Annotated in this window: 59 protein-coding genes and 2 tRNA genes (2 of these 61 only partly in view); 34 read left to right on the top strand and 27 right to left on the bottom strand. The window is 65.9% G+C overall.

Annotated elements, in window-relative coordinates:
• From AC1DWU_RS18890 to AC1DWU_RS18830, 13 genes are all read left to right on the top strand, one after another.
• A protein-coding gene (locus AC1DWU_RS18890) for a stimulus-sensing domain-containing protein (protein ID WP_477151550.1) crosses the window boundary here: on the top strand, window positions 1-77 show its 3' portion. The gene continues 1,654 nt to the left of window position 1, outside the view; the window shows 77 of its 1,731 coding nt (coding positions 1,655-1,731); its start codon lies off the left edge, out of view; its stop codon occupies window positions 75-77.
• Window positions 74-559 carry an HPr kinase/phosphorylase gene (locus tag AC1DWU_RS18885; RefSeq protein WP_477151549.1) on the top strand — a complete coding sequence of 162 codons (486 nt, stop codon included), beginning with the start codon at window positions 74-76 and terminating at the stop codon, window positions 557-559. Before AC1DWU_RS18890 ends, AC1DWU_RS18885 begins: the two co-directional genes overlap by 4 nt.
• Window positions 560-645: 86 nt before the next feature.
• Entirely contained in the window at window positions 646-1,044 is a 399-nt protein-coding gene (locus AC1DWU_RS18880; RefSeq protein ID WP_477151548.1) for a PTS sugar transporter subunit IIA, read from the top strand.
• Window positions 1,045-1,068: 24 nt separating this feature from the next.
• Window positions 1,069-1,380, top strand: coding sequence for an HPr family phosphocarrier protein (locus tag AC1DWU_RS18875; protein ID WP_477151547.1), 312 nt, complete (start codon window positions 1,069-1,071; stop codon window positions 1,378-1,380).
• Between the two features lie 99 nt (window positions 1,381-1,479).
• Entirely contained in the window at window positions 1,480-1,998 is a 519-nt protein-coding gene (locus AC1DWU_RS18870) for a DUF2937 family protein (RefSeq protein ID WP_477151546.1), read from the top strand.
• Window positions 1,999-2,079: 81 nt separating this feature from the next.
• Window positions 2,080-3,480 carry an adenosylhomocysteinase gene (ahcY, locus tag AC1DWU_RS18865; RefSeq protein ID WP_477151545.1) on the top strand — a complete coding sequence of 467 codons (1,401 nt, stop codon included), beginning with the start codon at window positions 2,080-2,082 and terminating at the stop codon, window positions 3,478-3,480.
• A 601-nt stretch (window positions 3,481-4,081) separates the two neighbouring features.
• Window positions 4,082-6,484, top strand: a complete 2,403-nt coding sequence (locus AC1DWU_RS18860; RefSeq protein ID WP_477151544.1) for a sensor histidine kinase — start codon at window positions 4,082-4,084, stop codon at window positions 6,482-6,484.
• Window positions 6,485-6,523: 39 nt separating this feature from the next.
• Complete coding sequence (gene tsaE, locus AC1DWU_RS18855; protein ID WP_477151543.1) at window positions 6,524-6,973, top strand: tRNA (adenosine(37)-N6)-threonylcarbamoyltransferase complex ATPase subunit type 1 TsaE; 450 nt, start codon at window positions 6,524-6,526, stop codon at window positions 6,971-6,973.
• 42 nt (window positions 6,974-7,015) lie between these two features.
• Window positions 7,016-9,970 carry a double-strand break repair protein AddB gene (addB, locus tag AC1DWU_RS18850; protein WP_477151542.1) on the top strand — a complete coding sequence of 985 codons (2,955 nt, stop codon included), beginning with the start codon at window positions 7,016-7,018 and terminating at the stop codon, window positions 9,968-9,970.
• Window positions 9,967-13,389: a double-strand break repair helicase AddA gene (addA, locus tag AC1DWU_RS18845; protein WP_477151541.1), complete on the top strand. Its 3,423-nt coding sequence runs from the start codon at window positions 9,967-9,969 to the stop codon at window positions 13,387-13,389. Before addB ends, addA begins: the two co-directional genes overlap by 4 nt.
• 79 nt (window positions 13,390-13,468) lie before the next feature.
• Window positions 13,469-13,792: a thioredoxin gene (trxA, locus tag AC1DWU_RS18840; protein ID WP_055047562.1), complete on the top strand. Its 324-nt coding sequence runs from the start codon at window positions 13,469-13,471 to the stop codon at window positions 13,790-13,792.
• Between the two features lie 149 nt (window positions 13,793-13,941).
• Window positions 13,942-14,265 carry a thioredoxin gene (trxA, locus tag AC1DWU_RS18835; RefSeq protein ID WP_477151540.1) on the top strand — a complete coding sequence of 108 codons (324 nt, stop codon included), beginning with the start codon at window positions 13,942-13,944 and terminating at the stop codon, window positions 14,263-14,265.
• Window positions 14,266-14,325: 60 nt separating this feature from the next.
• A complete protein-coding gene (locus tag AC1DWU_RS18830; protein ID WP_477151539.1) occupies window positions 14,326-15,975 on the top strand; it encodes a glycoside hydrolase family 3 protein in 1,650 nt (549 codons plus the stop codon).
• Window positions 15,976-15,996: 21 nt separating this feature from the next.
• Here AC1DWU_RS18830 and AC1DWU_RS18825 read toward each other — a convergent pair whose 3' ends face one another.
• The 9 genes from AC1DWU_RS18825 to AC1DWU_RS18785 form a co-directional block, all read right to left on the bottom strand.
• On the bottom strand, window positions 15,997-17,319 hold the full coding sequence (locus tag AC1DWU_RS18825; protein WP_477151538.1) for a bifunctional folylpolyglutamate synthase/dihydrofolate synthase: 1,323 nt from the start codon (window positions 17,317-17,319) through the stop codon (window positions 15,997-15,999).
• 43 nt (window positions 17,320-17,362) lie between these two features.
• Entirely contained in the window at window positions 17,363-18,322 is a 960-nt protein-coding gene (accD, locus tag AC1DWU_RS18820; protein WP_477151537.1) for an acetyl-CoA carboxylase, carboxyltransferase subunit beta, read from the bottom strand.
• A gap of 137 nt (window positions 18,323-18,459) precedes the next feature.
• Window positions 18,460-19,290 (bottom strand): tryptophan synthase subunit alpha, encoded by an 831-nt coding sequence (gene trpA / locus AC1DWU_RS18815; protein ID WP_477151536.1) that lies wholly within the window; start codon window positions 19,288-19,290, stop codon window positions 18,460-18,462.
• A complete protein-coding gene (gene trpB / locus AC1DWU_RS18810) occupies window positions 19,290-20,510 on the bottom strand; it encodes a tryptophan synthase subunit beta (RefSeq protein WP_477151535.1) in 1,221 nt (406 codons plus the stop codon). Before trpB ends, trpA begins: the two co-directional genes overlap by 1 nt.
• Window positions 20,511-20,522: 12 nt before the next feature.
• Complete coding sequence (locus tag AC1DWU_RS18805) at window positions 20,523-21,173, bottom strand: phosphoribosylanthranilate isomerase (protein WP_477151534.1); 651 nt, start codon at window positions 21,171-21,173, stop codon at window positions 20,523-20,525.
• Window positions 21,174-21,182: 9 nt separating this feature from the next.
• Entirely contained in the window at window positions 21,183-21,536 is a 354-nt protein-coding gene (locus AC1DWU_RS18800; RefSeq protein ID WP_477151533.1) for a lipopolysaccharide assembly protein LapA domain-containing protein, read from the bottom strand.
• A gap of 15 nt (window positions 21,537-21,551) precedes the next feature.
• A complete protein-coding gene (locus AC1DWU_RS18795; RefSeq protein ID WP_055047553.1) occupies window positions 21,552-21,836 on the bottom strand; it encodes an integration host factor subunit beta in 285 nt (94 codons plus the stop codon).
• A gap of 37 nt (window positions 21,837-21,873) precedes the next feature.
• Entirely contained in the window at window positions 21,874-22,821 is a 948-nt protein-coding gene (sppA, locus tag AC1DWU_RS18790) for a signal peptide peptidase SppA (RefSeq protein WP_477151532.1), read from the bottom strand.
• A 61-nt stretch (window positions 22,822-22,882) separates the two neighbouring features.
• The gene (locus AC1DWU_RS18785; protein WP_477151531.1) at window positions 22,883-25,369 is read right to left on the bottom strand and encodes an ATP-binding protein; all 2,487 of its coding nucleotides are present in this window, start codon (window positions 25,367-25,369) and stop codon (window positions 22,883-22,885) included.
• Between the two features lie 128 nt (window positions 25,370-25,497).
• On the opposite strand from AC1DWU_RS18785, the gene AC1DWU_RS18780 reads away from it, so the two are divergent.
• Window positions 25,498-25,692, top strand: a complete 195-nt coding sequence (locus AC1DWU_RS18780; RefSeq protein WP_477151530.1) for a hypothetical protein — start codon at window positions 25,498-25,500, stop codon at window positions 25,690-25,692.
• Here AC1DWU_RS18780 and AC1DWU_RS18775 read toward each other — a convergent pair whose 3' ends face one another.
• From AC1DWU_RS18775 to AC1DWU_RS18765, 3 genes are all read right to left on the bottom strand, one after another.
• Entirely contained in the window at window positions 25,693-26,199 is a 507-nt protein-coding gene (locus tag AC1DWU_RS18775; RefSeq protein ID WP_477151529.1) for a GNAT family N-acetyltransferase, read from the bottom strand.
• Window positions 26,200-26,295: 96 nt separating this feature from the next.
• Window positions 26,296-27,993 (bottom strand): 30S ribosomal protein S1, encoded by a 1,698-nt coding sequence (gene rpsA, locus AC1DWU_RS18770; RefSeq protein ID WP_477151528.1) that lies wholly within the window; start codon window positions 27,991-27,993, stop codon window positions 26,296-26,298.
• 178 nt (window positions 27,994-28,171) lie between these two features.
• Window positions 28,172-28,807, bottom strand: coding sequence for a (d)CMP kinase (locus tag AC1DWU_RS18765; RefSeq protein WP_477151527.1), 636 nt, complete (start codon window positions 28,805-28,807; stop codon window positions 28,172-28,174).
• 186 nt (window positions 28,808-28,993) lie between these two features.
• On the opposite strand from AC1DWU_RS18765, the gene AC1DWU_RS18760 reads away from it, so the two are divergent.
• From AC1DWU_RS18760 to AC1DWU_RS18750, 3 genes are all read left to right on the top strand, one after another.
• A complete protein-coding gene (locus tag AC1DWU_RS18760) occupies window positions 28,994-29,410 on the top strand; it encodes a TIGR02300 family protein (RefSeq protein ID WP_477151526.1) in 417 nt (138 codons plus the stop codon).
• Between the two features lie 197 nt (window positions 29,411-29,607).
• Window positions 29,608-29,683: transfer RNA gene (locus tag AC1DWU_RS18755), tRNA-Ala, on the top strand.
• 82 nt (window positions 29,684-29,765) lie between these two features.
• Window positions 29,766-31,025 (top strand): Hsp70 family protein, encoded by a 1,260-nt coding sequence (locus AC1DWU_RS18750; protein WP_477151525.1) that lies wholly within the window; start codon window positions 29,766-29,768, stop codon window positions 31,023-31,025.
• Between the two features lie 7 nt (window positions 31,026-31,032).
• Here the strand turns inward: AC1DWU_RS18750 and AC1DWU_RS18745 are convergent, their stop codons facing one another.
• From AC1DWU_RS18745 to AC1DWU_RS18730, 4 genes are all read right to left on the bottom strand, one after another.
• Window positions 31,033-31,242 carry a hypothetical protein gene (locus AC1DWU_RS18745; RefSeq protein ID WP_477151524.1) on the bottom strand — a complete coding sequence of 70 codons (210 nt, stop codon included), beginning with the start codon at window positions 31,240-31,242 and terminating at the stop codon, window positions 31,033-31,035.
• 235 nt (window positions 31,243-31,477) lie between these two features.
• Window positions 31,478-31,804 carry a cupin domain-containing protein gene (locus AC1DWU_RS18740; RefSeq protein WP_477151523.1) on the bottom strand — a complete coding sequence of 109 codons (327 nt, stop codon included), beginning with the start codon at window positions 31,802-31,804 and terminating at the stop codon, window positions 31,478-31,480.
• Window positions 31,805-31,812: 8 nt separating this feature from the next.
• Window positions 31,813-33,219, bottom strand: a complete 1,407-nt coding sequence (gene uxaC, locus AC1DWU_RS18735) for a glucuronate isomerase (protein ID WP_477151522.1) — start codon at window positions 33,217-33,219, stop codon at window positions 31,813-31,815.
• A gap of 111 nt (window positions 33,220-33,330) precedes the next feature.
• A complete protein-coding gene (locus AC1DWU_RS18730) occupies window positions 33,331-34,305 on the bottom strand; it encodes a helix-turn-helix transcriptional regulator (RefSeq protein WP_477151521.1) in 975 nt (324 codons plus the stop codon).
• Window positions 34,306-34,391: 86 nt separating this feature from the next.
• On the opposite strand from AC1DWU_RS18730, the gene AC1DWU_RS18725 reads away from it, so the two are divergent.
• The gene (locus AC1DWU_RS18725; RefSeq protein ID WP_477151520.1) at window positions 34,392-34,664 is read left to right on the top strand and encodes a YjiS-like domain-containing protein; all 273 of its coding nucleotides are present in this window, start codon (window positions 34,392-34,394) and stop codon (window positions 34,662-34,664) included.
• Window positions 34,665-34,667: 3 nt separating this feature from the next.
• On the opposite strand, the gene AC1DWU_RS18720 is transcribed toward AC1DWU_RS18725, so the two are convergent.
• Complete coding sequence (locus AC1DWU_RS18720) at window positions 34,668-35,630, bottom strand: complex I NDUFA9 subunit family protein (RefSeq protein WP_477151519.1); 963 nt, start codon at window positions 35,628-35,630, stop codon at window positions 34,668-34,670.
• A gap of 153 nt (window positions 35,631-35,783) precedes the next feature.
• On the opposite strand from AC1DWU_RS18720, the gene AC1DWU_RS18715 reads away from it, so the two are divergent.
• From AC1DWU_RS18715 to AC1DWU_RS18705, 3 genes are all read left to right on the top strand, one after another.
• Window positions 35,784-35,868: transfer RNA gene (locus AC1DWU_RS18715), tRNA-Leu, on the top strand.
• 127 nt (window positions 35,869-35,995) lie between these two features.
• Entirely contained in the window at window positions 35,996-36,400 is a 405-nt protein-coding gene (locus AC1DWU_RS18710; protein WP_477151562.1) for a group III truncated hemoglobin, read from the top strand.
• A 130-nt stretch (window positions 36,401-36,530) separates the two neighbouring features.
• Window positions 36,531-37,634, top strand: coding sequence for a DUF937 domain-containing protein (locus tag AC1DWU_RS18705; protein ID WP_477151518.1), 1,104 nt, complete (start codon window positions 36,531-36,533; stop codon window positions 37,632-37,634).
• On the opposite strand, the gene AC1DWU_RS18700 is transcribed toward AC1DWU_RS18705, so the two are convergent.
• On the bottom strand, window positions 37,631-38,428 hold the full coding sequence (locus AC1DWU_RS18700) for a phosphodiesterase (RefSeq protein WP_477151517.1): 798 nt from the start codon (window positions 38,426-38,428) through the stop codon (window positions 37,631-37,633). The two genes, AC1DWU_RS18705 and AC1DWU_RS18700, sit on opposite strands and share 4 nt — an antisense overlap.
• A gap of 5 nt (window positions 38,429-38,433) precedes the next feature.
• Complete coding sequence (locus AC1DWU_RS18695) at window positions 38,434-40,290, bottom strand: polysaccharide biosynthesis protein (protein ID WP_477151561.1); 1,857 nt, start codon at window positions 40,288-40,290, stop codon at window positions 38,434-38,436.
• Window positions 40,291-40,419: 129 nt separating this feature from the next.
• Here AC1DWU_RS18695 and AC1DWU_RS18690 point away from each other — a divergent pair, with 129 nt between their 5' ends.
• The 7 genes from AC1DWU_RS18690 to AC1DWU_RS18660 all read left to right on the top strand — a co-directional run bounded on the left by AC1DWU_RS18690 (window position 40,420) and on the right by AC1DWU_RS18660 (window position 45,817).
• Complete coding sequence (locus AC1DWU_RS18690; protein WP_477151516.1) at window positions 40,420-41,034, top strand: ribonuclease D; 615 nt, start codon at window positions 40,420-40,422, stop codon at window positions 41,032-41,034.
• Window positions 41,034-41,672, top strand: a complete 639-nt coding sequence (locus tag AC1DWU_RS18685; protein WP_477151515.1) for a hypothetical protein — start codon at window positions 41,034-41,036, stop codon at window positions 41,670-41,672. The genes AC1DWU_RS18690 and AC1DWU_RS18685 overlap by 1 nt, the downstream gene beginning before the upstream one ends.
• Entirely contained in the window at window positions 41,669-42,118 is a 450-nt protein-coding gene (gene lptA, locus AC1DWU_RS18680; RefSeq protein WP_477151514.1) for a lipopolysaccharide transport periplasmic protein LptA, read from the top strand. Before AC1DWU_RS18685 ends, lptA begins: the two co-directional genes overlap by 4 nt.
• Complete coding sequence (gene lptB / locus AC1DWU_RS18675) at window positions 42,115-42,882, top strand: LPS export ABC transporter ATP-binding protein (RefSeq protein WP_477151513.1); 768 nt, start codon at window positions 42,115-42,117, stop codon at window positions 42,880-42,882. The genes lptA and lptB overlap by 4 nt, the downstream gene beginning before the upstream one ends.
• A gap of 174 nt (window positions 42,883-43,056) precedes the next feature.
• Window positions 43,057-44,571: an RNA polymerase factor sigma-54 gene (gene rpoN / locus AC1DWU_RS18670; RefSeq protein WP_477151512.1), complete on the top strand. Its 1,515-nt coding sequence runs from the start codon at window positions 43,057-43,059 to the stop codon at window positions 44,569-44,571.
• Between the two features lie 160 nt (window positions 44,572-44,731).
• Window positions 44,732-45,301 carry a ribosome hibernation promotion factor gene (locus tag AC1DWU_RS18665; RefSeq protein ID WP_477151511.1) on the top strand — a complete coding sequence of 190 codons (570 nt, stop codon included), beginning with the start codon at window positions 44,732-44,734 and terminating at the stop codon, window positions 45,299-45,301.
• Window positions 45,302-45,349: 48 nt separating this feature from the next.
• Window positions 45,350-45,817, top strand: coding sequence for a PTS sugar transporter subunit IIA (locus AC1DWU_RS18660; protein ID WP_477151510.1), 468 nt, complete (start codon window positions 45,350-45,352; stop codon window positions 45,815-45,817).
• A 192-nt stretch (window positions 45,818-46,009) separates the two neighbouring features.
• Here AC1DWU_RS18660 and AC1DWU_RS18655 read toward each other — a convergent pair whose 3' ends face one another.
• On the bottom strand, window positions 46,010-46,282 hold the full coding sequence (locus AC1DWU_RS18655; RefSeq protein WP_477151509.1) for a DUF1150 family protein: 273 nt from the start codon (window positions 46,280-46,282) through the stop codon (window positions 46,010-46,012).
• A gap of 15 nt (window positions 46,283-46,297) precedes the next feature.
• Entirely contained in the window at window positions 46,298-46,717 is a 420-nt protein-coding gene (locus tag AC1DWU_RS18650; RefSeq protein ID WP_477151508.1) for an Hsp20 family protein, read from the bottom strand.
• Between the two features lie 125 nt (window positions 46,718-46,842).
• Here AC1DWU_RS18650 and AC1DWU_RS18645 point away from each other — a divergent pair, with 125 nt between their 5' ends.
• Entirely contained in the window at window positions 46,843-47,709 is an 867-nt protein-coding gene (locus AC1DWU_RS18645) for a glycosyltransferase family 2 protein (protein ID WP_477151507.1), read from the top strand.
• Here the strand turns inward: AC1DWU_RS18645 and AC1DWU_RS18640 are convergent, their stop codons facing one another.
• From AC1DWU_RS18640 to AC1DWU_RS18620, 5 genes are all read right to left on the bottom strand, one after another.
• On the bottom strand, window positions 47,710-48,603 hold the full coding sequence (locus AC1DWU_RS18640; protein WP_477151506.1) for a ribokinase: 894 nt from the start codon (window positions 48,601-48,603) through the stop codon (window positions 47,710-47,712).
• Window positions 48,600-49,118, bottom strand: coding sequence for a DUF1697 domain-containing protein (locus tag AC1DWU_RS18635; RefSeq protein WP_477151505.1), 519 nt, complete (start codon window positions 49,116-49,118; stop codon window positions 48,600-48,602). Before AC1DWU_RS18635 ends, AC1DWU_RS18640 begins: the two co-directional genes overlap by 4 nt.
• Complete coding sequence (locus AC1DWU_RS18630; protein ID WP_477151504.1) at window positions 49,115-49,717, bottom strand: YdeI/OmpD-associated family protein; 603 nt, start codon at window positions 49,715-49,717, stop codon at window positions 49,115-49,117. Before AC1DWU_RS18630 ends, AC1DWU_RS18635 begins: the two co-directional genes overlap by 4 nt.
• On the bottom strand, window positions 49,717-50,538 hold the full coding sequence (locus AC1DWU_RS18625; protein WP_477151503.1) for an arylamine N-acetyltransferase family protein: 822 nt from the start codon (window positions 50,536-50,538) through the stop codon (window positions 49,717-49,719). The genes AC1DWU_RS18630 and AC1DWU_RS18625 overlap by 1 nt, the downstream gene beginning before the upstream one ends.
• 93 nt (window positions 50,539-50,631) lie before the next feature.
• Window positions 50,632-51,291 (bottom strand): L,D-transpeptidase, encoded by a 660-nt coding sequence (locus AC1DWU_RS18620; RefSeq protein ID WP_477151502.1) that lies wholly within the window; start codon window positions 51,289-51,291, stop codon window positions 50,632-50,634.
• A 226-nt stretch (window positions 51,292-51,517) separates the two neighbouring features.
• Here AC1DWU_RS18620 and AC1DWU_RS18615 point away from each other — a divergent pair, with 226 nt between their 5' ends.
• Genes AC1DWU_RS18615 through AC1DWU_RS18595 form a run of 5 tightly spaced genes read left to right on the top strand, consistent with a single transcriptional unit; the run spans window position 51,518 to window position 55,331 of the window.
• Window positions 51,518-52,189 (top strand): amino acid ABC transporter permease, encoded by a 672-nt coding sequence (locus AC1DWU_RS18615; protein WP_477151501.1) that lies wholly within the window; start codon window positions 51,518-51,520, stop codon window positions 52,187-52,189.
• Window positions 52,189-52,860, top strand: a complete 672-nt coding sequence (locus tag AC1DWU_RS18610) for an amino acid ABC transporter permease (RefSeq protein ID WP_477151500.1) — start codon at window positions 52,189-52,191, stop codon at window positions 52,858-52,860. The genes AC1DWU_RS18615 and AC1DWU_RS18610 overlap by 1 nt, the downstream gene beginning before the upstream one ends.
• A 1-nt stretch (window position 52,861) precedes the next feature.
• Complete coding sequence (locus tag AC1DWU_RS18605; RefSeq protein ID WP_477151499.1) at window positions 52,862-53,596, top strand: amino acid ABC transporter ATP-binding protein; 735 nt, start codon at window positions 52,862-52,864, stop codon at window positions 53,594-53,596.
• 5 nt (window positions 53,597-53,601) lie between these two features.
• Entirely contained in the window at window positions 53,602-54,519 is a 918-nt protein-coding gene (locus tag AC1DWU_RS18600; protein ID WP_477151498.1) for an isoaspartyl peptidase/L-asparaginase, read from the top strand.
• 20 nt (window positions 54,520-54,539) lie between these two features.
• On the top strand, window positions 54,540-55,331 hold the full coding sequence (locus tag AC1DWU_RS18595; RefSeq protein WP_477151497.1) for a transporter substrate-binding domain-containing protein: 792 nt from the start codon (window positions 54,540-54,542) through the stop codon (window positions 55,329-55,331).
• An 84-nt stretch (window positions 55,332-55,415) separates the two neighbouring features.
• On the opposite strand, the gene AC1DWU_RS18590 is transcribed toward AC1DWU_RS18595, so the two are convergent.
• Window positions 55,416-55,607, bottom strand: the 3' end of a protein-coding gene (locus AC1DWU_RS18590; RefSeq protein WP_477151496.1) for a LacI family DNA-binding transcriptional regulator. Its footprint extends 807 nt past the window's final position; only the last 192 of its 999 coding nucleotides appear in the window; the start codon falls outside the window, past its right edge; its stop codon occupies window positions 55,416-55,418.

The raw sequence follows: 55,607 nt of genomic DNA, 5'->3' as shown, positions 1-55,607 counted from the left end.
CGGCCAATCGCGACGATCGCAGCGGCGCCAAGTTTACCGTCAAGCTGAGGCGCGCCGCGGCCGAGAAGCGCCGGTGACCACCACTCACAATATCCACGCGAGCGGACTGGTGCTGGGTGGCATCGGCCTGATCCTTCGCGGGCCGCCGGGCTCCGGCAAGTCACTGCTGGCACTCGCCTTGCTCGACCAGTGGGACGCCCGAGGACTCGAAGCGACACTGGTGTCGGACGACCGCGTCGAGATCGTTACCGGCAATGACCGGCTTCGCATGCGACCGGCGCCGAACATCGAAGGGCTGATCGAGCTGCGCGGCCGCGGCATCGTCAAGCGCCCCTTCGTCGAAGAGGCGCCGCTGCACCTCGTCATCGACCTGGTCGAGACGCTGGAACGCATGCTCGAGGACGATGCGCTGGTCACCGAGCTGTTCGGCGTCACCCTGCCCCGGGCACCGGTTCCACAGGCCGGCGTGATCGATACTTGGCACCAGTTGCTGCTGATCGGGGAGGCAATCCGGGAGCTCGGTTCACAGCCGCGAGTGGCGCGACAAAAAACCACTTGAATCAGGCTCGCCATGGGGCAAGACTCCCGCTTCCTCTGGGAGCCCTAGTTGCCCGGCCGGAACCTGCGAGACTTTGGGGATATTGCATGATCGGCATGGTTCTGGTGACGCACGGGGCGCTCGCCGTTGAGTTCAAGTCCGCCCTCGAGCACGTCGTCGGCCCGCAGGAGATGGTGGAAACCATCGCCATCGGCCCCGATGACGACATGGAAGAGCGGCGCAACGACATTCTCAGATGCGTCGATGCCGCCGACCAGGGCCAGGGCGTCGTGATCCTCACCGACATGTTCGGCGGCACCCCATCCAACCTCGCCATCTCGATCATGCAGCAACGCGAAGTCGAGGTGATCGCCGGGGTCAACCTGCCGATGCTGGTGAAGCTCGCCCGCGTCCGCGCCGACCTCGAAATCAAGCAGGCGGTAAAGGAAGCCGCCGAAGCGGGCCGGAAATACATCAACGTGGCCAGCGAGACGCTTGGCGGTTAGGCCGAAATCCGGCATCTTAGCGTGATGGATACCGCAGCTGGTTCGGATCGGGCACTCGCGCAGCAATTGACCATCGTCAATCGCAAGGGTCTGCACGCGCGGGCGTCGGCGCGGTTCGTGCGCACCGCCGAGTGCTTCGATGCCGAGATCAAGGTGGTTCGTGACGGGCAGGCGGTTTCGGGCAATTCGATCATGGGCCTGATGATGCTGGGCGCCGGCCCGGGCTCCACCATTCTCGTGCAAGCCACCGGCAAGCAGGCCCGCGAGGCGCTCGATGCCATCACCACGCTGGTGAACAACGGCTTCGACGAGGATTCGGACGGCGCCGCGGCGTAAAGGCCGGTTTATCCCCCTGATACCATCTCGCCCTATGTTGGGAACGCCCGGGCAGATCGGCCCGTTGCGCAGTCGTGTCGAGACCGGTCGGAGAACCAGATGCGCAGAACGCTTGCCCTGCTCGGCGGCCTCGTGGTTGGCGCCGGGCTCAGCCAGTTCCCCGAGTATGCCCAGCAGTACACGCAGCGTCTCGGCGGGGCGGTCGACGAACTGAGGATTATCACCGAGGATTTTGACAGGGCTGCAAAGGAGGCCGGGCTTGGTCGCGATGAGGCGATCGATCGGTTCTCGAAGACCGGCGACGGCTTTATCGCGGCACGCGGCGAGTCGATGGCGCGCACCTTCAAGCGCTACGAGGAGCTCTCCGCCACGCTCGCCGAAGTGCGCGGCGCGGCCGGCTGGGAGCGCTTCACCAAACTGCCAGAGTATCTCGACAGCGAGATCGGCGGCCGCGCGCTCAGGGACTACAAGCCCGCAGTGCCGGTGACGATCGAGGGTTTCGCCTATGCCGGCGCCGGCTTTCTGGTCGGCTACGCAGCGCTTTCGGCTCTGGTCGGCTTCCTGATGCTACCGTTCAGGCGGCGGCGCATCCGCTATATCGAACGGCGAGAGACATAAAGCTTTCTTTATATCCCGGTTGATAGCGCCCGCCGCCTTCAGTATAAGGCCCCAACACCAGCGATAAGACGGAGAGGGCCGATGGCCAGCAACAACGACTACGTGGTCACCGACATCGGCCTCGCCGATTATGGCCGCAAGGAAATCGGCATGGCCGAGATCGAAATGCCCGGCCTGATGGCGATCCGCGAGGAATATGCCGCGAAGCAGCCGCTGAAGGGCGCCCGCATCGCCGGCTCGCTCCACATGACGATCCAGACCGCGGTGCTGATCGAGACGCTGAAGGCGCTCGGCGCCGATGTTCGCTGGGTCAGCTGCAACATCTTTTCGACCCAGGACCACGCCGCCGCCGCCATTGCCGCCGCCGGCATCTCGGTGTTCGCCAAGAAGGGCGAGAGCCTCGAGGAGTACTGGGATTACACGGACCGCATGATGGAATGGCCGGGCGGCCAGACCCCCAACATGATCCTCGACGATGGTGGCGACGCCACCATGCTGGTGCTGACCGGCGCCAAGGCCGAGACCGATCCGTCGGTGCTGAACAATCCGCATTCCGAGGAAGAGGAAATCTTCTTCGCGCTGATCAAGAAGCGCCTGGCCCAGGATCCGAAGTTCTACTCGAAGATCCGCGCCAACATCCGCGGCGTTTCCGAGGAGACCACCACGGGCGTGATGCGGCTCTACCAGCTGCAGCAGAAGGGCGAGCTGCCGTTCCCGGCGATCAACGTCAACGACAGCGTCACCAAGTCGAAGTTCGACAACAAGTACGGCACCCGTGAATCGCTGGTCGACGCGATCCGTCGCGGCACCGACGTGATGCTCGCCGGCAAGGTGGCGATCGTTTGCGGCTATGGCGATGTGGGCAAGGGCTCGGCGCAGTCGCTGCGCGGCGCCGGCGCTCGTGTTCTGGTCACCGAGGTCGATCCGATCTGCGCGCTGCAGGCGGCCATGGACGGCTACGAGGTCGTGACCCTCGAGGACGCGGCGCACCGCGCCGACATCGTCGTCACCGCCACGGGGAACAAGGACGTCGTCAGCCTCGACGACATCCGCAACCTCAAGGACATGGCGATCGTCTGCAACATCGGCCACTTCGACAACGAGATCCAGGTTGCGGAGCTCCGCAACTTCAAGTGGACCAACGTGAAACCGCAGGTCGATATCGTCGAGCTCTCGGCCGGCAAGCGCATCGTGCTCCTGTCGGAAGGCCGTCTCGTCAACCTCGGCAACGCCACCGGCCACCCGAGCTTCGTGATGAGCGCTTCGTTCGCCAACCAGACGCTGGCGCAGATCGAGCTGTGGACCAACGGCGACAAGCTGACCAAGGCCGTGCACGTCCTGCCCAAGCATCTCGACGAGAAAGTCGCGGAGCTGCACCTCGCCAAGCTCGGCGCCAAGCTGACCAAGCTGTCGAAGCCGCAGGCGGAGTATATCGGCGTCAGCCAGACCGGGCCGTTCAAGTCCGAGCAGTACCGCTACTGATCCGCGGCATCGCTACTGAGTTTCCGAAGGGCGTCCCGCGGGGGCGCCCTTTCTCATTGCACCAGCGGAAGTGTGAGTGGCTTCTCCCCTTGTGGGAGAAGGTGTCCGAAAGGCGGATGAGGGGTCTCTCTCCGCGCACGCAGACGTTCGTCGCTCCGCTCCGAGCGCGCTACACTTCGTTTCGCGGACCCCTCATCCGGCGCTGCGCGCCACCTTCTCCCACAAGGGAGAAGGCAGACCGGCGGCCGCCGCTGCCCACTCGGCAAAATAATCCGCCCAAATCACCGCGGCGTTAACGAAGCGTTCACTGTTCGGACTCGGGTCAACTCCCAATCTCGGGGCATTCCCCGCTGTTCACATACAATTAGACTCTTTTTGCGCGATTCCGAGCCCGGTAAGGTCTGGTGATTCGGCGGTTACGGGTTTTGACCGGCCGGATGCGCGGCGAATCAGTGGGGCTCGGCGCGCCAGCAAGTGCGGTGTTCGCCGTCCGCTTCGGGCGGCGCTGAGCGGCATAATCGGTTAGGGGCAGTATATGGCGCCGGATAGGGTCCGGAACGATTGGGGATTCGCAGGTCTATCAGCGAGTCTGGTAACCCTTTTGAGCGCGTCGCCTGCCCTTGCCCAAGGGATCACCGCCAACAACGTGATGGGCGCTGCGCCCGTCGCCATTGCACTCGGGGCCGGCGCTTTCGCGCTGATCGCCATGGCGCTGGTGCGCCGCATGCTGCACGACAACCGTTCGGCCCGGCACCGCGCCGCCGAGCAGATCGCCAGCCTTCGCGCCCGCGTCGATGAGTACGAAGCCCTGCTCTCGGGGGGGCGCGAGATCATCGTGCTGTGGGCCAGCGCCGGCGAGGGTCCGCGCTTCCTCGGCCAGGCTTCGGCCCTGCTGCCACCCGGGCGGCGCGCCGAAGCGGTGCTCGATTTCGGCTCCTGGCTCGGCGAGGCCGATGCCGAGCGGATTGCCCGCTCGATCGAGAACCTGCGGGTCGGTGGTCGCGGGTTCGAGCTGACACTGAAGGCGCATGATGGCCGCACGGTCCGCGCCTCCGGCTCGCTGCTCGGCAATGGCGCTGCGCTGCGGCTGCGGCCAGCGGTGACGCAGCCCTCGGGTGAACTCATCCCGGCTGGCGTTCCCGCCGTGGCGCAGACGACTACCGATTACGCCACTGCCCGCACCGTCCTCGCCAGCCTCGGCAAGCCGGCGTTCCTCCGCGATGGGACCGGCCGCCTGGTGTTCGCCAATGCCGCCTATCACGACCTCGCCCGGGCCCTCGGTCGCAAGACCAGCGAGAGCCAGCCGGCCGAGCTGGTCGATTACGGCCTGCTGCAGCGCAACCGCGCCGTGCTGGGCGATGCCCGCAAGCCGCAGAGCACCATGGTGACGCTGGGCGAGATCGGCGATTTCGAGGTCGTCGACTTCCCGGTCAATGGCGGCTCCGCCGGGTACCTGCATGCCCGGCAGGACACTGCGCCGCGCGATGCCGGCCTGTCCCATCTCTCGGCGATCATCGACGCGCTGGCGACGCCGATCGCGATCTTCAACGCCAATCGCGAACTGGTGCAGTTCAACCGCGCCTATTGCACGCTATGGGACATCGACCCGACCTGGCTGAAGCTCGGCATGGACGAGCGCGCTATCCTCGACAAGCTGCGCACCGACGGCAAACTGCCGAACGAGCCGGACTATCAGGGCTGGCGGACACGGCACCTCGCCTCGTACCAGCTGCGGGTCCCCAAGGAACTCGAGGCCTGGCACCTGCCCGATGGTCGCACCGTGCAGGTGATCGCGGCGCCGGCCGGCCCGAAGGGCGGGGTGATCTATGTGTTCGAGGACATCACCGACCAGCTCAACCTCAAGAGCCAGCATAAGGTGGTGCTGGATGTGCAGCGCTCGACGCTGAATGCGCTGAGCGAGGCCGTGGCGGTGTTCGGCACCAATGGCCGGCTGACGCTCAGCAACCCAAAACTCTCGACGTTGTGGAAGCTGCCAGCGAACCTGCTCAGCGAGACCCCGCATATCGACCAGATCGCCGAAGCCGCGTCGCGGGCGCTGCCGGATGACGGAGCGACGATCTGGCGCGACCTGAAGCGCTCGATCATCGACCTCAACCCGACCCGGTCGGATCGGCAGGGCCGGATCACCCGGGCCGACGGCAAGCTGATCGACTACGCCGTGGTGCGGCTGCCCGACGGGCAGACGATGATGACCTTCCTCGATGTGACCGAGAGCGCCAACTACCAGCGGGTGCTGAAAGAGCGGAACGACGCGCTGATCACGGCCGACCGGCTGAAGGATGCGTTCGTGCAGAACGTCTCGTACGAACTGCGCTCGCCGCTCACTAACATCATTGGCTTTGCGGACCTGCTCGCCTCCGGCACTGCCGGTGAGCTCAACGACAAGCAGCGCAGCTACACCGATTTCATTCGTGCCTCGAGCGCGACGCTGGGCGTGCTGATCGACAACATCCTCGATCTCGCGACGGTCGATGCGGGGATCGCCGAACTGCAGCCGGAGTTGCAGGATGTCGGGGCGCTGGTCGACAAGGCCCGCGCCGGGTTGGCAGCCACCTTCCCCGATATCGATGGCGAGCCGTCGCTCAACCTCAAGGTGGTGATCGAGCCCGACCTGCCGCCGTTCAACGCCGACGGCACGCGCATCGTCAACGTGCTCTACAACCTCTTGTCGAACGCGGCCCGCTTCTCGGAGCCGGGCGGCGAGGTGAAGCTCACGGTCAGCGGCCGCACCGGGCGCATCCAGTTCATCGTCGAGGATGAAGGTGCGCCGATGAGCGAGGAAATGCGCCTGGCGCTGCTCGATCGCAACGACGCACTCGCGGGTGCGGCGCGGCAGCGCGGGGCTGGGCTGGGGCTCTCGATCGTCCGCGCCTTCGTCAACCTCCATGGCGGCACCATCAATGTCGAGCGGCGTGAGCCGCGCGGCACAAGAGTGGTGGTCAGCCTGCCGAGCGACGCGGCGATGGTCGGCGCGGCCGAGTAGGGCTTTGCGTCCGGCGCCATCCTCGGCTATCCGAACTCGATGAGCACCGAGCCGCAGACCCTGTTCCTCGCCGATGACGATGCGACCGCCGATCTCGGCCGCCGCCTCGCTGGTGTTCTGCGACCCGGCGACCTGGTGCTGCTCGAGGGCGATCTCGGTGCAGGCAAGACGGCGCTGGCGCGGACGGTGGTTCGCACGCTGGTCGGCGATCTCAGGCTCGACGTTCCCTCCCCCAGCTTCGCGCTGGTGCAGCCCTACGAGGCGAACGGCACGCCGGTGCTGCATGCCGACCTCTACCGCCTCGGGGGGCCGCGTGAGGTGGACGAACTGGGGCTGTTCGACCGGGCCGATGCGATCGTCCTGGTCGAGTGGCCCGAGCGTTCGGACGAGGTGGTGGAGCGGGCGACCGTGGCTATCAAGCTCGCCATTCCCCCCGGCGGCGAGGGTCGGAGCGCGACGATCCGCTTCGCCGACGGGCGGGCCGTCTAGCGCGCTGGACTTCATCGGCCCCAACAAGTCAAATCGCCCACCATGCGCCGCGACTCGCTCTTCACCATCGCGCCCCACGCGCCTTTCCTCGCGACGCTCGCCGAGCGGGTGCTCGATGGCACGTTGCTGGGCGACTGGTCGCGCGAAGGCCCGTTCTGCCTGAGCGACGTCACCATCATCCTCCCCACGCGCCGCGCCCGGTTCGGGCTGGCGGAGGAGTTCGCCAAGCGCCTCGGCGGCACGGTGCTGCTGCCCGATATCCGCACCTTCGGTGGCGAGGTGGCCGATGAGGAGCCATTCCTGCCGCCCACCGACGCGCCCGCCAGCAGGCCGGCCGCCTCACTGCTCGAACGGCGGCTGACGCTGTCGCACCTGGTGCGGCTGTTCGCCGAGCGGGCCGAGAGCTTTGCCACTCCGCCCAACCCGGCGGAGATCTTCTGGCTCGCCGACTCGCTGGGCGAGGTGATCGACGACTTCACCATCGAGGACGTGTCGCCCGACAAGCTTAGGGATCTGGTGCCGGAAGAGCTGGCGGGGAACTGGCAGAAGGTGCTGGAATTCCTCGACGTGGCGCTGAAAGCCTGGCCGGCGATCCTCGCGGAGCGTGGTCGGATCGATGCAGCCGCAGCGCGTAACGAGCGGCTGTTGCGGCAGGCGGCGACAGCCGAGTTCGCATATGGCGAGCGGCCGGTCATCGCCGCTGGCTCGACGGGCTCGATTCCGGCAACCGCCGCACTGCTCAAGGCCATCGCCAAGCTGCGGCGCGGCGTGCTGGTGCTGCCGGGGCTCGACACGTCGTTCACCCCTGATCGGCATGAGCGGATGCTCGGCGGCGAGACAACACAGGGTCATCCGCAATATGGCCTGATGAAGCTCCTGCGAGGCCTCGACGCTGGTGTCGGCGAAGTCGAGGAGCTGGCGGGGGAAGCACATCGCACGGCGCTGGTGCGGGCGGCGCTGGCGCCGGCCAGCGAGACGCCGGCCTGGCCGATCCTCCGCTCGGACATTCCGGTGAGCAGAGCGCTCGAAGGCGTCAGCATCCTGGCAGCGCGCAATGCCGATGTCGAAGCGCGGGCAATTGCCCTCGCGGCGCGCTCCGCCCTCGCCGAACTCAAGACCGTCGGCATTGTGGCGCGCGATCAGACGCTGGCCCGGCGTATCGCGGCGGAACTCAAGCGCCACGGCGTCGAAGTCGATGACGCCGCAGGTACGCCTCTGTTCCAGTCCGGCGCCGGGCGGCTGGCGCGGCAGGTGCTCGCGGTCGCGACGGACAATTATGCGCCGGTCGACATCATCGCCCTGCTTCGCAACGCGGCGGTCTCGCTCGATCTCGACCGCTACGCGGTGCGACGTCTCGCCGACATCATCGACTTGAAGTTGCGGGCGGTACGCCCGGCGGCCGGGATTGCCGGACTGCGAGAACTCTCGGATCACGAGGACCTGCCGCAGTTGCTCGACAAGCTCGACGCGGCGATGCAGCCGGTGTTTGCGCTGGGACAGCGCGAGCGGATCACTGCGCCCGATCTCGCTTCGGCCCTTCTGGCCACCATGGATGCGCTGATCGGCGATGCCGAATTGCCGGGCATGCCGGAGTTCCGCCGCTGGGCTGGGGAACTGACCTCGCTCGACCAGGGCGGCACTGCCTTTGCGCCGTTCGACCTGGAGGCTGTGCTCGAGGCGCTGCTGGCCGGCACCAAGACGCAGGATCCGGTCCCGACGCGCGACGACATCCACATCTGGGGCGAGCTCGAAGCACGGCTGCAGAACCCGGACCTGATGATCCTCGCTGGGATGAACGAGGACATCTGGCCGCCGGTGGCCGATCCCGGCCCATGGCTCAGCCGCGGCATGCGGATCGGCATCGGGCTCGAGCCGCCCGAGCGGCGGCAGGGCCAGGCGGCGCACGATTTCGCCATGGCCGTCGGCAATGCCGAGGTGCTGATCGCCTATGCCGAGCGCATCGGCACGTCGCCGGCGCTCCCGTCGCCGCTGCTGCAGCGGCTCTATGCCTTCATCGGCGAGGCGGATGCCAAGGTGGTGAAGGCGCGCGGCGCGCGCTGGCTGGCGCAGGCCGAGGCGATCGACTTCGCCGGCGTGCCGCGCCCTGCGGACCGGCCGGTGCCCAATCCGCCCGCCAGCATCCGGCCGCGGCGGCTGTCGATCACCGAGATCGAGCCGCTGATGCGCTCGCCCTACGACATCTATGCCAAGCACGTGCTGGCACTGCGCCGCATCGAGCCGCTGGGCACCGAGCCGAGTGCCCGCGAGCGCGGCACGATGATCCACGGCGTGTTCGAGAAGTTCATCGCGGCCGGGCTCGACCTCGATTTGCCCGAGGCCTTGCCGGAAATGATGGGCATGGCACGGGATGCCTTTGCCGGGCTCGACGCCATCAAGGAACGCCGCGACATCTGGCTGAAGCGCTTCGAGCGCGCGGCACGGCAATTCCTCGACTACGAGCGGCGGCGCGACAACGAGATTGTCGAGCGCCATGCCGAGACCAAGGGCGAGTGGAAATTCCCGGCCCTCGACAACTTCGCCCTGGTCGGCAAGGCCGACCGGCTCGACGTGAAGCGCGACGGCACGCTGGAGATCATCGACTTCAAGACCGGCGGCGTGCCGCAGCCCAAGGACATGACGGCGTTCGACGCGCCGCAGCTGCTGCTGGAAGCGGCGATGGCGCGGGCCGGGGTGTTCCCAGGCATTACCCCGCGCGACAGCTCGGCGCTGACCTACATCAAGATCGGCCTCGGGCCGGCGGCGTTCCAGATCAAGCCGTTCAAGCTGCCAAAGGGCATGAGCCTGATGGACGCAGTGGGCGAGATCGAGCGCCGCATGCAGCGGCATGTCGATGCGTTCCTGCTGCATGACGGGCTGCCGATGGCGGCGCGGATCCGGCCGCGGGTGGAGACCGGCCGCAAATCCTACCCGGGCGACTACGACCACCTCGCCCGCACCGACGAGTGGACACTGACCGCCGGAGTGGACGACCCATGAGCCGGCGACTTCTCAACCCGATGCCGCAGCAGATCGTTGCGGCGCAGCGCGATGCCTCCGATCCGGAACGCAGCGTCTGGGTGACGGCCAATGCCGGCTCGGGCAAGACCTATGTGCTGACCGCCCGCGTGCTGCGGCTGCTGCTGAGCGGCGCCAAGCCCGAGGAGATCCTCTGCCTGACCTACACAAAGGCGGCTGCGGCGGAGATGCGCGGCCGCGTCGCCGAGCGGCTCGGGCAATGGGCCCTCGAAAGCGAAGACGAACTGATCAAGGATCTGACGGCGCTCAGTGGCGTGCCGCCGACACCGGGGATGCGCCTGCGTGCCCGGTCGCTGTTCGCACGCGCCCTCGAAGCGCCCGGCGGCTTGCGCATCCAGACCATCCACGCCTTCTGCGAGAGCGTGCTGCACCGCTTCCCGCGCGAGGCGGGCGTGCCGTTCGATTTCAGCGTGCTGGAGGAGCATCAGCGCGACAGCATGCTGCTCGAAGCCCGGGAGACGGTGATCGCCGCGGGTCTGCGCGGCAGTGGCGAAGCCACGGCGGTGGAGACGCTGTTCGGCCTGCTCAGCGATTTCCAGATCGAGACCGCGATCCTCGAAGCACTGAACCAGCAGCGGACGCTGCGGCGGGTGCTGGCGCAGCCGCGCGTCGCCAAGCGCGAGTTGCGGAAGCTGGTCGGCGATGTCGGCTCGATTGACGAGGTGATGGACGAGATCAGCTCGGGCTACGGGCTCAGCCGCAATGACCACGCTACGATCTTCTCGCTGATCGTGCCCGATCCCTACGGCACCGATTTCGTCGACCGGCTGAGCCAGATCGACCCGGAGCGGCCCGATGCCGACGACCTGCTCGATGCGTTCCTGACTCAGGCGGATCGCACAGCGCGGAAGACGCTGATCAAGAAGGCGACGGCAGTCCTTATCCCCGACGTGGCGGCCCGTGTGGTGGCCGAGGGGCAGCGGATCGAGCGGCTGTACCAGAAGCTGGTGACGGCCGAGCTGGTGGCACGCAGCGAGGCGATGCTCGACGTGGTGGCGGCGATTTCGGCGCATTACGAGAAGGCGAAGCGGGCCCGCTCGCTGCTCGATTTCGACGACCTGATCGAGAAACTCGCAGCGCTGCTGCGCGACGAGGCACAGGGCACGTGGGTGCGCTACAAGCTCGACGCCGGCCTCAGCCATATCCTCGTCGACGAGGGGCAGGACACCAACCCGCTGCAATGGCAGGTGGTGGGCGCGCTGATCGACGATTTCTTCTTCGGCGACAGCGCCGCCGCCGACCGGCCGCGCACGCTATTCGCGGTGGGCGACCAGAAGCAGTCGATCTTCTCGTTCCAGGGCGCCGACCCCGAGGTGTTCGTCGAAGCCGGGCGCCAGTATGCGTTCAGCGCCAAGGCGGCGCATTTCGAGATCACCCCGGTGCCGCTGCGCTACAGCTTCCGCACCCTGCCCAACGTGCTGAACGCCGTGGACGAGGTGTTCAAGCGGGCCGATCTGCGCGATGGGGCGCTGGAGGAGAGCGGCGTCGCGCACAGCACGGCGCGCGCCGATGCCGGTGGGTTGGTGACACTGTGGCCGCCGATCAAGGATCAGGCGGAGGAGACCGACCCGGAGAACTGGCCGACCGAGCCGCCGCTGATCCAGACGCAGAGCGCGCAGCGGCAGGTGGCAGAGCGGATCGCCCGCGAGATCAAGGGCTGGATCGACGCCAAGCGTCCGCTGGGACCGCGCGGCCGCGCGGTCAGCGCCGATGACGTGCTGATCCTCGTGCAGGTGCGCAGCATCCTGTTCCACGAAATCATCCGCGCGCTGATCCGCGCCGGAGTGCCGACGCCGGGGGCGGACCGGCTGGCGGTCACCACCCATATCGGCGTGCTCGACATGATGGCGCTGGGCGATGTGCTCAGCAATCCGGCCGACGACCTGCAACTGGCGGCGCTGCTGCGCTCGCCGCTGTTCGAGGTCAGCGAGGATGAGCTGCTGGCGGTGGCCCAGCCGCGCGGCGACAAGCGGCTTTGGCGGGCACTCGAGGGCTCCGACATCCCCTCGGTCAAGGCTGCGTACGAGCAGCTCAAGGGCTGGCGCAACCGGCTCGATTTCGAGCGGCCGTTCAACTTCTACGCCGACGTGCTCTATGCGGGGGGCGGGCTGCGGCGGATGCGCGGCCGTTTCGGCAGCGAGATCGACGACGTGATGGCCGAGTTCCTCGACCTGGCACTGTCGCACGAGCAATCGACGCAGCCCTCGCTGCTGGGCTTTCTCGCCGAACTCAGGTCGCGCGAAGTGACGATCAAGCGCGAGCTGGCCGAAGGCGGCGCCGGGGTGCGGGTGATGACGGTGCACGGGGCCAAGGGCCTCGAAGCGCCGATCGTGATCCTCGCCGATGCTGCGATCACCGAGCGCGGCCGCGACCGGCGGAGCATCTACCTGAGGGCCGTACCGCCGCTGTTCATTCACGCCTCTTCGTCCGCCACCCATGCGCCGCAGACCAGCGAATTCAAGGACGACGCGGACAGCGACCAGCTGAAGGAATATTGGCGCAAGCTCTATGTCGCGATGACCCGGGCCGAGGACGAGCTCTATGTCACCGGTTACCTGACCAAGCAGGGCAAGGTCGATGGCAGCTGGTACGAGGCCATCGAGCAGGGCTTGGGGCCGCTGAGCGAGAGCGTGGTCGATGCCGACGGCAATACCAGCGCGTTGGTCTATCCGAAGGAGCGGCCGGCACCCGCGAAGCTGAAGCCAAGCGAGGCCCTGGTGGGTACCGCTGCCGCCCTGCTCGACCTCACGCCGTTGCCACCCCACCGGGCCCGCAAGGTGTTGCGGCCGTCGAGCCTCGAGGTGCCATCCGATCCGGCTCGCTCGCTGGCGACACGACTGGAAGAGGGGCTCGACCCCGAGACGGCCCGCCTCTCCGGCACCGCACTGCATGCCCTGTTGCAGCACCTCGCGAAAGTGGATCCGGCCGACCGGGCAGCGGTCGCGGCGCGGGCTTTGCCGCTGCTGTTGCCGCAAGCGCCAGATCAGCATGCGCCGCTCGCCACCAAGGCCATTTCGATCCTTTCCCGTCCGGAGCTCGCGCACCTGTTCACCGAGGGCAGCCGGGCGGAAGTGCCGTTCCTCGCGACGGCCGAGCGGAAGGGCGAGACGGTGACCATCGCGGGCCGCATCGACCGCATCGTCACCACCTCGGGCGGCGTACTGCTGGTCGATTTCAAGTCCGATGCCGACCCGGTGATGGAACCCGGGCGGGTGAAACCCGGTTATCTGACGCAACTCGGGCTCTATGCGCTTGTTGCAAAGCAGCTTTTCCCGGGGCAGAGGATAGAAGCCGGGATTCTCTGGACTGAGTTGGAATCGCTGCTAAAATTGCCCAACGCTGCTTTGGCGGAAGCGGCGCGGGGGTTCACCATCCGGTGACGTTCGTTGAAGTCACACTGGACTCTACCTAGCTTTTGGATCAAACAGACCGCCGCTTTCAACCCAAAAGGCAATCCCAATGACAACCCACGTTTCCGACGCCAATTTTGGCGAGGAAGTCCTGTCCTCGAAAGAGCCCGTGCTGGTAGATTTCTGGGCAGAATGGTGTGGCCCGTGTCGCGCCATCTCGCCGGTTCTGGAAGAGCTCTCCACTGAGCTCCAGGGCAAGGTGAAGATCGTCAAGCTAAACGTCGACGACAACCCGAATACCACCGTCAAGTACGGCGTGCGTTCGATCCCGACGATGATCCTGTTCAAGGGCGGCGAAGCCGCCGACATGAAGATCGGCGCGGGCACCCCGAAGGCCGGCCTTGCGAAGTGGCTCGAGAGCCACGCTGCCTGATACGGGCGCGACACTCGCCGCTTTGATAGAAAACGCCGCTGGTTCACGCCGGCGGCGTTTCTCTTTCCGGCAAAGGCGTGGAATGACATGCCTTTCTTTCCCCGCCGACTCCCTGTAGCTTTCATCGGTAATCGACGATGGAGACGATCATGGGTACGCGCGTCAACGACCAGAACTTCGAAGCCGAAGTGCTGAATTCCAGCAAGCCAGTCCTCGTCGATTTCTGGGCCGAATGGTGCCCGCCGTGCAAGGCGATGGATCCGATCCTGGACGACCTCACCACTGAACTCGCCGCCAAGGTGAAGATCGTCAAGCTCGACGTCGACAGCAATCCGTCGACAGTGGTGAAATATAACGTGCGCGCCATGCCGACGCTGATCGTGTTCAAGGACGGCGAGCCGGTGGATTTCAAGGTCGGCGCCGGGCAGTCGCGCGTGCAGCTCATCAAGTGGCTGGATCAGTTCGCCGCATAATTTCGAGCAGGATTTTCCGGTGCGATGGGGCATAGTCCCCGCCCTGCACCGGAGGACTGCATGACTTTCGACCACCTCGCCAAAGCCCCGTTCAACCTCGACGCCCAGGCGCTTGCCTGGGTGCGGGAGCGCTTTGCGGCGCTGACCCCGGACGAGAAGTTGCGGCAGCTGTTCAACCTCCTGTCGCGGGGGCAGAACCCGGACGAGGTCGCCCGGATACGGGCCTTCCGGCCGGGCGGCATCACCCGGCACGCTGGCGCGGATGTCGCGGCGGAGCGGGCGCTGTTCGCCGATCTCAATGCCGCAGCACCGGTGCCGCTGCTGGTTTCGGCCGACCTCGAGGGCAGCCGGATGAGCCTCGCCGCGGGGGCAGAAATGCCCAACCCGCTGGCGCTCGCGGCGATCGACGATGTCGAGGTGACCGCCGAGGTCAGCCGGATCATGGCCGAAGAGGCCCGGGCGATCGGCATCAACTGGAGCTTCACCCCGGTCCTCGACATCAACGCGGCGTTCCGCAGTGCCATCGTCGCGACGCGCGGCTTCGGTTCGGACGTGGCGACGGTCGAGAAGCACGCACTGACCCAGATGCGGGTGTTCCAGGAGCATGGGGTCGCCTCGGCGATCAAGCACTGGCCCGGCGAGGGTTTTGACGATCGCGACCAGCACCTCGTCACGACGATCAACCCGCTGTCGCTGGACGAGTGGGAGGCCAATTTCGGCCGGCTCTATCGCGGGGCGATTGCGGCCGGCGCGCTGTCGGTGATGTCGGCGCATATCGCGCTGCCGGCCTTCGTGCAGTCGCTCGATCCCAACGCCGGGATCGAGGCGTTCCGGCCGGCCTCGATCAGCCGCCTGCTGAATGAGGAGCTGCTGCGCAAGCGCCTCGGCTTCAACGGGTTGATCGTTTCCGATGCGACACCGATGGCCGGGTTGGGAGCATGGTCGAAGCGTAGCGAGCATCTGCCGGAGATCATCTCCTCGGGTTGCGATGTGATCCTGTTCTCGGACGATTACGACCAGGACCTCGCCTATCTCCAGGCGGCGCTGGCCGATGGCCGGCTGAGCTGGGACCGGGTCGACGAGGCGGTGATCCGCCAACTCGGGCTGAAGGCGGCGGTTGGACTGCACAAACCGGCGGTGGCGGGGACACTGGCGAGCAGCGAGACGCGCGCCTATGCCGACGCGGTGGCAAAGCGGGCGCCGACGCTGGTGAAAGACGTCCAGAACCTGCTGCCGCTCGATCCCGCGAAGCACAGGCGCGTGCTGGTGATTTCCGGCGGCATCGTGTTTCCGTTCCTGCCGCATCCGCTTCCGTTCTCAGTGCCAGAGCTCCTGCGCGAGAAGGGCTTCGAGGTGACGGTGCATGATGCCACCACTGAGGTGGACGCGGATAAGTTCGACCTGGTGCTCTACCTGTTCGGCGACGAGACGCTGCTGACGCGGGGGCGGATCTTCCTCGACTGGCTGCGGCTCACCGGCAGCTTCGGCAAGGCGATGCACCGGCACTGGCATGACATCCCGACGCTGATGATCTCGTTCGGCTACCCGTACATGCTCTACGACGCGCCGCGGGTGCCCACCTACATCAACGCCTATTCGACCACCGAGACGATGCAGCGGGCGGTGGTCGAGGCGCTACTGAGCAACCTGCCGTGGAACCGGCACTCGCCGGTCGATCCGTTCTGCGGGCTCGAGGACGCGCGTTACTGAGGCCGCGGAGGCGCCTCGCCGTTACTTCGGCGGGGTACCGTTCTGGTGGAGGACGTGGCCGGCGAGGTAGAGCGAGCCGGCGAACACCACGCGGGCGGGGTGGCCGAGCCGGGCCGCATCGGCCAGAGCGTTGAGGATCGAGGTCGATGCCACGGCGTCGAAGCCCGTGGCGTGGGCCTGCTCAACGATGGCCGATGCCGGATGGGCGTTCGGCTCGCCCGGAATGGATAGGGCGAAGACCTTTTCCAGCATGCCGCTGAACGGCGCGAGGAAATCGGCGGGCTTGCGGGTGTTCATCAGCCCCATGATCAGGACTAGCGGCAGCGGACGCCGGACCTGCATCTGCTGCAGGGCCAGCGAGAGCGCGGCCGCGCCGTGCGCGTTATGGCCGCCGTCGATCCAGAGCTCCGAGCCCTCGGGCAGCATTTGCAGCAGCGTGCCGTGCACCGGCTGTAGGCGCGCCGGCCAGACCACGTCGCGGAGGCCGCGGGCAATGTCGGCCTCGGTGACCGGTAGCTCGAAATGCCGGGCGGCAGCGATGGCAAGCGCTGCATTGTCGAACTGGTGCGGCCCGGCGAGCGCCGGTGGGGGCAGATCGAGCAGGCCATGCTCATCCTGATAGACCAGCCGGCCATCTTCGGCCCGGCCGTCGAAATCCTCGCCGGCGATCAACGGCGTCACGCCAAGCCGCGCGGCTTCGCGCACCAGCATTGCCCTGCCCTCGTCGCGCTGCCGGCCGAACACGGCCTTTGAGCCGCGCTTCATGATGCCGGCTTTCTCCCAGGCGATCTTCGACAGGCTGTCGCCGAGGAAGTTCTGGTGGTCGTAGTCGACCGGAGCGATGACGGTGCCCAGCGGGTGCGCGACCACGTTGGAGGCGTCGAAGCGCCCGCCCATGCCGGTCTCGAGCAGCAGGTAATCGGCCTTCACGTCCGAGAACAGTTTTAGCGCGGCCGCGGTGGTGATCTCGAAGAAGGTGATGGGCTCGCCGCCATTGGCCTCTTCGCAGAACTCCAGCGCCTGGTTGAGCTTGCGGGATGACACCAGCTTGCCGGCCAACCGGATGCGCTCGTTGAAGCGCACCAGGTGGGGCGAGGTCATGACGTGCACCTGCTTGCCCGACGCTTCGAGGAAGGCGCGCAGATAGGCGATCGTCGAACCCTTGCCGTTGGTGCCGGCGACGTGGATCACCGGCGGCAAATGGTCCTGCGGGTTGCCGATCCGCTCGAGCAGGCGCAGCTCGCGGTCGAGCTTCAGGTCAATAAGCTTCGGATGCAGCTTGAGCAGCCGCTTCAGGATAGCGTCGGTGCGGGACACGGGGACGAGATTCTCGAACAGGAGCATGGCGCGCTTTTAGCACCCGGTTCTCGCGTGATGAAGAGGCGGCCTACTCGGCGTGGGCGGCTTCCGGCATGCCGACGAGATCATCACCCGCGTTGGCCGAAACCGGCGTCGCGAGGCGGGCCGGGGCGGTTTCGCTCAGCTCCTCGCGCTGCGGTGACTTGGTGAGGATGCCGACCAAGGAGCCGATGGTTTCGCGCAGGTTGTGCCGGTGCACCACCATGTCGATCATGCCGTGCTCGTAGAGATATTCCGAGCGCTGGAAGCCCTTGGGGAGCTTTTCGCGGATGGTCTGCTCGATGACGCGAGGGCCGGCAAAGCCGATCAGCGCGCCGGGCTCGGCGAGGTGCACATCGCCCAGCATGGCGTAGGACGCAGTGACGCCGCCGGTGGTGGGGTTGGTGAACACCACGATGAACGGCAGCCCGGCCTCGCGCAGGCGCAGCACTGCGACGGTGGTGCGCGGCATCTGCATCAGCGACAGCACGCCTTCCTGCATGCGGGCACCGCCCGAGGAGACGAACAGCACGAACGGGGTACGCTTGCTCGCGGCAGTCTCGAGCCCGGTGACGATGGCCGAACCCGCGGCCATGCCGAGCGAGCCGCCCATGAAATCGAAATCCTGCACGCCGACCGTCACCGGCTGGCCGAACAGATCGCCGACGCCGACGGTGACCGCATCCTCGGTACCGGTCTTCAGCCGGCTTTCCTTCAGGCGGTCGGCATAGCGCTTGGAATCACGGAATTTCAGCGGATCATGCGGCACGGCAGGCAGCGCGACGGTGTCGTACTTGCCCTCATCGAGGAAGGTCGACAGCCGGTCGGAGGCCTTGATCTTCATGTGGTAGCCGGAATTGGGCACCACCCACATGTTGGCTTCGAGATCGCGGTAGAACACCATCTCGCCCGACTCCGGATCCTTGACCCAGAGGTTCTCCGAGCCGGTATCCTTCGGTTTGAGGAAGGAGCGGATGCGGGGGCGGACGACGTTGTTGATCCAGTTCATTGCCTAAGCCTGTTCGCGGTCCATGTGCGCGCCAAACGGCGCTGCCATGGGCCTATATGGTGATTGTGGCAGATATTATCAGGATCGGCTCTCGTGGTTAAGCCACGGTACCGTCATTGGTAACCGGATTTGGTGGTTCAGGCTGCCGCCTTGGCCCGCTTCACGCCGCTGGCGAGACCTGCGACCATGGTGGTCACCGCCGCAACGGTGCCGGCCGTGGCCTTGCCATTGTCGAGCGAGCCGAGCACCGCGTTGCAGATTGCCGTGCCCACCGCGACGCCGTCGGACTCGCGGCCGAAAGTTGCCGCATCATCGGCGGTCTTGATGCCGAAGCCCACGACAACTGGCAGGTCGGTATGGCCCTTGATGCGCTGCACGGCGGTGCCGACTGCGGCCGTCGCCTTGATCGTGCCGCCGGTAATGCCGTTCATCGAGACATAGTAGACGAAGCCAGAGGTGTTGTTCAGCACTGCCGGGAGGCGCGCGTCGTCGGTGGTCGGCGTAGCCAGCCGGATGAAGTTGAGGCCTGCCTTCAGGGCCGGGATGCAGAGCTCGTCGTCCTCTTCGGGCGGCAGATCGACAACGATCAGCCCGTCGACGCCCGCCGCCTTGGCGGCCGTGAGGAAGGCATCGACGCCGAAGATGTAGATGGGGTTGTAGTAGCCCATCAGCACGATCGGGGTCTCCTGGTCCTTCTTGCGGAAGGCTTCGACCATGCCCAGCGTCTTCTTCATGGTCTGGCCCGCGGCCAGCGCGCGCTGGCCTGCCGCCTGGACGCCGGGGCCATCGGCCATCGGGTCGGAGAAGGGCATGCCGAGTTCGATGATATCAGCGCCGGCAGCCGGCAGCGCATCGAGGATGGCCTGGGCGGTGGTGAGGTCCGGGTCGCCGGCCATGGTGTAGGTGACGAGAGCCGGGCGGCCTTCGGCGGCGCACTTGGCAAAGCGGGCGGGGATACGGGTGGTCATTACGAGTTCATCCCCAGGTAGCGGCCGACGCTCTCGACGTCCTTGTCGCCGCGGCCCGAGAGGCACAGGACGATAGTCTCGTCCTTGCCCATGGTCGGGGCGACCTTCATAAGCTGCGCCAGCCCGTGGGCGCTTTCCAGCGCAGGAATGATGCCCTCGAGGCGGGTGCAGAGCTGGAAGGCGTCGAGCGCCTCCTTGTCGGTGATCGGTGCGTAAGTGACGCGCTTGGTGTCGTGCAGATAGGAGTGCTCGGGGCCAACGCCGGGGTAATCGAGGCCGGCGGAAATCGAGTGGCCTTCGAGGATCTGGCCGTCGGCATCCTGCAGCAGGTAGGTGCGGTTGCCGTGCAGCACGCCGGGGCGGCCGCCGGTCATCGAGGCGGCGTGGCCGTTCTCGACCTCGATGCCATGGCCGCCGGCTTCGGCGCCATAGAGCTTCACCGAGGGATCATCGAGGAAGGCGTGGAAGGTGCCGATGGCGTTGGAGCCGCCGCCGACGCAGGCGACCAGCGCGTCGGGGAGCTTGCCGGTCTCGGCCTGCATCTGCGCCTTGATCTCTTCGCCGATCACCGACTGGAAGTTGCGGACCATCTCCGGATAGGGGTGCGGGCCTGCCGCGGTGCCGATCAGGTAGTAGGTGGTCTCGACATTGGTCACCCAGTCGCGCAGCGCCTCGTTCATGGCGTCCTTGAGGGTGCCGGCACCGGCTGTGACCGGACGGACCTCAGCGCCGAGCATCTTCATGCGCAAGACGTTCGGGTACTGCCGCTCGACGTCGGTGGCGCCCATGAACACGACGCAGGGCAGGTCGAACTTGGCGCAGACCGTCGCCGTCGCCACGCCATGCTGGCCGGCGCCGGTTTCGGCGATGATGCGCGTCTTGCCCATGCGCTTGGCGAGCAGGATCTGGCCAAGCGTGTTGTTGATCTTGTGCGAGCCGGTGTGGTTCAGCTCTTCGCGCTTGAAGTAGACCTTGGCACCGCCGAGGTGCTCGGTCATCCGCTCGGCGAAATAGAGCGGCGACGGGCGGCCGACATAGTGGGTGGCGAGGTGCTTGATCTCGGCCTGGAACTCAGGGTCGGCCTGCGCGACGCGATAGGCCTTCTCGAGATCGAGGATCAGCGGCATCAGCGTCTCGGCGACGAAACGGCCGCCATAGAGACCGAAACGACCCTGGTCATCGGGGCCGTTGCGAAGGGAATTGGCCCCAGTCACGGTCACTTCAGCAGACTCCTATCCGTGCGCGGCGCGCGCCTGGTCGATAAAGGCCCGGATCAGCGCCGCGTCCTTGACGCCGGGCGCGGTTTCGACGCCGGAGGAGACATCGACGCCAAACGGCCGAACGGCCTTGATCGCGTCCCCCACCGTCTCGGGCGTGAGGCCTCCCGAAAGCATGAATGGAAGGCTGGGGTCAAGCGCCTTGAGCAGGGCCCAGTCGAACGGCACGCCGAGCCCGCCGGGGCGGTCGGCGCCCTTGGGCGGCTTGGCGTCGAGCAGGATGCGATCGGCCACATCGGCGAAGTCGGTTACGTGCGCGACATCCTCGGCAGTGCTGATCCCAACCGCCTTCATGATGGCGATGCCGGCTTCATCGCGGATGGCCTCGACCCGATGCGGCGTCTCGGGGCCATGCAGCTGGATCCAGTCGGGACTGAGCGCCGCGACTTCCATGACGAGGGAATTGTCCGGGTTCACCAGCAGCACGCAGGTCTCGACCCGACCGCGGGCCTCCGAGATGAGGAGCTGCAGGTTCTCGATATCGACGTAGCGCGGGCTGCGCTCGAAATGCGTGAAGCCAACGATGTCAGCGCCGGCATCGATCGCCGCTTCCAGCAGCGCGGGGGTCCTGATGCCGCAGATCTTGACGATGAGGGGGTCGGGCATGAGCTCGGGTCAGTTAAGGGAAGCGAATTCTTGAGCCCCGAGCTGCGTCGGGGGTTCGGGCGAGCGGCGGGCAACCTCGAGCTCGCGGTGGAGCCGCTCGGTCTCGCGCTTGAAATGCCGTTCGTCGCGCCGATGCGGGCCCTGGGCGAACCAGGTGGCGACACCGCCGAGCAGCACGCCGACCAGGAGCACGGCAAAAATCACCAGGAATAGCGGCACGCCGACGCCGGGCGAGGTCAATGCATCGACCGGGGCGAAGGGGTTGAAATTGACCACCACGAGCTGGCGGTTGGCCAAGGCAAACACGATCAGCACCGCGCAAAGCGGCACCAGCACGAACCAGCCGACTATGCGCCTAATCATCGGTAGAGCCCGGCATCATCCCGCGCGATTGATCCGCTCACGGATTTCCTTGCCGGCCTTGAACTGGGGCACATATTTCTCGCCCACATCGACGGTCTCGCCGGTCCTTGGATTGCGGCCGACACGTGCCGGCCGGTTCTTCACCGAGAAGGCGCCGAAGCCGCGCAACTCAACCCGGTCCCCCCGGGCCATGGCGTCGCCCACCTCGTCGAGGATGGCGTTCACGATGTTCTCTATATCACGCTGAAACAGATGCGGATTTTCTTCGGACAGTCGCTGCACGAGTTCGGACTTGATCATACCGCCCCCCGGCGCTCCTCCACGGGTCGATGGGTTGTCACATCGATGGGGCAGCCTGCCAAAGCGAGACCAAACCGTCAAGGGACATCGCCCCGTCGACACCAGACCGTACCATTTCGGCAGCGCTCTGGCCGAGCCAGCGGCCGACGCCGAACCAGCCTTCGGCCGGCAGCGGGAAGTAATCGACCACCGGCAGATCGGCCGCAACGGACTTGTCGGCCTCGAGCCAAGTAATGGCTTCGGACTCGCCACCAATCGCATCGATGAGCTTGGCGTCCACGCCCTGCCGCCCGGTGATGATGCGGCCGTCGGCCAGAGCCAGGGTTTCGGGCCGCGGAATGCCGCGACGCTCGGCCACGATGTCGACGAACCACTCGAACGAATCGTTGACCAGCGCCTGCAGCGAGGCGCGCACCTCGCCCTCCATCGGCTCGTCGAAATCCGGCTCTGCCTTCAGCGGGCCGGTCTGCACCTTGTCGAAATCGACGCCGATCGTGTCGAGGAGCTTGCCGGCGTTGACGTGCTGGAACAGTACGCCGATGGAACCGACGATCGACAGCCGGCGGGCGAAGATGCGGTCGGCACCGATGGCGGTCATGTAGGCGGCGGAAGCGCCGAGCTCGCTGATCACCGCGACAACCGGCTTCTTGGCGCGCAACACGGCGAGGGCCTCGTACAGTTCCTCGCCGCCGGCGGTGGTGCCACCGGGCGAGTTGATGGCGACGATCACCGCCTTCACCGCATCGTCCTCGGCGAGCTTGTCGAGGATCTTCAACCGCGCCGGATCGGTCATGATGGTGCCAGTGATGCTGACCCGGGCGATGCGATCGCCGGGACCACCCTGTTCCATTGCGAAGCGACCGACGACGGCGAGCACGGTGACGGCCAGTGCGAGGAAGAACAGCACGCGCCACAGCCGGCGCGAGCGGCGCAGCCTGGCGTTGGCGGGGATCAGGTGCGCGGGGTCGCCGGACGTGTCGGTCATTTGGGCCTCGTTGAGGATTGGTGCGAGGTAACCCGCGGGCCGCGGCAAATGCAAGGCAGGGCTAGAGTTTCAGCCGCGGCCGTTCGGTCTTGATGAAGCCGGCGAGGTGATCGGCCTCGAACAGGGTGAGCGCCCGGCCCTGCTGCATCAGCCGATCGCGCTCGCGCCGGGACAGTGCGGCCTCGAGCGTCGCGGCCAGCCGGTTGCGCTGCATCTCTTCGGTCGCCTGCCGGCCGTCGATCCAGCTCTCGAAGCTCTTGTCGGCAAAGCCGAGCAGCAGCGCCGCAACGTCGTAGGCACCGCGTGTCGCCAGCAGTTCCGCGGCATTCTGCAACAGGCACCAGTGCCACTGGCCGCCGTCCCGCGGCACGATCTCGGCGGCCTCGAAGAGCGGCGCCGCGGCCCCTTCGGCATCGCCGAGGGAGAGGCGGTAGGCGGCGATATTGTTGAGCTGGAAGCCGAGCTGCAGGCTGCGGCCGGCAGCCCGGAGCTCGGGCAGTATCTGCTCGGACAGCGACAGCGGGCGCTCGGTGTCGCCGCCTTTGTGCAGCATTTCGGCAAGGTTCATCACCGAGCGAAAGCGGCCCTTGGGGTTGCCGGTATCGAGGTGCATGGCAAGGCCGGCTTCGGCACGGGCGAGGCCCGCCGTGACGTCGCCGCGCGTCCACATCTGGGTGCCGATCGCAACCAGCGCCCAGGACTTGACCTTGCTGGGCGGCATGTCGGCGATCAGCGTCTCGAGCTCGGCGACCAGCGGCTCGGCATCGCCCTGGTGGTGGAAGAAGATGGTGATCCAGGCGGTGAGGACCAGCGCCTGGGTGTAGCGCAGCCGGTCATCGCTGCTGCGGAAATATGCCAGCGCCGGCTCGAGCCCCTGGTAGGCCCGGACGTCCATGGCATTGTAGCGGCCGATCTCACCGAGGGCCAGTTGCAGTCGGGCCGCCGTTTCGGGCGGGCCGGCGCCCACCAGCGACATGCCGGCCTCGATGGTCGCGAGCCCCTCGGCGCCGAGCTGTTCTTCCATGAAGTAGCGGTAGGAACCGGCGGCGATCTCGACATAGGTGGGCCAGTCGGCGCGGGTTTTGGTCCAGGCCAGCGCGGCGCGCAGGTTGTCGCCGTCCGGCCGGTAGATCTGGTCCCATCGCTCGTCGGGCAGCGCTTCCCAGCGCAGCACGCTGTCGGCGAAGAGTTCGCGGATATAGGCCGCGTGGCGGTCGCGGGTGGCGACGTCCTCGCCCGCTTCTGCCAGCTTGTCGAGGGCGAAGTGACGGGTGGAATCGAGCAGGCGATAGCGCGCGCGATCCTGCCCGTCACGCACCACCAGCGAGCGACGGACAAGTTCGGCGACGCGGGTCTCGGCGCCCTCACCCGCAACCGCATTGGCAGCGGAAATCGAGAAGCTGCCCTGGAAAACGCCGAGGGCGCGCAGCGTGCGCTGGTCGTCCGCCTCCAGCAGGTCGTAGCTCCAGGCCAGCGACGCGGCGAGCGAGCGGTGGCGCGGCAGGGCCGGATCCCAATCAGCTTCGAGGCTCGCCAATCGCTGCTCCAGCTGACGATCGACTGTCTCAATGCCGACCGTCGCGGCGCGCGCTGCGGCCATCTTCAGCGCCAGCGCCACGCCATCGAGCCGGCGGCAGAGGCGAGCGACGATCGGCAGCTCAGCCGGCGAAAGCCGTTCGCCGAAGGCTTCGTAGCAATAGGCGAGGAACTTGGCCGATGCGGCGTCGGCCAGTTCGCCCTCCGCGGTGACGGCAAAGGGCAGCAGCTTGAACACATGCTCCTCAGGCAAGGCGAGCGGCACCTGCGAGGTGGCGAGAATCCGGATGTTCGGGACCTCGGCGAGCAGCGTGCGGATGACGCGGGCGGCGGCGCCGCGCACATGCTCGCAATTGTCGAATATCAGCACCGCCTCGCTGGGCCGCAGATATTCGACGATCGACTCGAGCGAGCGGCTGCCGGCCCGGAACGGTACGGCAAGGGTCTGGATGAGGACGCTTTCGATGAACTCACCGCTGCTGAGCGAGGCGAGATCGACCATCCACACGCCACCATCGACAGTGCCCAGCGTTTCGGCCACGGCAACGGCGAGTGTGGTTTTGCCGACACCACCGGGGCCCAGGATGCTAACCAGCCGGTGCTGGTCCAGCAGCCGCGACACGGCCTCGATCTCCACCTCGCGCGCCACGCAATCAGCGCGATAGCGGCCGATATTCCCGGCGGTGCCGGCCGGACGGCGGCGCAGCGTATCCTCGTCCTCAACCGGCTCGGGACCGACGTATTTATAGCCGCGGCCGTGCACTGTGGCGACGAAGCCCGGGCCCAGCGCCTTGCGAAGCGCCGACATGTGGACCTGCAGCGTATTCTCCTCGACCACCACCCCGGGCCACACCGCATCGAACAGCGCCGCCTTGTCGAGCAACTGGTTGGGCCGGCCCAGCAGCACCTCGAGCAGGTCGAACGAACGGCTCGACAGCTCGATCACGCCCTCGGGGCCGACGAGCTCGCGTTCACGCGGCCTGATCCTGTAGTCGCCAAAGCGTTTTTCCATTGTGGCAGCATAGCCTAGCCGTCTGAGTCCCGTCGATCAGGACCGCTTCAGAACTCTTCAGGATTGCCCCAAGGACTGCCGCCGCCGCCCGGGCGATGATCATCGCATCAGATCCGAGGAGACGGAAAATGCTGTACCAGCCCAAGTCCCGCACCACTGCCGCAAGGCTAGCCCGCGCCGTCTTTGGCGCCATTGCCGGCATGTTCGCCGGCATCGCCCGCACCCACTCGGACGGAGCCTATCTCGACGGCATGCGCAGCAACGAACTCGAAGACCTCGGCCTCCGCCGCCGCGACCACGGCGGGTACGGGACGTTCAAGTGATCAGCCTAGCTTCCGCACCATGTACCGCGCCTCCGCCTCGTAGCTCAGTAGCTTGCCGTAGAGTTCGTCGACTTCGGTCATCTCGAAGCCGTGGCGTTGCCAGAACGGGAGCGAGCCGTTGACGGCGACGAGGGTCATCGTGGGGTAGCCCTCGACGCTGGCGTGTTTCACCAGTGCATCGACGATCTTCGACGCGGCGCCGACGCGGCGGCTGACCGGTAGCAGGCAGAGGTCGTGGAGATAGTAGGTGTCGGGTTCGGTTGGCAGCTGACCCAGCAGCGTGTTGAGCGGCGGCAGGGTGCCGTAGAGCCAGGGGTGGCTCAGCACATAGCCGGCCGGCTTGTCGCCGATTTCGAGCAGGTAGCAGCCGTTGCGGTAGAGCTTCAGCCGCTCGGCCAGCACCTCGGGGGTCTCGAAGAAATCGACATGCACGGTGTCGGCGATGCCCTGCACGGCCGGCAGGTCATAGGCGGTCATGGCGCGCCAGGCGACATCCTTCAGAACCATCCGAGTTCCCCAAAACTCTCATGAAAAGGGCCCGCACCTGATGGTGCGAGCCCCGTATGCGCAGACCCGCGAGCGCTGGAGCACTCGCGGAAAAGCTTACTTCTCGTCGCGGCCCTTGAGCGCGGCGCCCAGGATGTCGCCGAGCGAAGCGCCCGAGTCCGACGAACCGTAGGCAGCGACAGCTTCCTTTTCCTCGGCGATTTCGAGCGCCTTGATGGAAAGCTGGATGCGCTGGGTCTTGCGATCGTACTGGGTGACGCGCGCGTCGACCTTCTCGCCCTTGGAGAAACGCTCCGGACGCTGGTCGTTGCGGTCACGCGACAGATCGGCGCGACGGATGAACGCGGTCATCTCGGTGTCGGCGATGCGGACTTCGATGCCGCCGTCGTTCACTTCGGTCACTGTGCCGGTCACCACGGAACCCTTGCGGATGCCGTCGCCGCCGGTATCGGCCACTTCGCCGACTGCCAGCTGCTTGATGCCAAGCGAGATACGCTCCTTGTCGACATCGACGTCGAGCACCTTGGCCTGGACCATGTCGCCGCGGTTGTAGGCTTCGAGAGCCTGCTCACCGGGCTTCTGCCAGTCGAGGTCGGAGAGGTGGACCATGCCGTCGACATCGCCATCGAGACCAATGAACAGACCGAACTCGGTCTTGTTCTTGACCTCGCCCTCGACAACGGTACCCGACGGATACTTCTCGGCGAAGGTTTCCCACGGGTTCGCAAGCGTCTGCTTGAGGCCCAGCGAGATACGGCGCTTCTCGGGATCGACCTCGAGCACCATCACTTCCACTTCCTGCGAAGTGGAGACGATCTTGCCCGGGTGGACGTTCTTCTTGGTCCAGCTCATCTCGGAAACGTGGATCAGGCCTTCGATGCCCGGCTCCAGTTCGACGAACGCACCGTAGTCGGTGATGTTGGTGACGCGGCCGGTGAACTTGGCGCCAACCGGGTACTTCACCGCGATGCCATCCCACGGGTCGGCCTGCAGCTGCTTCATGCCCAGCGAGATACGATGGCTCTCGTGGTTGATGCGGACGATCTGCACCTTGATGGTCTCGCCGATGGCGAGAACTTCCGACGGGTGGTTGACCCGGCGCCAGGCGATATCGGTAACGTGCAGCAGGCCGTCGATGCCGCCGAGGTCGACGAACGCACCGTAATCGGTAATGTTCTTGACCACGCCGTCAACGACCTGGCCTTCCTCGAGCTGCTGGACGATCTCGGAACGCTGCTCAGCGCGGCTCTCTTCGAGGATCGCACGACGCGACACGACGATATTGCCGCGGCGCTTGTCCATCTTCAGGATCTGGAACGGCTGCGGCACATTCATCAGCGGGCCGATGTCGCGGATCGGACGGATGTCCACCTGCGAACGCGGCAAGAAGGCAACGGCGCCTTCGAGGTCGACGGTGAAGCCGCCCTTGACCTGGTTGAAGATGATGCCTTCAACGCGCTGGTTGGCGTTGTACATCTCTTCGAGCTTGACCCAGCTCTCTTCGCGGCGAGCCTTCTCGCGGCTGAGGACAGCCTCGCCGACAGCGTTCTCGACGCGATCGACATAGACTTCGACGGTCGAGCCGACCTTGATGGTGCCGTCACGACCGGCGGCGCCGAATTCCTTGAGCGCGATGCGCCCTTCGGTCTTCAGGCCGACGTCGATGATGGCGAGATCCTTCTCGATCGCCACGACGGTGCCCTTGACCACGGTCCCTTCCAGCGGCTCGTTCTCGAGGAACGAGTCCAGCAGAAGGGATTCGAAATCTTCCTTGGTAACAGTTTGAACTGCCAAACGACTTCTCCAATGCGCCCGGTGGCTTGAGTGAAAGGCCCGGTTGCCAATCGCCATTCAAGGGCGATCCGGTGCGCTGGCGCGCGAGCCATATGGGTTTAGGATTGTTTTCCGCTGCCGGCTCTTGGAACATGCCGGGGGACGAAAGCCGCAAGGTTTGGTTTAGCAGCTCTAGAAGCTACGCCTTGCGCGCCATGACCCCGTCGACAATGGCGACGGCTGCGCGGAGTGCGGCCTCTATATCCAAGAGCGTGGTGTCCAGCAAGTGGGCATCAGCAGCGGGATAGAAGCCGCCATTGGGATTGGCGCTGTCCCGCGCGTCCCGCTCTTCTATCTGGTGATAGAGGGCGTAGCGATCAACCACCTCGCCGCGCGCTTCCAGCTGACGGGCCCGGCGCTCCATCCGCGACTTGCTGTCGGCGACGATGAACAGCTTCACATCGGCATCGGGGCAGACGACGGTGCCGATGTCGCGGCCATCGAGCACGGCACCGGCGGGGCCATGGGCGAAATCGCGCTGGTACTGGCGCATGGCGATGCGCACTTCGTTGATCACGGCGACGTGCGAGGCAAGAACTCCGGCCTCGGCGCTGGTCAACTTGTCGATATCGGTGAGGTGCGCGGCATCGAGCGCCCGGGCGGCGGCAATGGCCCTCGCCTCGAAATCGGGCTGCCCCAGATGTGCGCCGACGGCGATCCCGACCGCGCGGTAGAGCAAGCCGGTGTCGAGCTGCGGCAGGCCGTAGTGCCGCGCCAGGCCCGCGGCGAGCGTCCCCTTGCCGGATGCTGCCGGTCCATCCACCGCGATGATCATTGCCCCTCCGCGCCCGCACTGCAGCCGCCCTCCCTATCATGGCGCCGCGACCGGCTGCCAGCACGGCGCCGATCAACCCCCAGGGATCACGGACCGAGGGCTCCATTTTCGGTTTGACAGGGGGCAGCTTTCACCCTAACCGGACGTTTCCCAGCGGGTGGCCCCGCCTTTCTAATGAGGAAGCAATTGGCCAACGACGAACGCGGTACAAAACGGGAAGATCCCGATACCGGCAAGAAGTTCTATGATCTGAACAAGGATCCGATCGTCTCGCCCTATACCGGCAAATCCTATCCGCGCTCTTTCTTCGAGCAGAACGCAGTTGCGGCGGTTCGCGCCAAGGCGGCTGTGGTGAGCGCGGCAGAGGATGACGAGGAAGAGGTCGAAGTCGAGGAGGTCGCCGAACCCGGCGCTCCCGAGATCGTCTCCCTCGAGGATGCCGATGCCGAAGAGGCAGGTGTCGAAGGCGAGGATATCCCTGATGTCGAGGACGTCGAAGACGTCGAGGACATTGGCGAAGACGACAGCGACGTGTTCCTCGAAGAGGACGAAGACGAGGACGAGAACCTCGATTTCGACGTCGGCGGCGGCGACGAGCGCTAAGCTCCGAACCAGCCGAGCGCGTGGTCGCATAGCGAAAGTCGCCAACTTTCGCTGACCGCGCGATGCCCGCGAAATACCCCTTGCATGCGAGAGGTGACGTGGGTAGATAGCACCGCGCTTCGACGGGAGACCGCCGCGGCGCACACCCAAGACACGATCCGTTCGTGTCACCGGACGTGATCCAGCGGATCGTTGATGGGGCCATAGCTCAGTTGGGAGAGCGCTTGCATGGCATGCAAGAGGTCGTCGGTTCGATTCCGATTGGCTCCACCAAGTCCCCCGGGCAGGCAGGTCGCCTGACCCATGATGATGAGCCGCCTTCGGGCGGCTTTTTGTTTCAGCGCCGGAGGCGAAGATGACGCGAACCCATTGCGGCATGGATTTCGGCACCTCCAACTCCACCCTCGCGGCAGCCGGCGGCAACCAGCCGCCCCGACTGCTGCCGCTCGAGGACGGCAAGCCCACCATCCCCTCGGCGATCTTCTTCTCGTTCGAGGAAGACCGGACGTTCTTCGGCCGGCAGGCAGTGAGCGAATACGTCACCGGCGCCGACGGCCGGTTGATGCGCTCGATCAAGAGTGTGCTCGGCACCTCCCTGTTCAACGACACGACGCGAGTGAAGCGCGACACGCTCAAATTCTCCGATATCCTCGGCAGGTTCGTCGGCGAGCTCAAGCGCCGGTCCGAGGCTTCGCTCGGGCACGACATCGAGGATATCGTCTGCGGGCGGCCGGTGCGCTTTGTCGACGATGACGACAAGGCCGATGCCGAGGCGCAGCGCCAGCTCGAAGGCGCAGTGAAGGCGCAGGGTTTCAGGCACATCGAGTTCCAGTTCGAGCCGATCGCCGCAGCGCTCGACTACGAGCAGCAGGTGACGCACGAGGAACTCGGGCTGGTGGCCGATATCGGCGGCGGCACCTCGGACTTCACGGTGATCCGGCTGTCGCCGGAGCGCGCCAGGCGCGCCGACCGCAAGGGCGACATCCTCTCCACGGCAGGCGTGCATGTCGGCGGCACCGATTTCGACCGGCTGCTGTCGCTGAAGAAGGTGATGCCGCTGATGGGCTATGGCACGGAGACGGCGGACGGCAAGCGCCCCCTACCATCGGCGCCGTACTATGACCTCGCCACCTGGCACCGCATCAACCGGCTCTACAATCAGAAGACGCTGCTGGAGCTGCGCTCGACCTACCAGGAGGCGCAGTTCCCCGACCTGGTCAGCATACTGATCGCACTGGTCGAGGACCGGCAGGGGCACCGGCTGGCGGGGCGGGTGGAAGAAGCCAAGATCGCGCTCAGCGAGGCGCCGCAGACCGAGTTTCGCTTCGTGACGCGCGACGTGAAGCTGGAGACGCCGATCGCTCTCGAGGAGTTGGAGGCAGCGCTGCAAGGCGCCACGGCTGCGATTGCCACTGCGATCGGGCGTACCCTTGCGGCCGCCGGGGTCGAAGGCAGCCAGATCGACACTTTGATCCTCACCGGCGGCTCGACCCGCGTGCCTGCGGTGGGCGACATGCTGCGCGCACTGTTCCCCGAGGCCAAGGCGGTCGAGACCGACGCTTTCGGCAGCGTCGGGCTCGGCCTCGCGCTCGATGCGTCGCGGCGGTTCGGCTAGCGAGCGGTCACGCGGCGCGGGAGACCCGGGCGGCTTCGGCATTGGCGTAGAGGTCGACGAGGGCTCGGGCGCGGACGATTGCGACCTCGCGGCCTTCGCGCAGCAGCGAAGTGGCCTTGGTCGGCATGATCAGTCCGGTTGCGGTTTCGACCAGCACCGCGTCCCAGCGTGTGGTGCGGGTGATGCGGATCGTGTAGCCGCGATAGCTATCGTCCAATAGGTGGTCCCCCGCCGAATGATGCGGTGTGCAATTGCAACGCTGCACCCAGCGTTCCACTCGCTCAACGACACCGCGATCACAACTGGCGCGCGGTGTGGATTGTGGGGAGAACGGGAAACGTGATCGGCGGCGTCACGCTTCCGGGCATTTCGCCGTTTCGGCGAAATGCCGCAGGGTTTTGAGTGTTCACGCTTTCGAACCGGAAAAGTCTGCAACTTTTCCTGAAAGCGCTCTACAGGAAATCGTCGCGCCGCGGGGTGAAGCTGTCGATCAGCTTGCCCGCTTCCAGCGCCTTGACGCCATGCACCAGGCCCGACGGCACGATATAGGCGCCGCCCTTGCCGATGGTTTCGGTGATGCCGTCGATGGTCACCTCGAACACGCCTTCGGCCACATAGCTGGTCTGCAGATGCGGGTGCGAGTGCAGCGCGCCGACGCCGCCCTTGTCGAAGGTGAACTCCACCAGCATCAGCTCTGGCAGATCGAGAATCACCCGGCGGCTCGAGCCATCAAGCTGGGTCTGCTTGCCGTCGCCGGGCTGCGCGAAGAGAGGAGACATTCTGTCACTCACAGCTTGTAGGCCTTCTTGACCAGATTGTAGGCGAGGTCTTTGGCGACTTCGTGAGCTTCGTCCTCGTCGAGTCGGTGCTCGGTGACGAGGCGGGCAAGGAAGGCGCAATCGACGCGGCGGGCGACGTCGTGGCGGGCGGGGATCGAGGGGAAGGCGCGGGTGTCGTCGTTGAAGCCCACGGTGTTGTAGAAGCCCGCCGTCTCGGTCGCCATCTCACGGAAACGGCGCATACCCTCCGGGCTGTCGTGGAACCACCAGGGCGGCCCCAGCTTCAGCGACGGATAAACACCGGCCAGCGGCGCCAGTTCGCGCGCATAGACGCTTTCGTCGAGGGTGAAGAGGATGATCGAGAGCTTCGGATCGGTGCCCACGGCGTCGAGCATCGGCTTCAGCGCGCCGACATAATCGGTGCGCGATGGGATATCGAAGCCCTTGTCGCGGCCGAACTGTGCCAGCATCGAGGGCGAGTGGTTGCGCCACGCACCCGGGTGGACCTGCAGCACCAGCCCGTCATCGATCGACATGCGGGCCATTTCGGTCAGCATCTGGGCGCGGAACAGGGCGCGCTCACGGGCATCGGCCTTGCCGGTGCGCACCTTGTCGTAGAGCTGGCCGGCCTCCTTGGGCAGGAGGTTTGCAGTCTCGGCGGTCGGGTGGCCGTGGTCGGACGAAGTGGCGCCGAACTGCTTGAAATAGGCGCGGCGCTTGCGATGCGCTTCGAGATAGCCGGTCCAGTGGCCGGTATCCTCACCGCTGATCTCGCCCAGCTTGTCGAGATTGTCAGCGAAGCCGGCGAAATCCGGATCGACCACCGAATCGGGGCGATAGGCGGGGACCACCCGGCCCTTCCAGCCGCTATCGCGGATCATCTTGTGCCACTTGAGGTCATCGAGCGCCGCGTCGGTGGTGGAGATCACCTCGAGATTAAAGCGTTCGAACAGGGCGCGCGGTCGATAGTCGTCGCGTTCGAGCCGTTCGGCGATCTGGTCGTAGATCGCATCGGCATTCGTCTCGCTCAGCCGCTCGGTGACGCCGAACAGTATCGCCAAGGTATGGTCGAGCCACGAGCGCGTCGGGGTGCCGCGGAACAGATAGTAGTGCTTCGCGAACAGCCGCCAGATCTTCCGCCCATCGGTCTCCACCGCCGAGCCATCGCTGGTCGGCACGCCGAGGTCCTCGAGGCGGATGCCCTGCGAAAACAGCATGCGGAAGACGTAGTGATCGGGGACGATCAGTAGGCGCGCCGGATCGGGGAACTTGTCGTTCTCGGCATACCAGCGCGGCTCGGTATGGCCGTGCGGCGAGACCAGCGGCAGGTCCTTGATGCCGGCATAAAGCGCCTGCGCGATGCCGCGGGCCTTGGGTTCGGCATCGAACAGCCGGTTTTCGTCGAGCAAAGTCATGGTCCGTAGTCCTCCGAACCACTTGGTTACTTAGCGGGGAGGAGGATGTCAAAGCCGGTTAGGCGCCGAGGCCCTCGACTGGTGTCGCGGGCCCCAGCTGGGCGGCCGCGGCTATTTGGATGCCACGCCGTACAACCGCGCCATCTTCTCGACATTGGCGACTACCCGGGCCCGCAACTCGGGCGGGCCAAGCACTTCGACATCGTCGCCGATCTTGGTGAACTCGTGGCTGGCCCAGCCAACCTCTTCTATCGGCACGTCGAACTCCGCCCAGCCGTCGGCGTCCGGCACCAGGGTCAGCGCCTCGACCGCCTGCCGCACCGTGTCGCTCATTCCCCTGAGCTTGCGGCGGCCGACCTCGTTGGCCCGCACCCTGGCGATACCGACATAGATGTCGCGCTCGAATTGCTTGGTGGCCTCCAGCCAGTGCGAGGGGAGGTCGAAATCCTTGGGCCGGGTGAAGGTTTCGCCGGTGGGACCCAGCGCCTGGATCTGCGACAGCCGGTAGGTGCGGGCGTTGCCGTCGCGCTGCGCCACGACGTACCAGACGCCGCCCTTCAGGACGAGGCCGAGCGGCTCGATCACCCGGTCCTGCACGTCCTTCCAGCTCTCGTAGCGGATGGCGATGCGGGTTTCGCTCCACACCGCCTCGGCCACCAGCTTTAGGAACTCCGGCTTGTAGCCGGGCTGGAACCAGCCGCGCGGATCGAGATGGAAGCGCGAGCTCATCCGCCGCGCCTCGGCCTGCCAGTCGGCGGGCAGCGCCGCCAGCAGCTTCAGCTCGGCCTGCGCCGCCTCGTCGCCGAGACCGAGTTCACCAGCCGGACCGGGCAAGCCCGAGAAGAACAGCGCCCGAGCTTCCGGGGCGGTGAGGCCGTTGAGCCGGGTCTTCCAGCCGTCGAGCAGGGCGAAACCGCCATTGCGACCGGTCTCGGCATAGACCGGAACGCCCGCGGCGCTCAGCTGGTCGATGTCTCGGTAGACGGTGCGAACGGAGACCTCGAGCTCTTCAGCCAGTGACTCGGCACTAGTCCGCCCCCGGGTCTGGAGGATCATCAGGATGGTGAGGAGGCGGCTTGCACGCATAAATCTTCTCTACACCAGCAACCCTGACAGCGGGTGTCAGTGTTACCGGCATAGAGTCGTTTCGTGAAGAGATGAGGAGAAGCGAGATGGCCTTCGATCAGGTGAACAGCGGTCGAGTAGATGGCGGCAAGGAGCGGACCCGCGTTGCGACGGACCTACGTCAGGCTGTCGCCATCATCAACGTTTCGCGCGCGGACCTGCCGGCGTATCGGCTTGGGCAGTGGGTCCGGTTGCTGGTGCTGCGCCGCTACGCCAACACCATGCTGAAGCGGGCGCTACCCCGTTCCCAGCGCATGAACCTCGACGAACTCTCGCCGCACCTGCTCAAGGATATCGGCCTGCCACCGGACACCCGGTGAATATCAGGCAGTCTGGCGGTCGAACTGGCCGTTCTTCATGAAGCGCCACAGATAGCTCGGCAGGATCGCGTCCATCGCGGTGGGCGCGATGTCGAATGCCGCGAGCGTGCGCTTTTCGCGCTTGGCTTCTTCGGAGACCATGTTGTCGGCCTGCAGCAGGTCGACCTGGTCGCCGGTGATAAGCGGCGAGGGCAGCAGCGACAGCGGGAAAGCCACCAGCTTCGCCAGCCCGGCCGGCAGCGGCAGCGTGAGGTTGCTGCGGCCGGTATCGGTGAGGACGCGCGCCACCAGCTCCTTGTGGGTCGCGACTTCCGGACCGCCGATCTCGTAGATCTTGCCGCCCTTTACCTGACCTTCCGCCGCGCGGCAGATCGCCTCGGCGACGTCGCCGACGTAGATCGGCTGGAAGCGCGACTTGCCGCCGATCACCGGCAGCACCGGCAGCATGCGAGCCAGCATGCCGTAGCGATTGAAGAAGCCATCGCCGGGGCCGAAGACGATCGAGGGCCGGATCACCACGGCCGACGGGAAGGCCGTCAGCACTTCGGTTTCGCCCAGCGCCTTGGTGCGGGCATAGCCGCTGACGCTCTGCGGATCGGCACCAAGCGCCGAGACATGCACCAGTTCGTCAACGCCAAGGGCCCGGGCCGCCTCGGCGATGTTCTTCGCGCCCATCGTGTTGACGGCACGGAAGCGCTGCTTGCCGCCTTCGACACCGATGCCGACCAGATTGATGACGATCGAGGCGCCCTTGATGGCGCGCTCGACCGAATCGCGGTTGCGGACATTGGCCTGGATCGGCATCACCTGGCCCACGGCGCCGAGCGGGCGCACATGGCCGGCGAGATCGGGGCGGCGCACCGCGACGCGGATGCGATAACCGCGCCGGGCGAGCAATTGCACCACCTGGGTCCCGATAAAGCCGGCGCCACCGAAGATAGTGACCAGGTTTGTGGTGGAATCCATGGCTCGGGCAGCTCCGCGGCAAGGCAAGTGGGCTAGGGTTTCGCCGCTTCTAGCGTGCGGGTCACGACGTGTCGAGTGGACGAGGCGCGCTCTGAGCGCAAAGCCCGTTGACAGCCCCCGCCCCTTCCCCTAGTGAACGGCGCCCATCGGTTTGCCCTGGTGGCGGAATTGGTAGACGCGCACGGTTCAGGTCCGTGTGTCGAAAGACGTGGAAGTTCGAGTCTTCTCCAGGGCACCAATGGTTCAACAAAAGCCTCCCTCACGGGAGGCTTTTTGCTTTGCTTGAGGAGTCGATCGTGACTCAACCGGAAGGCCCGCGCCTCCACCCCACCGGGCGGCTGATCCCGCCAGGGCTCGATGACGCCATGGTCACTGCCGTGGTGGAGCACTTCTATGGCCGGGCGCGGCAGGACGAAGTGATCGGGCCGGTGTTCAACCGGGTGATCCCCGAGGCCGAATGGCCGGCGCATCTCGAGACCATCGCCGATTTCTGGAGCTCGATGCTGCTCGGCACCGGGCGCTATTACGGCCGGCCGATGCCCAAGCACATCGCCATCCCCGAGCTCTCCGATCGGCATTTCGCCCGCTGGCTCAAGCTGTTCCGGGAGACGGTGGAGGAGCTTTGCCCGCCTGAGGTCGCAGCGCTGTTCGTCGAGCGGGCCGAGCGGATCGGCTACAACTTCCGCCTGCGCATCGCGCAGTTTCGTGGGCAGGACCCCGAGCAGGTGCGACCGATCAGGGCCGGCGACGAGAGCCCGGACCAACCCTGACGCCTGCCAGTTTGTGGCAAATTCCACCAAGTTTTCTGGCACCCCGTTAGCCCGGCGGGGCTAGCACGAACCTCCATGACCGGAAGGCGCCTCACCCGACCGGCCGCTATGCGACACGTGAGGTTTTGCCATGGCTATCGATCTGGTTTCTCTCATCAAGCAGTTCCTGACACCGGAGATGGTGCAGCGACTGGCGGAAACGCTTGGCCTTGACGCCACGCAGGCGCAAACCGCGATCGGTGGGGTCATACCGGCGCTGCTAGCGGGCCTCTCGGGCACAGCGGCGAAGAGCGGCGGCGCGCAAAAGGTCGCCGATGCGGTCAACCAGCAGGCGGCCGGGCTCGATGGCATTGTCGGCATGCTGGGCGGCAGCAGCCAGACCGCACTGGTCGAAGATGGCTCACGGCTGGTGGGCTCGCTCATCGGCACCAACGCCCAGACGGCGCTGTCCTCGGCGATCTCGACCTTCTCGGGGCTCGGGCAGAGTGCGGTGACGGCATTGCTCGGCGCATTGGCGCCGGTGGTGCTCGGCGTCATCGGCAAGCAGGCGAGCGGGCCGCAGGGGTTCGATGCGGCCAGCCTCGGCACGCTGCTCACCTCGCAAAAGGACAGTATTGCCAACGCCATGCCGGCCCGGCTCAGCGGCCTGCTCTCCGGCTCGGGGCTGCTCGATTCGCTGGGCGGGGCGGCCGAGGCTGCCACCGGCAAGGTCAAGGAAGCCACCACTGCCGCGTCGCAATATGCCGGCGCCACCGCCGACGCCGCGACGCGCTCCGGCCGATCCTGGGCCTACTGGCTGGTGCCGCTGGCGCTTGTCGCCTTTGGCCTGTGGTACTTCATGGGCCGCCAGCAGCCGGCGACTTCTACCCCGGAGATCAGCAGCAGCCTTGTCGCTCCGGCCGCGCCGCTGACCATCGGCGACGTCGACGTGGGCAAGACGCTGACCGACAGCCTCGGCACGCTCCGGACCTCGCTCGAGGGCGTGACGGACGTTGCATCGGCGAAGATGGCACTACCGAGGTTGCAGGAGATCACGACGCAAGTGGACAAGGTGGGCAGCCTGGTCGGCGCCGCAACCGCCGAACAGAAGGCGGCGGTCGGCGGCCTCGCCGCTCCGCTCATGGCCTCGCTGACGCCGCTCTTCGACAAGGTGCTCGCCATCCCCGGCGTCGGCGATGGGCTGAAGCCGACGATCGATGGGCTGAAAACGAAGCTCGCGAGTCTCGCGGGCTAGAAAAACGGCAACGGGCCCTCGCCCGGCTCGATCGGCACGTGGTGCGGAACGAGCCCGATGTCCGGCCGCCAGTGGTGCAGCAGCAGGGCCGTCGGCTCGATGTAGGACGCCGGCTCGTCGTCGGGCGCGAGGCGCAGAGCGATCGCCGTGGTGGTGCTGGGAGCGGTCAGCAGTAGCGTGCCACCGAAGCGCATCGACATATGGCGGTGGACGTGGCCGCAGAGCACGCGCTCGACCGATGGATAGCGGGCGATGATCGCCGCCAGACGCTCGCCGTTGAAGCAGCGATAGGTGTCGATGAAGCCGATGCCGGTCGTGACCGGCGGCTGGTGCAGCATGATAATGGTGGGGCGATCCGGTTCGGCGGCCAGTGCGGCTTCGAGCCAAGCGGCCGCGCCGTCGTCGAAATCGCCGTGGTGGTGGCCCGGCACGCTGATATCGAGCCCAAGCACGCGGACCGGGCCGTGAGCGCCGCTGCTGTAGTGCAACGGACCGTCGGGCGGCAGGAAGCCGAGATCGGCGAAAGCGGTGCGGAAGGCCTCGCGCTCGTCGTGGTTGCCGGGAATGGCGAGGACCGGTGGTGCGATGGCGGCCATCAGCCGGCGCGCGTGGCGGTACTCTTCCGCCGTCGCGTGCTCGGTCACGTCACCGGAGATCAGCACCAGGTCGGGCACCGGATCGAGCGCCGCGAGGCGGCTGATGGCGGCCTCGAACATGGCGTTCGAATCGACCAGCCCCTGGTAGAGCGTGCCCAGCGCGCAGACATGTGGGTCGGACAACTGGGCGATCAGCACCGGCCTCAGACCTTCACATAGTCGAACAGCACCCGCCGCAACTCTGCCTCGTCCTCTGCCTCGAGCGCCGTGGTGAGGGCGGCGAGGGCGGCCGGCAGGTCGTTGGTCTGACGCGCGCTGGGGGGCGAGCGGAGGATCTTCTGCTGGGTGGTGCGGAGCGCGTTTGCCGGATCGAAGAACAGCTCCTCGGTGAGCTTTTCGCCCGGCCGGGCGCCGGTTTCGACGATAGCGATGTCGCCGGTCGGGTTGTCCGCCGATTTCACCGAGAGGCCGGCGAGGCGGATCATGTTCTCTGCCAGGTCGCTGATGGAGACCGGCTCGCCCATTTCGAGCAGGAAGATGTCGCCGCCCTCGGCCAGGGCGCCCGCCTGGACGATCAGCTCGGCCGCCTCGTGGATCGACATGAAGTAGCGCGTCATGCGGCTGTCGGTGAGGGTCACCGGGCCGCCGGCGGCGATCTGCTCGCGGAACAGCGGCACCACCGAGCCGTTGGAGCCTAGCACATTGCCGAAGCGCACCGAACAGAAGCGCTTGCGCTTGCCCCTGCCCTTGCCGTAGTGGCGGACGATCAGTTCGGCCCAGCGCTTGGTGGCCCCCATGACGCTGGAGGGGCGCACGGCCTTGTCGGTGGAGATGAGGACGAAGCGCTGCACCTTGGCCTCGACCGCCGCCTGCACCAGGGTCTGCGTGCCGATGACGTTGTTGCGCACGCCTTCGAAGGGGTTCGCTTCCACCAGCGGCACATGCTTATGCGCCGCGGCGTGGAAGATCACCTCGACTCCCTGCTCGCCGAGGGTGCGGCGCACCAGGCGGGCGTCGGCGACCGAACCGAGGATCGGCACGATCGGCACATCGGCGAGTGCGCGGAGCTGTCGATCGATCTCGTAGAGCGCGAACTCGTTGGCCTCGAGCAGCACCAGCTTCCTCGGCGCCTGCTGGACGATCTGCCGGGTCAGCTCGGAGCCGATGGAGCCGCCGGCGCCGGTCACGAGGATGACGCGGTCGGCGAGGATCTCGCGCATCAGGTCGGGGTTCGCGGGCACGGCGGAGCGGCCGAGCAGGTCGTCGATATCGATCTCGCGCAGCTGGCTGATCAGATATTTGCCCGACACCAGGTCGGCGATGGCCGGCAGGGCGCGGATCTTGATCGGATGATGGCTGAGCTCGGTGACGATCTGGGCGCGGCGGGTAGCGTCGGCGGAAGGCACCGAGAGAATCACTTCGTTGACGCCACGATTGCGGATCAGCTCGCCGAGCTTGCCAGGCGGATCGACGCGGACGCCCGCGACATCGCGACCCCAGAGGCTCGGATCGTCATCGAGAAAGGAAACGACATAGCTGGCGTGGTGGGCCCGCAGCGCTTCGGCGAGCTGGGTGCCGGCGGAGCCAGCGCCGTAGATCACCACGCCACCGCCACGGCCGACGCCGCGCTCGGGCAGCCAGAGCAATGCCTTGGCGATGAAGCGCGAGCCGGCAACGACCACCGTGCCGAAGATGAAATAGAACAGCGGCACGGTGCGCGGGAAGATCGCCAGCCGGGTGGCTTCGGCGAGAAACAGCGCGAATACCCAGAACAGCGTCGCCAGCATCATCGCCTGGATGATGGTCCACAGCGCGCGCTCCGGCAGGTAGCGGATCACGGCGCGATAGAGCCCCAGCCGGATGAACACCGGGATGGCGACGACCGGCGCCAGCAGCATCAGCATGAGGTGCGCGAGGGTCGGCGTGAAGGTGCCGCCCAACCGAATGGTGAAGCTCAACCACAGCACGCCAAGCAGCGCGAGGGTATCGAAGCCAATGAGGATGGCCTGTTTCCAGCGGCGCGGCAGACCGCTCAGCCCGTCGCGGACTTTGTTCAACATCATAGAGAAAAACCCACCCGCCGCGAGCCGCGTGGCCTGCAGCCCCGGTTTTTGTAGCGGTGCCGCCCGGTCTTTCCAACGCCTTTATGCTATGGCATCACAGCCCATTCGCCGAGTTAGGACATCGACATGACCATCAGACTGCACCGGGGCGACCTGCCCGACCTTTCGCGCTATGGCCGGGAGGTGGCGATCGACACCGAAACGATGGGGCTCGATCCGCGGCGCGACCGGCTCTGCGTGGTGCAGCTTTCCCCCGGCGACGGCAGTGCCGACGTGGTGCAGATTCCGCAGGATCTGACCGAGGCGCCGAACCTGGTGAAGCTGTTGAGCGATCCGGGCGTCACCAAGATCTTCCACTACGCGCGCTTCGACATGGCCGTGCTGAAGCACCGCTTCGGCATCGTCACTGGGCCGGTCTATTGCACCAAGATCGCGTCCAAGCTCGTGCGCACCTACACCGATCGCCACGGGCTCAAGGACCTGGCTCGGGAACTGCTCAACATCGACATGTCCAAGCAGCAGCAGAGCTCGGACTGGGGCGCGGAGAAGATCAGCGAGGCGCAGCTCGATTACGCCGCGTCGGACGTGCTGTACCTGCACGACCTGAAGCGCCATCTCGACCGCATGCTGAAGCGTGAAGGCCGGGTGGAGCTCGCCGCGGCGTGCTTCGAGTTCCTCAAGCACCGGATCGACCTCGACCTGATGGGCTGGGACGAGACGGATATTTTCGCGCATAGCTGATGGCGTCGCTGGCCGCCCCGACCGATACGCGTGAGGCGCTCTACACGCGGCTGACGCGGCGCAACCGGCTGGTCGGGCTGCTGCGCTGGCTGGTGCCGGCGGCGGGAGTACTGACCTTCGCCGTGGTCTTGGGGATGATCGTCATCGACAATCTCGGCCAGCGCTTCGGCTTTTCCAATATCCGGATCGACCGTGACAACCTGGTGGTGGAAACGCCCAAGCTCACCTCCACCGGCGACGACGGCACGCTCTATGCGCTGTCGGCGCGGGCGGCGCGGGTCAGGCCGACGCAGACCGACCTGGTCGACATGGAGGATGCGGTGTTCGCCATGACCCCGCCCACCGGAGCGGCACTGGAAGCCGTGGCCGAGGCCGGGCAGTTCCAGATCAACGACCAGCTGCTGACGGTGCCGGGCGTCACCCACATCTCCAGCACCGAGGGGCTCAAGGGCACGCTCGAGGCGGTGTTCGCCGACCTGATGAACTGGAAGATGGTGGCGAGCGGCACGGTCGACATCACCATGCCCAACGGCTCGCACCTCGTTTCGGACGGCATGACCTACGATCGTGCGACCGGCATCTACACCTTCAAGCGGGCCAACCTGACGCTGGTCTCGACCCCGGGAGAGACCCCATGAAGCAGTTGGCCGCGCTTGTCCTCGCGCTGCTCTTCGCCCTGCCCGCCATGGCGGCCGAGCCGGTGAACGTCACGGCCGACAACTTCACCGTCGACCAGAACAACAACAATGCCGTCTTCACCGGCAACGTGGTGATCACCCGCACCGGACTGAAGCTCTGGGCCGACAAGGTGGTGGTGCTCTATGGCAGCGGCGGGCCGAGCGATATCGACAAGCTCACCGCCACCGGCAGCGTACGGATCAAGACCACCAGCCAGGAGGCCACCGGCGACAAGGCGACCTTCGACCCGGATACGCAGGTGCTCAAACTCACCGAGAACGTCACCGTCAGCAATGCCCAGGGCAAGGTCAGCGGACCGGCGCTCACCATCGACCTCGCCACCAACAAATCGGTGTTCCAGGGCACCGAAGGGAGCCGGGTGACCGGCGTCTTCACCCCGCAATGAACGAGCAGCCGACAGCAACGCCAAAGCCCCGGGTCGACCAGACCGGATGGCTCGTGGCGCATGGGCTGAACAAGAGTTTCGGCAAGCGCACCGTGGTGGAGAATGTCAGCCTTGCCGTGCGGCGCGGCGAGGCGGTCGGCCTGCTCGGCCCGAACGGCGCCGGCAAGACGACGGTTTTCACCATGATCATGGGGCTGGTGAAGCCCGACAAGGGCAAGATCCTCCTCGATGGCCGGCCGATCACCAACCTGCCGCTGTTCCAGCGTGGCCGGCTCGGCATCGGCTACCTGCCGCAGGAGAGCTCGATCTTTCGCGGCCTCAGCGTCGAGGGCAACATCCTTGCCGTGCTCGAAGGGCACGTGCCGCGGAAAGCCGACCGCCTGGCCCGGCTGCGCGAGCTGCTCGACGAGTTCGGCATCGCCCATATCGCCAAGTCCAACGCCATGTCGCTCTCGGGCGGTGAACGCCGGCGCGTGGAAATCGCGCGAGCGGTCGCTACCGACCCTCTGTTCATGCTGCTCGACGAACCGTTCGCCGGCGTCGATCCGATCGCGGTGAGCGAGGTGAAGATGCTGGTCAAGCACCTGACCCGCCGCGGCATCGGGGTGCTGATCACCGATCACTCGGTGCGCGAAACCCTGTCGCTGGTCGACCGGGCCTACCTGATCCACGAGGGCCACGTGATGATCCAGGGCAAGCCCGACGTCATCGTCGCCGACCCGGAAGCACGCCGGGTGTACCTGGGCGATACGTTCGAGGTTTAGCTCGATCTCGATTCCTCAGTCGGAACCTTCTCCCACAAGGGGAGAAGGCAAGAACGCTAAGCACAACTACGCGCCCCCAACCTTAACCAATCTTGGCACGGTTCTTGCCCTAGCGCTGCCAATCATGCATGGATGTCACCCGGAAGCCTTAAGTGCCTCGGGGAGTTTCGCGGGATGGCCTTGACGCCGCGGCTTGAGGTTCGTCAGAGCCAGGGCCTGACGCTCACGCCGCAATTGATGCAGTCGATCCGGCTGTTGCAGCTCAGTCACCTGGAGCTCAACACCTTTGTCGAGGCGGAATTGCTGCGCAATCCGCTGCTCGAGCGCGAGGACGGCGCCGAGCCGGCCGAGGACGCGGCCAACGAGCTGCCGGAACGGCCGGCCGAGCTCAACGCTGCCGAAGACACCGTGGATTTTTCCGAACGCATCCAGTCGGCCGACAGCATCGCCAACGGCTACGACACCGAGGTCGAGAACGTCTTTCCGGACCAGTCCACACCCGACCGCCAGACCGATTCCACCCAGTGGAATGAGCGCAGCGGCTCGGGCGATGGCGAGGCCGCCGATATCGACCAGTTCGTCGCCTCCCGCCCGACGCTGGGCGATCACCTCGCGGCGCAGGCCGGCCTGATCATCTCCGATCCGGCCGAGCGGCTGATCGCGCAGTTCCTGATCGATAGCCTCAGCGAGGCGGGCTACCTCGCGGTCGAGCTCGAAATCGTTGCCGAGCAACTCGGTGCGCCGGTCGAGGCCATCGAGGCCGTCCTGTTCAAGCTGCAAGGGTGCGATCCCGTCGGGGTATTTGCCCGCGACGTGCGCGAGTGCCTGGCGCTGCAGTTGAGGGAAAAGGACCGGCTCGACCCGATGATGCTGCGGCTGCTCGACAATCTCGAGCTGATCGCCCAGCACGATCTCGGCGCCCTCGCCCGCGCCGTAGGCTCCGATCGCGAAGACCTGCTCGATATGCTTGCCGAGCTCCGCCAGCTCGACCCCAAGCCGGGCCGGGCATTCGAGGCCGGGCCGGTGGAATCGGTGGTGCCCGACGTGTTCGTGCGGCCGGGCTCGGGCGGCGAGTGGCAGATCGAGCTCAATCCCGACGTGCTGCCGCGCGTGCTTGTCAACCGTATCTATTATGCCTCGGTGACCAAGAAGACCCGCGACACGGCGGAAAAGAGCTTCCTCACCGATTGCCTCGCCACCGCCAACTGGCTGGCCAAAAGCCTCGACCAGCGGGCGCAAACCATCCTCAAGGTCACCGCCGAGATCGTGAAGCAGCAGGACGGCTTCCTCGTCCACGGCATCACGCACCTGAGGCCGATGACGTTGAAAGCCGTGGCCGACGCCATCGAGATGCACGAGTCGACGGTGAGCCGCGTTACCTCGAACAAATACGTGTCGACGCCGCGCGGGCTGTTCGAAATGAAGTACTTCTTCACCACCGCGCTGGGCTCCTCGACCGGCGAGGGCGACCATTCGGCCGAGGCGGTGCGTCACCGTATCAAGCAGATCATCGAGGCCGAGCAGCCGGCCGATATCCTCTCGGACGACACCATCGCCGAGATGCTGCAGAAAGAGCGTGGGATCGAAGTGGCTCGCCGCACCGTCGCGAAATATCGCGAGGGAATGAACATCCCGAGCTCGGTGATCCGACGTCGGCAGAAGCGCGCTTTGGTGGCGGCGGGACGATAGCGCGCTGCCGAGGCGGCTGTCGACACCTCGCATTTGAACCCAATGTCGATCCGCGCATTGCCCCTCCCGTAGGGGCGGTCTAGACTCCGCCTCCCGGGGTGACCACATCTCATGGTGGCGGCTGCTCCGGCCGGCTGTACCAAAGAGAAAGAGGACCTCCATGACACTGCGCGTCTCAGGAAAAAACATGGATGTCGGCGATGCGCTGCGGATCAAGGCGCAGGGCCATTTCGACACGGTGGTGAAGAAGTATTTCGACGGCAACTACACCGGCCACCTCACCCTCGAACCGGAAGGCTCGGGGTTCAATGCCCAGTGCATGGTGCACCTCGATTCCGGCGCCGTGCTGCAATCGAGTTCATACGGCGGCGATGCGCTTTCGGCCTACCAGGTCATGGCCGACACCATCGAAAAGCGGCTCAGGCGCTATAACCGCAAGCTCAAGGCCCACCGCCGCCATGCCAATGGCGCCGATGAGGAGGCGCCATCCTACGTGCTCGCCGCGCCCAGCGACGAGGATGAGCTGCTGGAGGACTACTCGCCGCCGGTGATCGCCGAGGCGACCTCGAGCCTGAGGCAGATGTCTGTGGGCGAAGCGGTGATGCAGCTTGATCTTACCCAGGCGGAAGTGGTCGTATTCCGGCATGCTGGACATGGTGGCCTAAATGTGGTCTACCGCCGCGCCGACGGCAATATTGGCTGGATCGATCCAGCCCTCAGGCCGAACTAGGGCTCCGGAAAAGCTTGCACTTTCCGCATCCACGATGGGAAATTCTTGATGGAATTGGCTGACATCCTCTCCGAGGAGTCCGTGATTGTTTGCTCTGGGATCAAGACCAAGCTGGACGTATTGCAAAGGCTTTCCGAGCGCGCCGCCAAGATCACTGGCCAGGACGCCGCGACCATCTTCGAAGCAGTGAACGATCGTGAGCAGCTCGGCTCGACCGGGCTGGGCAACGGCATCGCGATTCCGCACGGCAAGTTCCCCGGGCTTGGCGCGGTGACGGCCGTGTTCGCCCGTCTCGAAGCGCCGGTCGAGTTCGAGTCGGTCGACGACCAGCCGGTCGATCTCGTCATGCTGCTGCTCGCCCCCATGGGGGCGGGCGCCGACCACCTGAAGGCCCTGGCGCGCGTTGCCCGGATCCTGCGCACCGATTCCGTGGTGGCCCGCCTGCGCCGTTGCCACGACGCAGGCGAACTGCACGCCATCCTGACCCACCCGCTGGAAACGACGCGGGCGGCCTAAGCCTCAGCAATTTCGGATTTGCACCTCTTGCCTTCTCCCCTTGCGGGAGAAGGTGGCTCGTTGAGAGTGCCGCAACCGCCGGTTGCGCGAACGGAACGAAACGACGAACGACTGGAGTGCGCGGAGAGATACCCCTCATCCGCCTTCGGGCACCTTCTCCCACAAGGGAGAAGGGCTATCGTCTCAAGCGCGTCAGTGCAGCGTCACGATCCCGAACGACTTGTCGCTGAGCCACTCTTCCACGGCTTCCTCGCTGTCGCCCACCATCAACGGCGAGCCGTCGGCGGAGACCACGATATGGAAATCGGACTCTTCGCTGAATTCACTGTCGGGCAGGATCGGACCCATATCCGCGCCCTTGACGTGCTTGACGTAGACCACTGCATTGCCGCCGAGCGCCATGAACTGGGCCGGGGTCAGGTTCCGCAGGGGGTTATCTAGCTGCTGTTCTCTGTTCTCTTGCATGCGTGTTCCCCTTTCTTAGGCAGAACGGATCTCGATACGGCGGGCGATTTTTTCGGCTCTTGGACGAACAACTGCGATCATCAGCATGCCGTTCCTCAAAATCGCGTCTTTGACCACCATGCCGTCGGCGAGGAGGAAGTTTCGCTGGAACTGCCGTGCGGCAATGCCGCGATGCAGGTATTCCCGGCTGGCGTCGTCCTTCTGTCGGCCTCTGACCAGCAGTTGATTGTCTTCCACCGTCACCTCGAGATCGGATAAACCGAACCCCGCGACAGCGATGGAGATCAGAAAGCTCTCCGCGCCCTCCGCATCGAGCGAACGCTCGATATTGTAGGGCGGGTAGCCATCGGCGGCTTTGCTCATCCGATCGATGCGTTCTTCGAAGGCATCGAAGCCGAGCAGAAACGGCGCCGAAAACATGGAGACGCGCGACATCCGGATCGTCCTTGTTCCAAGCAACGGTGTGGAGCGGCCCTAGTTTCAGTGGCACCGTTCCATGCCCGTGATATGGGTCTCGGGACTTTCTCAATCAAGACCGCGAGCGGCGGGGAGCCTGGGCTTTGACGGACAGTACTGTGGCGGTGGTGATCCCCGCCTACAAGGCCGAAACCCTTATCGAAGAAGCGGTGCGCAGCGTGCTCGCGCAGACCCATGCCGATTGGGAAGCCTGGATCGTTACCGATGACGGCGAGGACTACGAAGAACTGCTCGGCCGCGCCGGCCTCGTCGACAAACGCTTCCATTTCCTCAGTTCCGGCCGCGTCGGCGCCGGTGCCTCGCGGGCCCGCAACCTGGCGCTCGACCGCATCCAGACGCCTTACGTGGCAATCCTTGACGCCGACGACCGGATGAAGCCGCGCAAGCTCGAACTGGCGGTCGCGGCGCTGGCTGAACAGCCGATCGTCGCATCGGCGCTCGACGTAATGGACCAGGCCTACAACCGGCTGCGCCTGGTCGGCGACGGGCCGGATCGGGTGCTGACACCCGGCGCCTACAAGTTCGTCAACTTGTCGATGGATTCGATGATCGTCTGGGACCGCCGCCGCTGCGACGCGCGCTACGATCTCGAGCTCACCAACATGACCGATCTCGAACTGTTGATGCAGCTATGGCGCACTGCGGGGAGCGTCCATCACCTTGGCACGCCGCAGCACGACTACATCAAGCTCGCGACCTCGATGAGCAACGGCATCGGCGTCACGGAAAAGATGATCGCCGCGAAAAAGACGCTCCTGTCGCGCCTCGAAACTAACCAATACCGCTTCGCCGCGCCCGGCACAGCGGAAGGGATCATCGCCTTTCTCGGCATCTCGCTGGCGGCAGAGGCGGCATATCCCATGGCCCTGGAAGAGCGGCCGGGCCTGCTGTTCGAGGATCACCTCGAGCCGATGTTACGGGCCTATGAGGCGCAGGTTCGGCGGGACTGACTACTTCAGCGCCGCTTCGACGTCCCTCAGATACGGCACCGCCGGCTGCGCCCCCGGCTTCAGCACGGCAAGGCTCGCGGCCACCGCCGCCCGGCGCATGGCGGCCTCGAGATCCAGCCCACGATCCAGGCCAGCGGCCAAGTAGCCGCAGAACGTGTCCCCTGCCCCGACCGTATCGACCGGGTCGACCTTCATCGCCGGCACCGCAAAACTGCCGGTCGGCGTCGCGGCCCGTGCGCCGTCCGGCCCAAGCGTCACGATCACCGTCTGGTTCTGCGATTTGGCCCAGTCGGTCATCGCCGCATCGAGCTTGTCCATGCCGGCGCCGGTCAGCAGCTCGAACTCGGTCTCGTTGGCGATGACGATCGAGGCCTGCTCGGCCACTGCCTTAGTGGTCTTCAAGAACGGCGCGGTGTTGAGGATCGAGACGACGCCCTGCGCCTTGGCCAGTTCCAGCGCCCGCTCGGTCGCCGCCTGTGGGATCTCCTGCTGCAGCATCAGCACCGAGCCGATGCCGAGGCCCGCGAGCGCCGCGTCCGCGTCGGCGCGGCTCATCGTGCCGTTGGCGCCGGGGAGGATGGCGATGACGTTTTCGCCGGCCTCATCGACGAAGATCATGGCGATGCCGGTAGCGCCGTCGACGATGCGCACGTGGCTCAGATCGACGCCGTCGGCGCGCAGAAGTTTGAGGGCTTCGTCCGCAAAACTGTCGGAACCTGCCGCGGCGAACATGCGGACTTCGGCCCCGGCACGTCGCGCCGCCAGCGCCTGGTTGGCGCCCTTGCCGCCGGCGGCCATCGAGAACTCGTTGCCCGGCACGGTCTCGCCCGGCTTGGGGATGCGGCTGACGGTGCCGATGAGATCAAGGTTGGTGGAGCCGAGGACAGTGATCAATTGAGGACCTTGGGGATGGTGTTCCAGTTGCGCATGGTCGCGATTGCGCCCTTCTCCAACTGCCGGTCGAACTTGTCCAGCCCCGGCCCGTGCCGCCCGTCCGGCTGGCGGTAGCCGACGAGGTAGATGTCGCGCGCGTCGGCACGCACGACGTCGTAGTTGTCGGGGATGCCGGTGTACGTCGCGCCTGTCGGCAGCGGCTTGTCGAACAGCATGACGTAGCGATGGAAGTGGCCTTCTTCCGGGTAGGCGGCGAACGGCTTCGACGCCAGCATCGCCTCGATCTCGTCGCCCGACCGCATCACCGCCTCGCTGAACCAGCCCCAGCGCTTCTCGATCGCGGCTTCCAGCTCTGCCTTCGGGTCATGCGCACATTCGAAGCGCACGTTGCCGCTGGCGAGGATGGTCTTGACGTTGGCGTAGCCGAGTTCCTCGCAGAGCGCCTTCAGCTCGGCCATCTTCATCTGGCGCTTGCCGACATTGACGGCGCGGAGGAACGCCACCCACAGCGTCACTTCCGCTTGCCCTGCGGGTAGATGGTCTCGCCGCGCTTGAGCATGTCGACAAAGCTCTCGATCTTCTTCTTGCGACCGGCCTCGGTTTTCATGTTGTGGGTGCGGAAGGCGATGGCGAAGCGGTTCTGCTCGCTGAGCTTGCCGAGCATTTCCCTGGCCGCCGGCTCGGCGTCGATCGCCGCCTGCAGGTCGTCGGGTATCTTCAGGTCCTTGCCGGCGCCGTAGGCCTTGTCCCAGCGGCCGTCGGCCTTGGCGGCCTCGACATGCTTCAGGCCATGCTCGGTCATGCGACCGGACTTCACCAGCCGGGCGACGTTGTCGACGTTGATCTTGCTCCAGATGCTCTTCCTGCCGCGGCGCGTGTAGCGCTGCAGGAAGCTCCGGTCATCAAAACCCTTGCGCACGGCATCGATCCAGCCCCAGCACAACACCACGTCGATCGCCTCTTTGGCAGTGATCGAGGGCAGCCCCGAGTCGACCTTGTGGATCTTGATCCAGAGTTCGTCCCAGGTGTCGTGGTGCTTCGACAGCCAGTCGTAGAACGCCTGCTCGTCCTTGAACTCGCGGACCTTTTCCGGGTCGACAATGACCGGCGCCATCAGGCGGTCCCGCCGGCCACGATCTTCGCGAGCGCCTGGTCAAGCCGTTCGTCGCCAGGAAGCGCTATGCCGAAACTGCCCGTGAGCGCATCGCGCAACTCGGCGACGCTGCCGAGTTGTCGCGTTTCGCTGGTTCCGTCGGTGAGCCGGGTCGTCAGCGACAGGTCGCTTATGGTGACCCGCTGCGCCTTGTCGGCTCGCGCCGCCATCAGCATGGTGCGCATTCGCGTATCGTCGGACGCGCGATCGTTCATGGCGGTGATTTCTGCGGGCGAGGCGTCGATCGGGGCGAATTCGTAGACCGGCATCCAGTTTTCCCCGGTCTGCGCCTCCAACTGCCAGGCAGGATTGCCGCCGGTCAGCCGGTAGGTCTCGAACGGCGTGGCCTGTTCGACATCAGCCCTCAAGCGCAGCGGCACTGTCGGCGTGAGACTGCCGAAACCGGCGTCCACCAGGTAGGGCACGCCCGCCACGTTGACCACCAGCACCAGGTGGCTCAGCGGCCGCTCCTCGCCCTCGGCCCGGCCGAGCAGGACGCGGGCGGCAAAGGCGCTGACCTCGAAATCGAGTTCCTCGAGCATCGCCTTGAGCAACAGGTTGTGCTCGAGGCAATAACCCCCGCGACGGTCGAACAGCAGCTTCTGCTGCAGGTTGGTGAGATCGAGCCGAACGGGCGCGCCCACCAGCGGATCGAGGTTCTCGAACGGGATAGCCGCAACATGCAGCTGGATGAGCTGGCCCAGCGTCTCCAGCGAGGGAGCGATCGAGCCGGCAAAGCCGATACGCTCGAACCAGGCATCGATATTGGCCCTTGCTGCCACGGATATCCCCACCGCTGATTCCGGGACGGCCATAATGATGAGCGGAACGGGATTTGTCACCCCGCCCCTCACGCACCTGCGCCGATGGGCAGGTCAGCCGGTGACGACCACCCGGGTGCCGGTGGGAACGCGGCTGTAGAGGTCGATGATGTCCTGGTTGATCAGGCGAATGCAGCCCGACGAGACGGACTGGCCGATCGTATAGGGCTCGAGCGTGCCATGCAGGCGGAAATGCGTGTCCTTGCCGTTGCGGTAGAGGTAGAGGGCGCGCGGACCGAGCGGGTTCCTGAGGCCGGGCTCGAGGCCGGCGGCCATGTCTCCGTATTTCTCCGGCTGGGTCTTGATCATGTTGGCGGTGGGGGTCCAGCGCGGCCATTCAGCCTTGCGCGAGATCACCGCGCTGCCACGGAAATTCAGGCCTTCTTCGCGCCCGACGCCGACGCCGTAGCGCATGGCGCGCCCGCCCGGCTCCACCAGGTAGAGGAAGCGCTGGGTGGTGTTGACGACGATGGTGCCCGGCCTCTCCGGACCGGCATAGTCCACTTCCTGGCGCCAGTACTGCTGCGGGATCTTGCGCAGGTCGATGGCAGGCACCGGGAACGGCTCGTCGGTCTTCATCGCGTAGTAGCTGGCCCAGGGCTCGTCGACCTGGATTATGGTCACCCCATCGCGGAGGCCGGACTTGCCGGTGGAAGAACAGGCACTGAGCGCAAGGGCGGCGCTCCCGATCATGAATAGGCGACGGGTGGTCAAGGCAGGTCTCGCGAAGAGGGTGACAAATATCAGTGTGTTACCCAGCAAGAACTGGCCGTGATTGTCGAGTGCAAGGGGGTCACACTCATGGCCCAATGCCGTTCACGGCGGCGTGTGTTCGTTTCCGTACCAAATTTTGAAGGCTGCGTCGGATAGGTCTGTGACGCTGCTTGACATTGCCAAACCGTGACATAAAGTGAAACCGGTTTCACACGGCGGAGGGCGCGTGCGGCTCGATCTCACCATTCTCGTTCCACATCTCGGCTTCCTGGCCGAAGGCGCTCTGCTGACGCTTGAGGCCTGTGCCCTGGCGCTGATCGGCAGCGTCATCCTCGGCATGCTGGTGGCCATTGCGCGCACCTCGTCGAGCAAGTGGATCAGCCGGCTTGCGTTCCTTTACGTCGACCTGTTCCGCAATATCCCGTTCATCGTGCAGCTGTTCTTCTTCTATTACGGCCTGCCCGAGATCGGCATCTACATCGACGCCTTCACCACCGGCGTCGTCGCGCTCTCGATTGCCGGCGGCGCCTATGCGTCGGACGCGATCCGGGCCGGCATTCTCGCCATCGACAACGGCATCCTCGAAGCGGCCGAGGTCAGCGGGCTGAGTAAGCGCGTGACCTTCACCCGCATCGTGCTGCCGATCGCGCTGCGCACCTCGGTGCGGCCGCTCGGTTCGGTGCTTATCAACATGATCCTCACCTCCTCGATCCTGTCGACCATCACGCTGAACGAGCTCACCGGGCAGGCGAAGATCGTGGCCTCGGACACCTTCCGGCCGTTCGAGGTCTATGTCGTGCTGCTGGTCGTCTATGCGGCGCTGACCTACCTCGTTTCAATCGGCATCACGCTGCTGCACCGCCGTCTCAACCGTGACCTGCAGGAACAGGTGAGCTGATGCGTTTCGCCGAGTTCACCCCCTACGACATCGTGCTGCTGCTGCAGGGCCTCGGGGTCACTGTCGGGCTGTTCCTCATCACTTCGCTGATCGGCGTGATCATCGGCGTGTTGTGGGGCGTGGTTCGCTTCTATCGCGTGCCGGTGCTGATGCAGGTCATCACCTTCGTCTCCGAGATCCTCAAGAACTCACCGGTGCTGGTACAGCTGTTCCTGGTGTTCTTCGGCTTTCCGGCGTTCTTTCACGTCAACGTGACGCCGGTACAGGCCGCGATCGTGACGCTTTCGGCCAACACTGCGGCCTTCGTCTACGTCATTGCCGTGTCCTCGATCGAATCCATCGGCCGCGACCAGATCGAGGCAGCGCGGGTCTTCGGCCTGTCGCGCTGGCAGGTGCTGCGCCACGTCATTGCGCCGCAGGCCGCCGCGTTCTCGATCGGGCCGCTGACGGCTTTGCTGGTGAACCAGTTGCAGGTCACCTCGCTGATCTCGGTCATCGGCGTGCTCGATCTCGCCAAGATCGGCGCCACGCTCAACCTGAGGACGCTGAAGCCGTTCATCGTGTGGACGGCCGTTGGCATCCTCTACTACCTCGCCGCCAAGGCGGTCGCCTCGCTGGGCGCCTGGGCCGAAAAACGTCTGCGGGCGCACAGCGCCTTCCGGGGCCTCTAGCATGCTGAAAGTCGAAAACGTCAAGAAGGCCTTTGGCCCGGCGGTAGTCCTCGATGGGGTGAACCTCACGGTCAATCCCGGCGAGGTGGTCTCCATCTTGGGATCGTCGGGTTCGGGCAAGTCGACGCTGATCCGCTGCATCAACGGGCTCGAAAAGCTCAATGAAGGCAAGATCACCGTCGATGATTTCGATGTAAGCAAACCGAAGGAACTGGCCGAGGCACGGAAGCGCTCCGGCACTGTGTTCCAGCTGTTCAACCTCTACCCGCACATGACGGCGCTGCAGAACATCACGCTGGCGCCGATCGAGGTGCTGAAGCGCGACAAGGCGGAAGCCGAGGCTGAGGGTCGCGCGTTGCTCGCCTCGGTGGGGCTGGGCGATCGGGCCGATGCCTACCCGGCGCAACTGTCCGGCGGACAGCGCCAGCGCGTCGGCATCTGCCGCGCCCTCGCGATGAAACCGCGCTACCTGCTGCTCGACGAGGTCACCAGCGCGCTCGATCCCGAGATGACCTCGGAAGTGCTCGACATCCTCGCCAAGCTCGCGGCCGAGGGCACCACCATGGTGTTCGTCACCCACGAAATCGAATTTGCCCGGCAGATATCCAACCGCGTCGTCTTCCTCGAGAAGGGCGTGCTGCTGGTCGACCTGCCGACCAAACAATTCTTTGCAGCCGATGGCGGCCTCGCTCAGCCGCGAGTCGCGCAATTTCTCTCCAAGATGCGGAAAGACTGACCACCATGTTGTTCATCGCCAATGCGGAAGGCTGGCCCGGCATCCCGACGACGGTCGATATGCTGCGATCGGGCGCCGATAGCTTGACCGCCATGGTCGCCGGCATCTCGAAGGTCGAAGCCGAGACCAAGGTGCGCAGCGTCGGCCATGGCGGCTGGCCCAATATGCTCGGCGTGATGGAGTGCGATGCCGCGGTCATGGACGGCACCACCCGTGAGGTCGGCAGCGTCGGCGCCGTACCCGACACCATCCCGGTGGCGCGTCTCGCGCACGAGGTGATGAAGAAGCTGCCGCACGTGATGCTGACCGGCGACGGAGCGCGCCGCTTTGCCACTGAAACCGGTTTCTCGGTCGACGACGTGCTGCTCGAGGACTCGAAGCGCGTCTGGTGGGAGCGGCTCGAGAAGGAAATGACGCCCGAGCAGAAGGCGGCCTTCCCGGACACGCCGCTCGCCCCGCTGCTGAAGACCATCACCGATCCGGAGCGGGTGCGCGACACCACCGTCTATCTCAGCGCCGACCCGACGCGCGGCATCCATGCCGCCACCTCAACCTCCGGCTGGGCCTGGAAATACCCAGGCCGGCTCGGCGACAGCCCGATTCCCGGCGCCGGCTACTATGCCGACAGCCGCTACGGCGCTGCGGCCTGCACGCATACGGGCGAAATGACGATGCGCTGCTCCACTAGCCGCACGATCGTCCTCGCCATGAAGCTCGGCTACTCGCTCAGCGACGCCGTCAAGCTCGCGGTGGACGAGCTCAACGAATTGACCGAAGGGTTCCTCGGCGGCGTGGTGATCCATGCCGTCGACGCCAAGGGGAACCACGAGGTGTTCAATTTCAGGTGCCAGGGCGAGATCCGCTACTGGCTCTGGGACGACTCGATGCCGGAAGCAGAACTCCGCGCAGCGAAGACTATCTGATCAAGGAGAGGACCAAACCCATGAAGCGTATTCTCACGACCATTGCCGCGCTGGCGCTCGTCGCCACCACGGCTGTCCCGGCCTTCGCCGGCATGATCGACGACATCCGCGGCCGCAACGTCGTGCGCATCGGCGTGTCGCTCGGCGGCGAGCCGATCGGCTTCCGCGACGACCAGAACAACCCGGTCGGCTACGACGTCGATGTCGCCAACATGATCGCCGCCAAGCTCGGCGTGCCGGTGGAGTTCACCGACGTGTCGGGTGACGCGCGCATCTCGATGCTGGTCTCGGGCCAGCTCGACATCGTCGTCGCCAACACTTCGGCGACGCTCGAGCGGGCCAAGTCGGTGAACTTCACGATCCCCTACAACCGCGCCGGCCTCCGCGTGATCGTCCAGGCCGACTCGGGCATCACCGACCTCGCCGGCCTCGCCGGCAAGAAGGTCGTCGTCGGCCGCGGCACGACTGGCGAGACCTTCATCAAGACCGCCGTGCCGACCGCCGAGCTGGTCTATGTCGACCAGTTCGCGCCCGATGGCGTGCTGCAGTTGCAGCAGAAGCGCGTCGACGCCGCAATCGAAGACAGCTCGCTCCTCGACTACCTCGCCACCAAGAACCCCACCCTCGTGACGCTGCCGGGCCTCTACTCGAACGACCCGATCGGTATCGCCGTCGCCAAGGGCGATCCGGAGTTCGTGCGCTGGCTCGACATGTTCGTGTCCGATTACATCCAGTCGGGCGCGTATTCGGCCAACTACAAGAAGTGGTGGGGCGAGACCGCCAACCCGCCCGAGCTGATCGCACTCTGGTAAGAACGCGCTAGGGCGGCGCCATCTCCCTTCGCCGCCGTCCAAGCCGACTGCCGGGCCGTCCCCCAAGGCGGCCCGGAACTGTTTTCAGCTCGTCTTTCGCGGCACGAACCGCGTTGGGATCAGCACCGGCGGCTGGCCCGGAACGAACGCGGTGGGGTCGGCGAGAAACCGCACCATCTGGCGCACGTAATCGGCCTTGTCGTAGCCGATGGACGAGATCGGGTAGGCATCGAAATCGGTCAGCGACAGGTTGTCGAAGCCGTAGAGCCGGAAGCG

This window comes from Devosia sp. P2_G7 (assembly GCF_056403495.1).
This window is presented reverse-complemented; position numbering and strand designations above follow the sequence as displayed.

Bases quoted from the DNA above. Each gene is read 5' to 3' on its own strand.
- AC1DWU_RS18880 (WP_477151548.1), top strand. From the start codon at position 646: ATGATCGGCATGGTTCTGGTGACGCACGGGGCGCTCGCCGTTGAGTTC.
- AC1DWU_RS18875 (WP_477151547.1), top strand. From the start codon at position 1,069: ATGGATACCGCAGCTGGTTCGGATCGGGCACTCGCGCAGCAATTGACC.
- AC1DWU_RS18870 (WP_477151546.1), top strand. From the start codon at position 1,480: ATGCGCAGAACGCTTGCCCTGCTCGGCGGCCTCGTGGTTGGCGCCGGG.
- ahcY (WP_477151545.1), top strand. From the start codon at position 2,080: ATGGCCAGCAACAACGACTACGTGGTCACCGACATCGGCCTCGCCGAT.
- tsaE (WP_477151543.1), top strand. From the start codon at position 6,524: ATGAGCACCGAGCCGCAGACCCTGTTCCTCGCCGATGACGATGCGACC.
- addB (WP_477151542.1), top strand. From the start codon at position 7,016: ATGCGCCGCGACTCGCTCTTCACCATCGCGCCCCACGCGCCTTTCCTC.
- addA (WP_477151541.1), top strand. From the start codon at position 9,967: ATGAGCCGGCGACTTCTCAACCCGATGCCGCAGCAGATCGTTGCGGCG.
- trxA (WP_055047562.1), top strand. From the start codon at position 13,469: ATGACAACCCACGTTTCCGACGCCAATTTTGGCGAGGAAGTCCTGTCC.
- trxA (WP_477151540.1), top strand. From the start codon at position 13,942: ATGGGTACGCGCGTCAACGACCAGAACTTCGAAGCCGAAGTGCTGAAT.
- AC1DWU_RS18830 (WP_477151539.1), top strand. From the start codon at position 14,326: ATGACTTTCGACCACCTCGCCAAAGCCCCGTTCAACCTCGACGCCCAG.
- AC1DWU_RS18825 (WP_477151538.1), bottom strand. From the start codon at position 17,319: ATGCTCCTGTTCGAGAATCTCGTCCCCGTGTCCCGCACCGACGCTATC.
- accD (WP_477151537.1), bottom strand. From the start codon at position 18,322: ATGAACTGGATCAACAACGTCGTCCGCCCCCGCATCCGCTCCTTCCTC.
- trpA (WP_477151536.1), bottom strand. From the start codon at position 19,290: ATGACCACCCGTATCCCCGCCCGCTTTGCCAAGTGCGCCGCCGAAGGC.
- AC1DWU_RS18805 (WP_477151534.1), bottom strand. From the start codon at position 21,173: ATGCCCGACCCCCTCATCGTCAAGATCTGCGGCATCAGGACCCCCGCG.
- AC1DWU_RS18800 (WP_477151533.1), bottom strand. From the start codon at position 21,536: ATGATTAGGCGCATAGTCGGCTGGTTCGTGCTGGTGCCGCTTTGCGCG.
- AC1DWU_RS18795 (WP_055047553.1), bottom strand. From the start codon at position 21,836: ATGATCAAGTCCGAACTCGTGCAGCGACTGTCCGAAGAAAATCCGCAT.
- sppA (WP_477151532.1), bottom strand. From the start codon at position 22,821: ATGACCGACACGTCCGGCGACCCCGCGCACCTGATCCCCGCCAACGCC.
- AC1DWU_RS18785 (WP_477151531.1), bottom strand. From the start codon at position 25,369: ATGGAAAAACGCTTTGGCGACTACAGGATCAGGCCGCGTGAACGCGAG.
- AC1DWU_RS18780 (WP_477151530.1), top strand. From the start codon at position 25,498: ATGCTGTACCAGCCCAAGTCCCGCACCACTGCCGCAAGGCTAGCCCGC.
- AC1DWU_RS18775 (WP_477151529.1), bottom strand. From the start codon at position 26,199: ATGGTTCTGAAGGATGTCGCCTGGCGCGCCATGACCGCCTATGACCTG.
- AC1DWU_RS18765 (WP_477151527.1), bottom strand. From the start codon at position 28,807: ATGATCATCGCGGTGGATGGACCGGCAGCATCCGGCAAGGGGACGCTC.
- AC1DWU_RS18750 (WP_477151525.1), top strand. From the start codon at position 29,766: ATGACGCGAACCCATTGCGGCATGGATTTCGGCACCTCCAACTCCACC.
- AC1DWU_RS18740 (WP_477151523.1), bottom strand. From the start codon at position 31,804: ATGTCTCCTCTCTTCGCGCAGCCCGGCGACGGCAAGCAGACCCAGCTT.
- uxaC (WP_477151522.1), bottom strand. From the start codon at position 33,219: ATGACTTTGCTCGACGAAAACCGGCTGTTCGATGCCGAACCCAAGGCC.
- AC1DWU_RS18730 (WP_477151521.1), bottom strand. From the start codon at position 34,305: ATGCGTGCAAGCCGCCTCCTCACCATCCTGATGATCCTCCAGACCCGG.
- AC1DWU_RS18725 (WP_477151520.1), top strand. From the start codon at position 34,392: ATGGCCTTCGATCAGGTGAACAGCGGTCGAGTAGATGGCGGCAAGGAG.
- AC1DWU_RS18720 (WP_477151519.1), bottom strand. From the start codon at position 35,630: ATGGATTCCACCACAAACCTGGTCACTATCTTCGGTGGCGCCGGCTTT.
- AC1DWU_RS18710 (WP_477151562.1), top strand. From the start codon at position 35,996: ATGGTCACTGCCGTGGTGGAGCACTTCTATGGCCGGGCGCGGCAGGAC.
- AC1DWU_RS18705 (WP_477151518.1), top strand. From the start codon at position 36,531: ATGGCTATCGATCTGGTTTCTCTCATCAAGCAGTTCCTGACACCGGAG.
- AC1DWU_RS18695 (WP_477151561.1), bottom strand. From the start codon at position 40,290: ATGTTGAACAAAGTCCGCGACGGGCTGAGCGGTCTGCCGCGCCGCTGG.
- AC1DWU_RS18690 (WP_477151516.1), top strand. From the start codon at position 40,420: ATGACCATCAGACTGCACCGGGGCGACCTGCCCGACCTTTCGCGCTAT.
- AC1DWU_RS18685 (WP_477151515.1), top strand. From the start codon at position 41,034: ATGGCGTCGCTGGCCGCCCCGACCGATACGCGTGAGGCGCTCTACACG.
- lptA (WP_477151514.1), top strand. From the start codon at position 41,669: ATGAAGCAGTTGGCCGCGCTTGTCCTCGCGCTGCTCTTCGCCCTGCCC.
- lptB (WP_477151513.1), top strand. From the start codon at position 42,115: ATGAACGAGCAGCCGACAGCAACGCCAAAGCCCCGGGTCGACCAGACC.
- rpoN (WP_477151512.1), top strand. From the start codon at position 43,057: ATGGCCTTGACGCCGCGGCTTGAGGTTCGTCAGAGCCAGGGCCTGACG.
- AC1DWU_RS18665 (WP_477151511.1), top strand. From the start codon at position 44,732: ATGACACTGCGCGTCTCAGGAAAAAACATGGATGTCGGCGATGCGCTG.
- AC1DWU_RS18660 (WP_477151510.1), top strand. From the start codon at position 45,350: ATGGAATTGGCTGACATCCTCTCCGAGGAGTCCGTGATTGTTTGCTCT.
- AC1DWU_RS18655 (WP_477151509.1), bottom strand. From the start codon at position 46,282: ATGCAAGAGAACAGAGAACAGCAGCTAGATAACCCCCTGCGGAACCTG.
- AC1DWU_RS18650 (WP_477151508.1), bottom strand. From the start codon at position 46,717: ATGTCGCGCGTCTCCATGTTTTCGGCGCCGTTTCTGCTCGGCTTCGAT.
- AC1DWU_RS18630 (WP_477151504.1), bottom strand. From the start codon at position 49,717: ATGGCGCCGGTCATTGTCGACCCGGAAAAGGTCCGCGAGTTCAAGGAC.
- AC1DWU_RS18610 (WP_477151500.1), top strand. From the start codon at position 52,189: ATGCGTTTCGCCGAGTTCACCCCCTACGACATCGTGCTGCTGCTGCAG.
- AC1DWU_RS18605 (WP_477151499.1), top strand. From the start codon at position 52,862: ATGCTGAAAGTCGAAAACGTCAAGAAGGCCTTTGGCCCGGCGGTAGTC.
- AC1DWU_RS18600 (WP_477151498.1), top strand. From the start codon at position 53,602: ATGTTGTTCATCGCCAATGCGGAAGGCTGGCCCGGCATCCCGACGACG.
- AC1DWU_RS18595 (WP_477151497.1), top strand. From the start codon at position 54,540: ATGAAGCGTATTCTCACGACCATTGCCGCGCTGGCGCTCGTCGCCACC.